Raw genomic sequence first — 57671 nt, 5'->3', positions numbered from 1 at the left:
CCGCCGGGCTCCCGCGGACACCCGGATGCGGAGGGAGACCCCGACGGCAAACCCGTACAACCCGAATAGTTCTCGAAACAGACACAACCTCGGCAGGAGCGGTCGTCAGGTCGACCGTGTCGTACGTCGACGATCAGAAAACGTCGATAGTCGCTGACTTCTGTTCAGTCATCGGGTCCGGACCAGCGCGTTCCCACACTCGACGTGTGGTGACAATCGAGCGCAAGGGTGGCGACCGGACGATGGAGAACCACGGGCGGGGGTTCGACTCCCGTCCCGAAGGGGGCGGGGACGTGGCTCCCGATCGGAGACCGCCGGGTCCGCTGCCGTACGAGGGGGTGTGGCGGTTCACCGCTCCCGCCGTCGACGCCTCGGTGCCGCAGGCCCGGCACGCCGTCCGTGACCTGCTCTCCCGGCAACGGGTGCCCGCCTCGGACGACTTGGTCCAGGGGCTCCTGCTGATCGTCTCCGAACTGGTCACGAACGCCGTCCGACACGCGGCACTGCTGTCCCCGACGCTCGCCGTCGAGGTGGCCGTCGGTGCCGAGTGGGTGCGCGTCTCCGTGGAGGACAACCATCCCTACCGCCCGACGGCCCTGGAGGCGGACCACGGCCAGACCGGCGGGCGCGGACTGCTGCTGGTGCGTGAGGTCACCAGGGAGTCGGGCGGGGTGTGCGACGTCGAGCACACGGCGAGCGGCGGCAAGGTGATCTGGGCCGCCCTGCCGCTCACGCCGAGCGTCGTCTAGATCCTGCCGGGAAGCGGCCCAGCGGGTCCGTCACCAGCCGGCGGACGGGCCCGTCAGCTCCCTGACCGCCGGACGGGCCGCGTCCAGCACGGTCATGAACCACGACGAGAAGGGGTCCTTCTCGTGCCGCTCGGAGAGTTCGGCGGCGGTCACGAAGGCCGTGTCGCCGACCTCCTCCGCGTCGGGCCGCAGCGACGCCTGGACCATCCCGACGAAGAGGTGGTTGTACTCCTGCTCCACCAGGCCCGACTCCGGGTCCGGGTGGTTGTAGCGGACCGTGCCCGCCTCCGCGAGCAGCGAGGGGGAGACCCCGAGCTCCTCGTACGTCCGGCGGGCGGCGGCCGCGAAGGGGGCCTCACCGGGGTAGGGGTGGCCGCAGCAGGTGTTGGACCACACCCCGGGGGAGTGGTACTTGCCCAGGGCGCGCTGCTGGAGCAGCAGCCGTCCGCGCTCGTCGAAGAGGAAGACGGAGAAGGCCCGGTGCAGCTGCCCGGGCGGCTGATGGGCGGCGAGCTTCTCCGCCGTGCCGATGGTGTTGCCGTCCTCGTCGACCAGTTCGAGCAAGATCGCTTCAACGGTGCCGTTCGACGAACTGTGCGTCGCGGTGGCAGGTGTGATCGGCATACCCATCCTTCGCATCGGTCTTCGAGCCCCAAGTCTGCCGTACGAAACCGGCACTCCCGGCACTTCGCGGCTCCCCGCATGTCCCGCTCCGGACTCCCGGGGCGGGACACGCGGCCGGTCGGCGTCAGGCGCCGGACGTGGCCGGACACCTGATCGTGCCCGGTGCCGCCGACGAGGAATCGTCCAGGACGGGGGCCGACAGATGTTCGGCCTCACACCCCCGCCCGGTTCCCGTCGAGCACAGCCTCCAGGTGGGCCCGGATGCGATGCCGCTGGAGCCGCTCCGGTCAGGTGCCGTCGGCCACCGGGCGCAGCACATGGCCGACGTAGCCGTACTCCGCCCCGTGCGCGCGGCGCAGGGCGATCTCCGCCCGGGTGTCCGCGACGGCCCCGGCCATACCGGGCCGGGTGAGGTCGGCAGCCTCCGCGTGGGCGCCGAGCGGCTCGTAGTACTCGTCCCAGTCGGAGTCCGGCAGGAGCACTGTGCCGAGCACCTCGTACCCCGCGTCGCGTGCGGCGCGGGTGTCCTCCGCGGTCGTGCGCAGCAGTTCCCGCCAGAAGGCGCGGGCCGGGCCGGACGGCATCCCGACCGTCCACGAGCAGTGCGTGAGCACCAGCGTGCCGCCGGGGGCGAGCAGCCGCCGCCAGTCGCGCAGGGCGGTGTCGAATCCGATCAGATAGGCCGAGCCCTCGGCCCAGACGAGATCGAACGAACCGTCCGCACAGGGGAGTCGCCCCATGTCCGCGCGCACGGCGTGGACGGACGCGGAGAGGGAGCGGGCCGCGGCGGCCTTCCGCAGTTCGTCGAGGAACGGTTCGTGCAGGTCGACGGCCGTCACCCGCGCCCCGGCCTCCGCCGCGAGCAGCAGTGCGGACCGGCCGGGCCCGCAGCCCAGGTCGAGCACGCGCGGGCGGTCCGGCAGCGGACCGGCTAGCGAGAGCAGGTGCCGGGTGGTGGCGTCGGAGCCGGGGGCCTGCCGCGGCAGGCCGTGATGCAGGGCGAAGAAGGCCTCGTGGGAGGCGTCGTGGTCGGACAGCATGAGCAGCCTTCGGATGCGGGGCCCGGGCCGCCGCGCACGCCGTACGGCGTGGGTCAGCCGTGGACCCGGAGGACGGGGACACACCTGTCGCCGCGCACGGCGGCGTCGCACGTGACAGTCATCGACCCATCTCCTCCCAGGACGGCCGCCACGCTAGCACCGGGCGGCACGGCCCCGCACGCCTGTTTTCCCGGCCCGGCCCGGTCCAGCCTGGCCCGGTCCAGCCCGGCCCGGCCCGGCCGGACTGCCGTCCCGCTCCCGGCTCTCCCGTCCCGCCCCCGGGTCTCGCGCCGCGTCCCCCCGAGGTCTCCCGCCCCGCGCGCCCGTTCAGTGGCAGAGCCTCGCCTCGTGCCGTGCGTGACCGCTCGGCTCCAGCTGGAAGGTGCAGTGCTCCAGGTCGAAGTGGTGGCCGAGACAGCCCCGGAGGTCGAGGAGCACCTTCTCGTGCCGCCCGGCGTCCAGCACGTCCGTGGCGACGACCACATGGGCGGAGAGGACCGGCAGGCCGGACGTGATGGTCCAGGCGTGCAGGTCGTGGACGTCCTCGACGCCGGGCAGCGCCACGATGTGGGCGCGCACCTCCGCCATGTCGACATGCCGGGGCGCCGCCTCCAGGAGCACGTTCAGCGTCTCCCGCAGCAGCCCGCAGGTGCGCGGCACGATCATGAGGCCGATGAGGATCGAGGCGATCGGGTCCGCGGCCTGCCGGCCGGTGACCATGATCACCGCGGCGGAGACGACGACGGCCACCGAACCCAGCGCGTCCGCCGTCACCTCCAGGAAGGCGCCGCGCACGTTCAGGCTGTCCCGGCGGCCGCGCATCAGCAGCGCGAGCGAGACCGTGTTCGCGGCCAGGCCGACCAGACCGACGACGACGGTGGGGCCGCCCGCGGTCCCGGCGGGCGTCACCAGGCGCTGGACCGCCTCGTACAGGACGTAGCCCCCGACGCCGAGCAGCAGCAGACAGTTGGCGAGCGCGGCGAGGATCTCGGCCCGCGCGTAGCCGAAGGTGCGGTTCCCGCCGGCCGGGCGGTTGGCGAAGTGGATCGCGAGCAGGGCCATGCCGAGGCCCAGCGCGTCCGTCGCCATGTGCGCCGCGTCCGCGACGAGCGCGAGCGAGTCGGCCAGGACGCCGCCGGTGATCTCGAACGCCGTCACGGCCAGCGTGATCGACAGCGCCACCCGCAGTCTCCCGCGGTACGCGGCCGCCGCCGTGCCGGTCGGGGGTCCGCCGTGCGCGTGCCCGTGTCCGTGGTCATGCCCGGTCCCCATGGAAGCCGCCTCCCCTCCGCTGCCCGGAAGCACAGTGAACTACGGGCGGGGGTAGCGGACCAGGGCCGCATTGAACACCGTTGTCATCTGCTCTGACCTGCGCAAACCAGGCGCAGGTCAGAGCAGGCAAAGATCGTTAACCCTGTGTCGGGGGGTGATGAAGTCGCCATCCCTCCCACGCCGACGCGACCATCTCGCGCACCCCGCGCCGCGCGCCCCAGTCCAGCTCCCGGGCGGCCAGCCCTGCCGAGGCGACCGCGCGCGGGGCGTCACCGGGACGGCGCGGCTCGACGACCGGCTCCCGGGTGTCACCGCTGACCTCGGCGATGAGCGTGAGCAGTTCACGTACCGAGACGCCCTCGCCCCGGCCGATGTTCACGGTCAGGTCGCCCGTCGCGTCACCCGCCAGCCGGCGTGCCGCCGCCAGGTGCGCCTCGGCGAGGTCGGCGACATGGATGTAGTCCCGGACGCAGGTGCCGTCCGGCGTCGGATAGTCGCCACCGAAGATCCGCGGGGCCTCGCCACGGGTGAGACGGTCGAAGACCATCGGGATCACGTTGAACACCCCGGTGTCGGCGAGCTCCGGGCCGGCCGCGCCCGCCACGTTGAAGTAGCGCAGACACACCGTCGCGATTCCGTGCGCCCGGCCCGCCGCCCGCACCAGCCACTCCCCGGCGAGCTTCGTCTCGCCGTACGGGCTCATCGGCGCGCACGGGGTGTCCTCCGTGATGAGGTCCACGTCCGGATTGCCGTAGACGGCCGCGGACGAGGAGAAGAGGAACCGCCGCACGCCCGCCCCGGCCACCGCCTCCAGAAGCGTCGCGAGACCGCCCACGTTCTCCTGGTAGTAGCGGGTGGGCTGCTCCACGGACTCACCGACCTGCTTGCGCGCCGCGAGATGCACCACACCCGTCACCGCGTGCTCCGCGAGAACCCGCTTGAGCAGGTCTCCGTCCAGGGACGAACCCTGTACCAGCGGGATGCTCTCCGGGAGGCGCCGCGCCACCCCGGCGGAGAGGTCGTCCAGGGCGACGACGCGCTCACCGGCCTCCGTCATCGCCCGCGCCACGTGTGCCCCGATGTATCCGGCCCCGCCTGTGATCAGCCATGTCATGGACGACCACCCTATGCCGGGCCCGGTCCCGCGCCCGTCCTGCCGTGTTCCGGACCGGTGCGCCGTTTCTCGTACGTTATGCCGCCGATGGTCCGGTCTGGGGCCGCGGTTTGTCGCGCGGACCCCGGATCACCGATGATGATCGCGGCCGGGGGGTCGCGCAGACCAGGTTGATCGGACCGTGAACGGGTGGTGAACACCCGCTTCCCATCATCCGATAGCCTCTGCCGACATGCCGCCCAGCGGCCGCAGGCGCAGTCCGCGCCCTCACCGCCCGCCCTCGGGGCGGACGGACGGGAGGGCGAGGAAAGGGCCCGGCCGGGCCGTCCCACCACGCACATGCCGGCGCGAGGCCGCCCGGCACTCAGGGAGTGAGTTCGCTGTCGACCGCCATCCTCACCGGCCAGCCGGTCCCCGGATCGTCGCTCGAGGGCGATCTGCGGTCGCTCGGGTTCGACGTACGGTCCGCCGCCGAAGCCGGTGACGCCGAGACCCTGCTGGCCGCCGTACCGGCGGGTGAGCGGGTCGCCGTCGTCGACGCCCGCTTCGTCGGCCACCCGCACGCCCTGCGCCTCGGCCTCACGGACCCCCGGTTCCCGGCCTCCGCGGTGCCCGGCGCCGTGTCGGTGCAGCCCGAGGCCCGCCGGGCGCTGACCCGCGCGATGGCCCGCGAGAGCTCCGAGTCCGGCGGCCTGGCCGTCGCGACCGACAATCTCGCGGGGCGTCTCACCGCGGCCCTCGACGCGGACGGCGTCGCCGTGTACCGCCCGGAACTGGGCTCTCTGGTGGCCGCCGTCCCCACCGACCCGCAGGAGCGCAACGAGCGCCGGCAGGCCGTCTCCGCCGTGGACGACGAGGCCGTCCGGCTGCGCGGCGCCGTGAAGGCACGCGACGGCTTCTTCACCACGTACTGCATCAGCCCGTACTCCCGCTACATCGCCCGCTGGTGCGCCCGTCGCGGCCTGACCCCGAACCAGGTCACCACCGCCTCACTGCTGACCGCGCTGATCGCCGCGGGCTGCGCCGCCACCGGCACCCGCGCCGGGTTCGTCGCCGCCGGCCTGCTGCTCCTGTTCTCCTTCGTCCTGGACTGCACCGACGGGCAGCTGGCCCGCTACTCCCTGCAGTACTCGACACTCGGCGCCTGGCTGGACGCGACCTTCGACCGTGCCAAGGAGTACGCCTACTACGCGGGCCTCGCGCTCGGCGCCGCCCGCGGCGGCGACGACGTGTGGGCGCTCGCCCTGGGCGCGATGATCCTCCAGACCTGCCGGCACGTCGTCGACTTCTCCTTCAACGAGGCGAACCACGACGCCACCGCCAACACCAGCCCCACCGCGGCCCTCTCCGGCAAGCTCGACAGCGTCGGCTGGACGGTCTGGGTGCGCCGGATGATAGTCCTGCCCATCGGCGAACGATGGGCGATGATCGCCGTTCTCACGGCGCTGACCACACCCCGGATCACCTTCTACGCGCTCCTCGTCGGCTGCGCCTTCGCCGCGACGTACACCACGGCGGGCCGGGTGCTGCGCTCGCTGACCCGCAAGGCCCGGCGCACGGACCGGGCGGCGCAGGCGCTGGCCGACCTCACCGACAGCGGACCGCTCGCCGGACTGCTGGTCCGCCTCGCGCGTGGCACCGCCCGGCACACGGCGCCCGTCAGCGCGCTCGTCGGCGGCTTCCTCGTGGTCGCCTCGGCCGTGCTGTGGGGCTCCGGCTGGCAGACCGTCCTGTTCGCCGTCGTCTACACGCTCATGTCCGCCATAGCCGTCGTCAGCCCGCTCAAGGGCGCCCTCGACTGGCTGGTCCCCCCGGTCTTCCGCGCCGCCGAGTACCTCACCGTTCTGGTACTGGCAGCCAAAGCCGACGTGAACGGAGCACTTCCCGCGGCTTTCGGCCTGGTGGCCGCGGTCGCCTACCATCACTACGACACGGTGTACCGCATCCGCGGCAACGCGGGCGCGCCGCCGCGGTGGCTGGTGCGGGCGACCGGCGGCCACGAGGGCAGGACGCTGCTGGTCACCGTCCTGGCCGCGGTGCTCACCGCCGCACAGTTCGAGGTCGCGCTCACGGTGCTCGCCGTGGCCGTGGCCGTGCTGGTGCTCTTCGAGAGCATCCACTTCTGGGTGACCGCTCATTTGGGCGGTGCGCCCGCCGTACACGATGAAGGAGAACCCGCATGATCGGCCTCGTGCTGGCGGCCGGCGCCGGACGGCGTCTGCGCCCCTACACCGACAGCCTCCCCAAGGCTCTCGTGCCGGTTGGTCCCGCGGGCATAGAGGACAGCATCACGGTCCTGGACCTGACCCTCGGCAACTTCGCCGAGATCGGCCTGACCGAGGTCGGCATCATCGTCGGCTACCGCAAGGAAGCCGTCTACGACCGCAAGGCGGCCCTGGAGGAGAAGTACGGCCTCAGGATCACGCTCATCGACAACGACAAGGCCGAGGAGTGGAACAACGCCTACTCCCTGTGGTGCGGCCGTGACGCTCTCACGGACGGTGTGATCCTCGCCAACGGCGACACCGTGCACCCGGTCTCCGTCGAGAGGACGCTGCTCGCCGCCCGTGGCGAGGGCAAGCGGATCATCCTCGCCCTCGACACGGTCAAGAAGCTCGCCGACGAGGAGATGAAGGTCGTCGTGGACCCCGACAAGGGGGTCCGGAAGATCACCAAGCTCATGGATCCCTCGGAGGCCACCGGCGAGTACATCGGCGTCACCCTCATCGAGGGCGAGGCCGCGGCCGACCTGGCCGACGCCCTGAAGACGGTGTGGGAGACGGACCCGCAGCAGTTCTACGAGCACGGCTACCAGGAGCTCGTGAACCGCGGCTTCCGGATCGACGTGGCACCGATCGGCGACATCAAGTGGGTCGAGATCGACAACCACGACGACCTCGCCAAGGGACGTGAGATCGCGTGCCAGTACTGACGAGGCTCATCCCCTCGCCGGTCGTCGTCGACATCCGTCGAGGTGCCCTGGACGACCTGGCGAGCGTGCTCTCCGACGAGCGGATCTCCCACTCGGGCAAGCTCGCCGTCGCCGTCAGCAACGGCTCCGGCGCGCGGCTGCGCGAGCGGCTCGCCCCCGCGCTGCCCGGCGCCACCTGGTACGAGGTCGGCGGCGGCACCCTCGACGACGCGGTCCGGCTGGCCGGCGACATAAGGGCAGGGCACTACGACGCGGTCGTGGGCCTGGGCGGCGGCAAGATCATCGACTGCGCGAAGTTCGCCGCGGCGCGGGTCGGGCTGTCGCTGGTCGCCGTCCCGACGAACCTCGCGCACGACGGCCTGTGCTCCCCGGTCGCGACGCTCGACAACGACGCAGGCCGCGGCTCCTACGGCGTGCCGAACCCGATCGCCGTGGTCATCGACCTCGACGTGATCCACGAGGCCCCCGTGCGCTTCGTCCGGGCCGGCATCGGTGACGCCGTGTCCAACATCTCCGCGATCGCGGACTGGGAGCTGGCCAACCGCGTCAACGGCGAGAAGATCGACGGCCTGGCCGCCGCGATGGCACGGCAGGCCGGCGAGGCCGTGCTGCGCCACCCCGGCGGCATCGGGGACACCGGCTTCCTCCAGGTGCTCGCCGAGGCGCTGGTCCTCAGCGGTATCGCCATGTCGGTCTCGGGCGACTCACGGCCCTCGTCGGGCGCCTGCCACGAGATCAACCACGCCTTCGACCTGCTCTTCCCCAAGCGCGCCGCGAGCCACGGCGAGCAGTGCGGACTGGGGGCGGCCTTCGCGATGTACCTGCGGGGGGCGCACGAGGAGTCGGTGCACATGGCCGAGGTGCTGCACCGCCACGGGCTGCCGGTGCTGCCCGAGGAGATCGGCTTCACGGTGGACGAGTTCGTCCAGGTCGTGGAGTTCGCCCCGCAGACCCGGCCAGGCCGCTACACGATCCTCGAACACCTCGACCTGAAAACCCACCAGATCAAGGACATCTACTCCGACTATGCCAAGGCCATCAGTAGCTGAACTCCGCCCCGTCGTTCATCCCGCAGGGGTGAAGGACCGGCGCAGCGGTGAGCACTGGGCGGGACGCCTGTACATGCGAGAGATCTCGCTGCGCTGCGACCGCTACCTGGTGAACACCAGGATCACGCCCAACCAGCTCACGTACCTGATGACCGTCTGCGGTGTGCTCGCGGCCCCGGCCCTGCTGGTGCCGGGGATCGCGGGCGCCGTGCTCGGCGTGGTCGCGGTCCAGCTGTACCTGCTGCTGGACTGCGTCGACGGCGAGATCGCGCGGTGGAAGAAGCAGTACTCGCTCGGCGGGGTCTACCTGGACCGCGTCGGCGCCTATCTGACCGACGCGGCCGTCCTCGTCGGCCTCGGGCTGCGCGCCGCCGACCTGTGGGGCGCCGGGCGCGTCGACTGGCTGTGGGCCTTCCTCGGCACCCTGGCCGCCCTCGGCGCGATCCTGGTCAAGGCCGAGACCGACCTCGTCGGTGTGGCCCGCCACCAGGGCGGACTGCCGCCGGTCAAGGAGGCGGCGTCCGAGCCCCGCTCCTCCGGCATGGCCCTCGCGCGCCGGGCCGCGGGCGCGCTCAAGTTCCACCGGCTGATCCTCGGCATCGAGGCGTCGCTGCTGATCCTGGTCCTCGCGATCGCCGACCAGGCCAGGGGCGACCTGTTCTTCACCCGGCTCGGCACCGCCGTGCTCGCGGGCATCGCGCTCGTGCAGACCCTGCTGCACCTCGTGTCCATCCTCGCCTCCAGCAGGCTGAAGTGAGCGCGGCGATGAAGGTCGGCGCGGTGATCATCACCATGGGCAACCGCCCCGACGAGCTCCGGGCCCTGCTGGACTCCGTGGCCAAGCAGGACGGTGACCGGGTCGAGGTGGTCGTGGTCGGCAACGGCTCGCCCGTCCCGGACGTCCCGGAGGGCGTACGCACCGTCGAGCTGCCCGAGAACCTCGGCATACCCGGCGGCCGCAACGTCGGCATCGAGGCCTTCGGACCCGGCGGCGCCGACGTCGACATCCTGCTCTTCCTCGACGACGACGGGCTCCTCGCCACCCACGACACCGCCGAGCTGTGCCGCCGCGCCTTCACCGCCGACCCGGCGCTCGGCATCGTCAGCTTCCGTATCGCCGACCCGGAGACCGGCGAGACCCAGCGCCGTCACGTGCCGCGGCTGCGGGCCTCCGACCCGATGCGTTCCTCCCGCGTCACCACCTTCCTCGGCGGCGCCAACGCCGTCCGTACGAAGGTCTTCGGTCAGGTCGGCGGGCTCCCGGACGAGTTCTTCTACGCCCATGAGGAAACCGACCTGGCCTGGCGGGCGCTCGACGCGGGCTGGATGATCGACTACCGGTCCGACATGGTGCTGAACCACCCGACGACAGCGCCTTCGCGGCACGCGGTCTACCACCGCATGGTGGCCCGCAACCGCGTCTGGCTCGCCCGCCGAAACCTTCCCGCGCCGCTCGTCCCCGTCTATCTGGGCGTGTGGATGCTCCTGACGCTGGCCCGCCGCCCCTCCGGACCGGCGCTGAAGGCCTGGTTCGGCGGTTTCAAGGAGGGCTGGACCAGCTCGTGCGGCCGGAGGCGTCCCATGAAGTGGCGTACGGTGTGGCGGCTGACCAGACTGGGCCGTCCTCCCGTCATCTGACAAGCTCGTTCCTGTGAGCGTGTGGTCCCGACCCCGGTTCCGTGCCCACTGCCCCGCCCGACCCGGCCGTGCGCATCCGAAGACGAAAGTTTCCCCTTGTGAGTGACACAACGCAGGACGGCGCGGTCGCGGTGAGCGACCGCCCGTCGCCCGATGACGGGCTCTCCGCCGCCGAGCTGGCCGGAAAGTACGGGCTCGCGGTCAGCGGCGCCCGGCCCGGCCTCGTCGAGTACGTGCGTCAGCTGTGGGGGCGGCGCCACTTCATCCTCGCGTTCTCGCAGGCCAAGCTCACCGCCCAGTACAGCCAGGCCAAGCTCGGCCAGCTGTGGCAGGTGGCGACGCCGCTGCTGAACGCGGCCGTGTACTACTTCATCTTCGGCCTGATCCTGAAGGCCAGCCGGGGCATGTCGCACGACACGTACATCCCCTTCCTGGTGACCGGCGTCTTCGTCTTCACCTTCACCCAGAGTTCGATAATGGCCGGCGTCCGGGCGATCTCGGGCAACCTCGGGCTGGTACGCGCGCTGCACTTCCCGCGCGCCTCACTGCCCATCTCCTTCGCGCTCCAGCAGCTCCAGCAGCTGCTGTTCTCGATGCTCGTGCTGTTCGTCGTGGCGATCGCCTTCGGCAGCTACCCGGGTCTGTCCTGGCTGCTGATCGTGCCCGTGCTGGTGCTGCAGTTCCTGTTCAACACCGGCCTCGCGCTCATCGTGGCCAGGCTGGGCGCGAAGACCCCCGACCTCGCCCAGCTGATGCCGTTCATCCTGCGCACCTGGATGTACACCTCGGGCGTCATGTTCTCCATCAGCAACATGCTCGTGGGCCGCCCCGAGTGGGTCATCCGCGTGCTCCAGGTGAACCCGGCCGCGGTCTACATGGACCTGATGCGCTACGCGCTCATCGACGGCTACGGAGCCTCCCACCTGCCGCCGCACGTGTGGGCGATCGCCACCTTCTGGGCCGTGCTCGTCGCCGTCGGCGGTTTCGTGTACTTCTGGAAGGCGGAAGAGAGGTACGGCCGTGGCTGACCAGGTGTCCCACATCCCCACCGTCATCGCGGACGAGCTCCACATCGTCTACCGCGTGAACGGCGCCAAGACCGGCAAGGGCAGCGCCACCGCCGCGCTCAGCCGCATCATCAAGCGCGGCGAGGAACGGGGCGTGCGCAAGGTGCACGCCGTCAAGGGCGTCACCTTCACCGCCTACCGCGGTGAGGCGATCGGCCTGATCGGCTCCAACGGCTCCGGCAAGTCCACGCTTCTGCGGGCCATCGCCGGACTGCTGCCCGCCGAGAGGGGCAAGGTCTACACCGACGGCCAGCCCTCGCTGCTCGGCGTGAACGCCGCCCTGATGAACGACCTGACGGGCGAGCGGAACGTCATCCTGGGCGGCCTCGCGATGGGCATGTCCCGTGAGCAGATCAAGGAGCGCTACCAGGAGATCGTCGACTTCTCGGGCATCAACGAGAAGGGCGACTTCATCACGCTGCCGATGCGGACGTACTCCTCCGGCATGGCGGCGCGGCTGCGGTTCTCGATCGCGGCGGCCAAGGACCACGACGTGCTGATGATCGACGAGGCGCTGGCCACCGGCGACCGCTCCTTCCAGAAGCGCTCCGAGCAGCGGATCCGCGAGCTGCGCAAGAGCGCGGGCAGCGTCTTCCTGGTCAGCCACAACAACAAGTCGATCCGCGACACCTGCGACCGTGTGCTGTGGCTGGAGCGCGGCGAGCTGCGCATGGACGGGCCGACCGAAGAGGTCCTCAAGGAGTACGAGAAGTTCACGGGCAAATGACCCCACGCGCCCAGGGCCCCGCCGGAACGGTTCGGCGGGGCCCTGCGTCTGCGAAGGAAAAGCCAACTCCTGCTGTCCTTAGGAATCTTGACGCCAATCGGTGTGTTGTTGTGATGTGCAGGACACCCCGACGGACCGTGCAGCGTTGTACAACGTAAGCTGTACCGGTGCTGAATCGCGGCAAGTGGGGCGATATTGCGCGACGCCCGGTACCCGCGCGCTGCGCGGACCTCCGGGCGGCGTGTCCGAAATGGGCAGTATTGGGTCGGCAGTGTAGAACGGGAGATGTGACGGCAATGGCTACGGAAACTCTCCAGCTCCGCGATGCGTGTGCCGTCCCCGCGCCGGGCGGCGAGCGGTGACCGAAGCCCGTACGGCCCACACCGGAGATCCGGAGCGCGGCACCCTCGACAAGGCCGCGGACGAGAACTTCCCCGTCGCGCCCTTCTTCCTGCCCAGGGCCTGGCGCGACGACCTGATGGCGGTCTACGGTTTCGCGCGCCTCGTGGACGACATCGGGGACGGGGATCTGGCCCCCGGCGGCACGGACGCCCGGCTGCTCGGCGTGTCGCCCGAGGAGGCCGAGGACCGTCTCGTCCTCCTTGACGCCCTCGAGGCGGACCTCCACCGGGTGTTCGACGCGACCCCGCTCCACCCGCTGCTGCGCCGCCTCCAGCCCACGGTCCGCCGCGCCGGCCTCACCCACGAGCCCTTCCTGGGCCTGATCGGGGCCAACCGTCAGGACCAGCTCGTCACCCGGTACGAGACGTGGGACGACCTGCTGGCCTACTGCGAGCTGTCCGCCAACCCGGTGGGCCGCCTGGTCCTCTCGGTCACCGGCACCTCGACGCCCGAGCGGATCCGCCGCTCGGACGCGGTGTGCACGGCGCTGCAGATCGTCGAGCACCTCCAGGACGTGGCCGAGGACCTGGGCCGCGACCGTGTCTACCTGCCCGCCGAGGACATGAAGCGCTTCCATGTCCAGGAGGCGGACCTCGCCACGGCCACAGCAGGCGCATCGGCGCGCGCGCTGGTTGCATACGAAGCAGAACGCGCGCTCCACCTCCTGAATGAAGGCACCCCCCTCGTGGGTAGCGTCCACGGCAGGCTGAAGCTGCTGCTCGCGGGGTTCGTTGCGGGGGGAAGGGCGGCGATCCGTGCGATCGCCGCCGCTGAATACGACGTACTTCCCGGCCCGCCCAAGCCCGGCAAGCTCCAGTTGCTGCGCGAGGTGGGAGTGACTCTGCGAGGAAAGGGGTGATCCGGACCGTGGAGTCGGAACAACACGTGTCCGCACCGGTACTCGCCGCTTACAGCTACTGCGAGGCAGTGACCGGTCAGCAGGCGCGTAACTTCGCGTACGGCATCCGACTTCTCCCGACGCCCAAGCGTCGTGCGATGTCGGCGCTCTACGCGTTCTCACGGCGTGTCGACGACATCGGCGACGGCACGCTGGCACCGGATGTGAAGGCGGCCCGTCTCCAGGACACCAGGGCGCTGCTCACCCGGGTCCGCGAGGGCCGGGTCGACGAGGACGACACCGACCCGGTCGCGGTCGCCCTCAGTCACACCGCGGCGTACTTCCCGGTGCCGCTCGGCGGCCTCGACGAGCTCATCGACGGCGTCCTGATGGACGTGCGCGGTGAGACGTACGAGACCTGGGACGACCTGAAGGTGTACTGCCGGTGTGTGGCCGGGGCGATCGGGCGGCTGTCGCTCGGCGTGTTCGGTACGGAACCGGGGGCGCGCGGCGCCGAACGCGCGCCGGAGTATGCCGACACGCTCGGGCTCGCGCTCCAGCTCACCAACATCCTGCGCGACGTGCGTGAGGACGCGGGCGACGGGCGCACCTATCTGCCGGCCGACGACCTCGCGAAGTTCGGCTGCTCGGCCGGGTTCGACGGGCCGACGCCGCCGGAGGGCTCCGACTTCGCGGGCCTGGTGCACTTCGAGGTGAGACGGGCCCGCACCCTCTTCGCCGAGGGCTACCGGCTGCTGCCCATGCTGGACCGGCGCAGCGGCGCCTGTGTCGCCGCCATGGCCGGCATCTACCGGCGGCTGCTCGACCGCATCGAGCGGGAGCCGGAGGCCGTGCTGCGCGGCCGCGTCTCGCTGCCGGGCCGGGAGAAGGCGTACGTCGCCGTGCGCGGTCTGTCCGGCCTGGACGCGCGGCACGTGTCCCGCCGCACCGTCAGGAGGCGCACCTGATGGACAATCCGGTCCAAGGTGATTCCATCGGAGGAAAGCGGCACGCAACCCTCCGGTGGTCCCCGGCGTCCCTGACTGCGACGGCCGGTCGTACACCGTTCGAGCACCGCGGCGGGCCGAGGGGGGAGAGCGCACGATGAGCGAGGCCACGCAGCCGGGGGAGCCGGGCGCGGACGGTCGGGCCGGCTCGGACCGCCCCGGGACGCCCGCCACCACGGCCGGCCCCGGGACATCCGCCGTCGTGGTCGGCGGCGGGCTCGCCGGGATCACGGCCGCGCTCGCGCTCGCCGACGCCGGGGTGCGTGTGACGCTGCTCGAAGGCAGGCCGCGACTGGGCGGGCTGGCCTTCTCCTTCCAGCGTGGCGAACTCACCGTGGACAACGGCCAGCACGTGTATCTGCGCTGCTGCACCGCCTACCGGTGGTTCCTCGACCGTGTCGGCGGGACCTCGCTCGCGCCGGTGCAGGATCGTCTCGACGTGCCCGTTCTCGACGCGGAGGGTCCCGAGGGGAGACGGCTCGGCAGAATCGGCCGCACCGCGCTGCCGGTGCCGCTGCATCTCGCGCGCAGCCTCGCGACCTATCAGCATCTGTCGCTCACCGAGCGCGCCAAGGTCGGCCGTGCCGCTCTGGCGCTCAAGGCGCTCGACCTCGACGATCCGGCGCTCGACGACCAGAACTTCGGCAGCTGGCTCGCCGAACACGGTCAGTCGGAGCGTGCCGTCGAGGCACTGTGGGACCTGGTGGGGGTCGCCACCCTCAACGCGGTGGCCGGCGACTCGTCGCTCGGGCTCGCCGCGATGGTGTTCAAGACGGGTCTGCTGTCCGACCCGGGCGCGGCCGACATCGGCTGGGCGCGCGTCCCGCTGGGCGAACTGCACGACACACTCGCCCGCAAGGCGCTCGACTCCGCGGGCGTCCGTACCGAGGTCCGTACACGAGTCACCTCCATCTCCCACGACGAGAACGGGCGTTGGAGCGTTCAGGTTCCCGGCGAGACACTCGACGCGGACACCGTCGTGCTCGCCGTACCCCAGCGCGAGGCGCACGATCTGCTGCCGGCGGGCGCGCTGGACGCCCCGGAGCGGCTCCTGGAGATCGGCACCGCGCCGATCCTCAACGTCCACGTGGTCTACGACCGCAAGGTGCTCACCCGCCCGTTCTTCGCGGCGCTCGGCTCCCCGGTGCAGTGGGTCTTCGACCGCACCGAGGCCTCCGGACTGCGGGAGGGGCAGTACCTGGCCCTGTCCCAGTCGGTCGCGCAGCACGAGATCGACGAGCCCGTCGCCGTCCTGCGAGAGCGCTATCTGCCGGAGCTGGAGCGGCTGCTGCCCGCTGCCCGAGAGGCCGCGGTGAAGGACTTCTTCGTGACCCGGGAGCGCCACGCGACGTTCGCCCCCGCCCCTGGCGTCGGACGGCTGCGGCCCGGTGCCCGCACCAAGGCTCCCGGCCTGTATCTGGCCGGTGCGTGGACCGCCACCGGGTGGCCCGCGACCATGGAGAGCGCGGTCCGTAGCGGTGTCGGCGCGGCGGGAGCCGCACTGGGCGCCCTGGGCCGGCCCCGCGATCACCTCCTCGCGTTCGAGGAGACGGCCCGCACGCTCCCGGGGGACACCCTCCGGACGTCCGGCCGGACACCGGCGGGAACCGGCGCTTCACGGCGAGGTGGACCCAGGTGAGGGTCGAGCAGCGCGCGGTGGACCCCCGCACCCCCGGTACCGCAACAAGAGGAGAGACTGTGCCCACTGTGCCCCCGGCCGAATCGGCTGCCGACGCGGTGGACGTGACCGCGCTCCTGGAGCGCGGCCGGACCCTGGCCACACCGGTGCTGAAGGCGGCCGTAGACCGCCTGGCGTCGCCCATGGACACCGTCGCGGCCTACCACTTCGGCTGGATCGACGCCGCGGGCAACCCCGCGGACGGTGACGGTGGCAAGGCCGTGCGCCCCGCGTTGGCCGTCCTGTCCGCGCAGGCCGCCGGCGCCGCCCCGGAGGTCGGAGTGCCCGGCGCGGTCGCGGTGGAGCTGGTGCACAACTTCTCGCTGCTGCACGACGACCTGATGGACGGCGACGAACAGCGCCGCCACCGCGACACCGTCTGGAAGGTGCACGGCCCCGCCCAGGCGATCCTGGTCGGCGACGCCCTGTTCGCGCTGGCCAACGAGATCCTCCTGGAACTCGGCACCGCCGAGGCCGGCCGCGCCACCCGCCGCCTCACCACCGCCACCCGTGCCCTCATCGACGGCCAGGCGCAGGACATCTCCTACGAACACCGCGACCGGGTCAGCGTCGAGGAGTGCCTGGAGATGGAGGGCAACAAGACGGGCGCCCTGCTCGCCTGCGCGTGCTCGATCGGCGCGGTCCTCGGCGGCGCGGACGACCGCACCGCCGACACGCTGGAGAGGTACGGCTACCACCTCGGCCTTGCCTTCCAGGCCGTCGACGACCTCCTCGGCATCTGGGGCGACCCGGAGGCCACCGGCAAGCAGACCTGGAGCGATCTGCGCCAGCGCAAGAAGTCCCTGCCGGTCGTGGCGGCGCTCGCCGCGGGCGGCCCCGCCTCGGAACGGCTCGGCCGGCTGCTCGCCGAGGACGCCAAGGCCAGCGACTTCGAGAACTTCTCCGAGCAGGAGTTCGCGGCCCGCGCCGCGCTCATCGAGGAGGCGGGCGGCCGGGAGTGGACCGCCCAGGAGGCACGCCGTCAGCACGCCGTCGCCATCGAGGCCCTGAACGCCGTCGAGATGTCCGACCAGGTACGGGCCCAGCTCGTGGCGCTCGCCGACTTCGTCGTCGTACGAAAGAGATGATCACTATCGGTCGAATAAACCTCGCGTAGTCGCCGGCCGGTGTCTCCCCGGGTTCCCCGTCTCGTACGGGAACAGGGGACCCCATGGGAGCGACGCACCGGCCGACGGCGGACCCACAGCAGAGACGTACCACTGCACGAAGGGGAAGCCATGACAGCGACGACCGACGGAAGTACCGGGGCACTGCCGCCCCGCGCTGCCGCGGCCAGCGAAATCCCGACAGAGACGACTCCCGTGGCGGCCGGGACAGTCGAGACCCGAGACGTCGCCAAGTACGCCATACAGCGTGCCACCGACCACCTGCTCTCGCGGCAGGACGCCGAAGGCTGGTGGAAGGGCGACCTCGACACGAACGTCACGATGGACGCCGAGGATCTGCTCCTGCGTCAGTTCCTGGGAATCCTCGACGAGACGACCGCCCGCGCCGCCGGTCTGTTCATCCGCGGCGAGCAGCGCGAGGACGGCGCCTGGGCCACCTTCTACGACGGTCCGGGCGACCTCTCCGCCACCGTCGAGGCGTACGTCGCCCTGCGGCTGGCCGGGGACGCCCCCGACGCGCCGCACATGACGAAGGCCGCCGCCTGGGTGCGTGAGCGGGGCGGCATCGCCTCGGCCCGCGTCTTCACCCGGATCTGGCTCGCCCTGTTCGGCTGGTGGAAGTGGGACGACCTCCCCGAACTCCCGCCGGAACTCATCTACTTCCCGAAGTGGATGCCGCTCAACATCTACGACTTCGGATGCTGGGCGCGGCAGACGATCGTGCCGCTCACCATCGTCTCGGCGAAGCGGCCGGTGCGGCCCGCGCCGTTCCCGCTGGACGAGCTGCACACCGACCCGGACAATCCCAGCCCGGTCAGACCCACGGCTCCCGTGGCGAGTTGGAGCGGCGTCTTCCAGCGGCTGGACAAGGCGCTGCACCAGTACCGCCGGGTCGCACCGCAGCCGCTGCGCCGGGCCGCCATGAACGCGGCGGCGCGCTGGATCATCGAACGGCAGGAGAACGACGGCTGCTGGGGCGGCATCCAGCCGCCCGCGGTGTACTCCGTCATCGCGCTCCACCTGCTCGGCTACGACCTCGACCACCCGGTGATGCGTGCCGGACTGGAGTCACTGAACCGCTTCACGGTCTGGCGCGAGGACGGGGCCCGGATGATCGAGGCCTGCCAGTCGCCCGTCTGGGACACCTGCCTGGCGGCCATCGCGCTCGCCGACGCGGGCCTGCCCGCCGACCATCCGCAACTGGTCAAGGCCGCGGACTGGATGCTCGGCGAGGAGATCGTCAGACCCGGCGACTGGGCGGTGAAACGGCCTCATCTCCCGCCGGGCGGCTGGGCGTTCGAGTTCCACAACGACAACTATCCCGACATCGACGACACCGCCGAGGTGGTCCTCGCGCTGCGCCGAGTGCGCCATCCCGACCCGGAACGCGTCGAGAAGGCGATCGGGCGCGGGGTGCGCTGGAACCTCGGCATGCAGTCGAAGGACGGCGGCTGGGGCGCGTTCGACGTCGACAACACCAGTCCCTTCCCCAACCGGCTGCCGTTCTGCGACTTCGGGGAGGTGATCGACCCCCCGTCCGCGGACGTCACCGCGCACGTGGTGGAGATGCTCGCGGTGGAGGGCCTCGCGCACGACCCCCGTACCCGCCGGGGCATCGCGTGGCTGCTCGCCGAACAGGAGCCGAACGGCTCGTGGTTCGGGCGCTGGGGCGTCAACTACATCTACGGCACGGGATCGGTGGTGCCCGCGCTGACGGCCGCCGGCCTGCCCGGCTCGCACCCGGCGATCCGCCGGGCGGTCGGCTGGCTGGAGACCGTCCAGAACGAGGACGGCGGCTGGGGCGAGGACCTGCGCTCCTACGACGACGCAGCCGAGTGGAGCGGCCGGGGCGCCTCGACCGCCTCACAGACCGGGTGGGCGCTGCTCGCGCTGCTCGCGGCCGGGGAGCGCGAGTCCAAGGCCGTGGAGCGTGGTGTCGCCTGGCTCGCGGAGACCCAGCTGCCCGACGGCTCCTGGGACGAGCCGTACTTCACGGGTACCGGGTTCCCGTGGGACTTCTCGATCAACTACCACCTCTACCGCCAGGTCTTCCCGCTCACCGCGCTCGGCCGCTATGTCAACGGCGAGCCGTTCGCCGAGGTGGAGGGGGGTTGATGAGCACGAAGCCCGAACCGGCACCGCTGCTGATCGCCTGCGCGCTCGGCATCGAGCACCTCGCCCTGCGCAGCGGCGACCGGAGCGGTTTCGACGGGCCCCTCACCGTCCTGCGCACCGGCATGGGCCCCAGGGCCGCGGAGCTCTCGCTCGACCGGGCCCTCGCCGGCCCGGCGCTGCGCGAGGCGGCCGTCCTGGCCACGGGCTTCTGCGCGGGGCTCGCCCCGGGTATGCACCCCGGCGACCTGGTGGTCGCCGAGGAGACCCGGGACACGCGCGGCAGCACTCCGTGCGTGGGCACCGAGCTGCTCGTCAAGGAACTGGTGCGCGCCGTGCCCGGGCGCACCGTCCATACGGGGCCGCTCACCGGCTCCGATCACGTCGTCCGCGGTCACGAACGGTCGGACCTGTTCGCGACCGGCGCCATCGCGGTCGACATGGAGTCCGCGGCCACGCTGCACAGCGCCGTCCGTGCCGGTCCCCGTCCGGTTGCGGCCGTCCGGGTGGTCGTGGACGCTCCAGAACATGAACTCGTCCGTATCGGCACGGTGCGCGGTGGAATATCAGCTTTCCGTGTTCTTCGTGCCATCCTTCCCGCTTTTTTTGAATGGCACCGTTCTTTGCTGCTCCCTCGGAGGTGAGCCAGATGGCCATGCCGCTTCGGCAGTCCATGAAGGTCGCTGCGTACCTGTTTGAACAGAAGCTCAGGAAGCGGGACAAGTTCGCGCTGATCGTCGAGTTGGAACCGCTCTTCGCGTGCAACCTCAAATGCGAGGGCTGCGGCAAGATCCAGCACCCGGCAGGGGTGCTCAAGCAGCGTATGCCGGTGGCCCAGGCCGTGGGCGCCGTGCTGGAGTCCGGTGCGCCGATGGTGTCCATCGCGGGCGGCGAGCCGCTGATGCACCCGCAGATCGACGAGATCGTGCGGCAGTTGGTGGCCAAGAAGAAGTTCGTCTTCCTGTGCACCAACGCGTTGTTGCTGCGCAAGAAGATGGACAAGTTCAAGCCCTCGCCGTACTTCGCGTGGGCCGTGCACATCGACGGACTGCGCGAGCGTCATGACGAGTCGGTGGCCAAGGAAGGCGTCTTCGACGAGGCGGTCGAGGCCATCAAGGAGGCCAAGCGGCGCGGCTTCCGCGTCACCACCAACTCGACCTTCTTCAACACCGACACCCCGCAGACCATCATCGAGGTGCTCAACTTCCTCAATGACGACCTGAAGGTGGACGAGATGATGCTCTCGCCCGCCTACGCCTACGAGAAGGCTCCCGACCAGGAGCACTTCCTCGGTGTGCAGCAGACCCGGGAGCTGTTCAAGAAGGCCTTCGCGGGCGGCAACCGGCGCCGCTGGCGCCTCAACCAGAGCCCGCTCTTCCTGGACTTCCTGGAGGGCAAGGTCGACTTCCCGTGCACCGCGTGGGCGATCCCCAGCTACTCGCTCTTCGGCTGGCAGAAGCCCTGCTACCTGATGAGCGACGGGTACGTCCAGACGTACCGGCAGCTCCTGGAGGACACCGACTGGGACTCCTACGGCCGGGGCAAGGACGACCGGTGCGCGAACTGCATGGCGCACTGCGGCTACGAGCCGACGGCCGTCCTCGCCACCATGGGCTCCCTCAAGGAGTCCCTGCGCGCCGCCCGCGAGACGTTCACGGAAAGCCGCGGGTGACGTCATGACCGCCGTTTCCCTGGGCCTTCCCGAGGTGCCGGTCCGACCGATCGCGGAGCGCCGGGTGTCACGGCGGATCCAGGTCGGACCGGTGGCGGTCGGGGGAGGAGCACCCGTCTCGGTGCAGTCGATGACGACGACGCGTACGTCGGACGTCGGCGCCACCCTGCAGCAGATCGCGGAACTCACCGCGTCCGGCTGCCAGATCGTCCGGGTCGCCTGTCCCACACAGGACGACGCGGACGCCCTCGCCACGATCGCCCGCAAGTCGCAGATCCCGGTGATCGCCGACATCCACTTCCAGCCGAAGTACGTCTTCGCCGCCATCGACGCGGGCTGCGCGGCGGTGCGGGTCAACCCGGGCAACATCAAGCAGTTCGACGACAAGGTGAAGGAGATCGCGCGCGCCGCCTCCCAGGCGGGCACTCCCATCCGGATCGGCGTCAACGCGGGCTCGCTCGACCGGCGCCTGCTCCAGAAGTACGGCAGGGCGACGCCGGAGGCGCTCGTCGAGTCGGCGCTGTGGGAGGCGTCCCTCTTCGAGGAGCACGGGTTCCGGGACATCAAGATCTCGGTCAAGCACAACGACCCGGTCGTCATGGTCAACGCCTACCGGCAGCTGGCGGCGGCCTGCGACTACCCGCTGCATCTGGGCGTCACGGAGGCCGGGCCGGCGTTCCAGGGGACCATCAAGTCGGCGGTCGCCTTCGGGGCGTTGCTCTCCGAGGGCATCGGGGACACCATCCGGGTCTCCCTGAGCGCGCCGCCCGCCGAGGAGTGCAAGGTCGGTATCCAGATCCTGGAGTCCCTGGGCCTGCGGCAGCGGCGCCTGGAGATCGTCTCGTGCCCGTCCTGCGGGCGCGCCCAGGTGGACGTCTACAAGCTGGCCGACGAGGTCACGGCCGGTCTGGAGGGGATGGAGGTCCCGTTGCGCGTCGCGGTCATGGGCTGCGTCGTCAACGGCCCCGGAGAGGCGCGGGAGGCTGACCTGGGGGTCGCCTCCGGCAACGGCAAGGGGCAGATCTTCGTCAAGGGCGAGGTCGTCAAGACCGTGCCCGAGTCGAAGATCGTCGAGACCCTCATCGAGGAGGCGATGAAGATCGCCGAGCAGATGGAGAACGACGGCGTCGGGTCCGGGGAACCGGCCGTCACCGTGAGTTGATCACCACGGATCGAGAGGGGGCCCGAGCGTGACGATTCTGGAGAAGATCCGGGGACCACGCGACCTGAAGGCGCTGTCCGAGGCGGAGGTCGGTGAACTGGCCGATGAGATCCGGGAGTTCCTGGTGCACGCGGTCGCCAGGACCGGTGGACATCTCGGGCCCAATCTGGGGGTGGTGGAACTCTCCATCGCCCTCCACAGGGTCTTCGAGTCACCCGTCGACCGCATCCTGTGGGACACCGGTCACCAGAGCTATGTGCACAAGCTGCTGACGGGACGTCAGGACTTCTCCAAGCTGCGCGGCAAGGGCGGCCTGTCCGGCTACCCCTCGCGCGAGGAGTCCGAGCACGACATCATCGAGAACAGCCACGCCTCGACGGCGCTCGGCTGGGCGGACGGCCTCGCCAAGGCCCGCCAGGTGCAGGGCGAGAAGGGCCATGTCGTCGCGGTCATCGGCGACGGCGCGCTGACGGGCGGAATGGCGTGGGAGGCGCTGAACAACATCGCCGCCGCGAAGGACCGACCGCTGATCATCGTCGTCAACGACAACGAACGCTCGTACGCGCCGACCATCGGCGGCCTCGCCAACCACCTCGCGACCCTGCGGACGACCGACAGCTACGAGAGGGTGCTGGCCTGGGGCAAGGACGTACTGCTGCGCACCCCCGTCGTCGGGCCCACCCTCTACGAGTCCCTGCACGGCGCCAAGAAGGGCTTCAAGGACGCCTTCGCACCGCAGGGCATGTTCGAGGACCTCGGCCTCAAGTACGTCGGGCCGATCGACGGGCACGACACGGGAGCCGTGGAGTCGGCGCTGCGGCGCGCGAAGCGTTTCCACGGGCCTGTGCTGGTCCACTGTCTGACGGAGAAGGGCCGCGGTTACGAACCGGCGCTCGCCCACGACGAGGACCGTTTCCACACGGTGGGCGTGATGGACCCCCTCACCTGCGAGCCGCTCGCGCCCTCCAACGGGCCCTCCTGGACCTCTGTGTTCGGCGACGAGATCGTCCGGATCGGGGAGGAACGCGAGGACGTCGTGGCGATAACGGCGGCCATGCTGCACCCGGTGGGACTCGGTGGGTTCGCCGAGCGGTTCCCCGACCGCGTGTGGGACGTCGGGATCGCCGAGCAGCACGCCACGGTCTCCGCGGCCGGACTCGCCACGGGCGGCCTGCACCCGGTCGTCGCCGTCTACGCCACCTTCCTCAACCGGGCCTTCGACCAGCTCCTGATGGACGTCGCGCTGCACCGCTGCGGCGTCACCTTCGTACTGGACCGGGCCGGTGTCACCGGCGTCGACGGCGCCTCGCACAACGGCATGTGGGACCTGTCCGTCCTCCAGGTCGTGCCGGGCCTCAGGATCGCGGCGCCGCGTGACGCCGACCAGCTCCGCGCCCAGCTGCGGGAGGCGGTCGCCGTCGACGACGCGCCGACGCTCATCCGGTTCCCGAAGGAGTCGGTGGGCCCGGCGATCCCGGCGACCGACCGGGTCGGCGGCCTCGACGTCCTGCACCGGTCGGCGGCGACCCCGCGGGTCCTCCTGGTGGCCGTCGGCGTCATGGCGCCGGTCTGCCTCCAGGCCGCCGAACTGCTGGCGGCCCGGGGGATCGGCTGCACCGTCGTCGACCCGCGCTGGGTCAAACCCGTCGACCCGGCGCTGCCGGGCCTCGCGGCCGAGCACCGGCTCGTGGCGGTCGTCGAGGACAACAGCCGGGCGGGCGGCGTCGGCGCGGCCGTCGCACTGGCCCTCGGGGACGCGGAAGTGGACGTACCCGTAAGGAGGTTCGGGATTCCGGAGCAGTTCCTCGCGCACGCCAAGCGCGCGGAGGTGCTGGCCGACATCGGGCTCACGCCCGTCGAGATCGCCGGGCGGATCGGGGCCGCCCTGGCAGTCAAGGACGAGTTGTCCAAGGAGAAACAGGAATGACCACCCCTTCCGGGAAACGGGAGTTCGACCTCGGCGCGCTGCTGGCCGAGCGCGGGGCCGAGCGCTACGAGCTGCACACCAAGTACCTGAACCACCAGCTCCCGCGCATGCTGCACACCATCGGCTTCGACAAGGTGTACGAGCGGGCCGAGGGCGCGCACTTCTGGGACGCGGACGGCAACGACTACCTGGACATGCTCGCCGGGTTCGGGGTGATGGGCCTGGGCCGCCATCACCCCGTCGTCCGCCAGGCGCTGCACGACGTCCTGGACGCCTCGCTCGCCGACCTCACCCGCTTCGACTGCCAGCCGCTGCCGGGACTGCTGGCGGAGAAGCTGCTCACCCACAGCCCGCACCTGGACCGGGTGTTCTTCGCCAACAGCGGTACGGAGGCCGTCGAGACCGCCCTGAAGTTCGCCCGGTACGTCACCGGCAGACCCAGGATCCTCTACTGCTCCCACGCCTTCCACGGGCTGACCACCGGGTCGCTGTCCGTGAACGGCGAGGACGGGTTCCGGGACGGGTTCGCCCCGCTGCTGCCCGACACGGCCGTCGAGCTCGGCGACCTCGACGCGCTGGACCGCGAGCTGAAGCGGGGCGACGTCGCCGGACTCATCGTCGAGCCCATCCAGGGCAAGGGCGTGCACGAGGCCCCGCCCGGCTATCTGCGCGCCGCCCAGGAGTTGCTGCACCGGCACAAGGCGCTGCTCATCGCGGACGAGGTGCAGACGGGTCTGGGGCGGACCGGTGACTTCTACGCGTACCAGCACGAGGACGGCGTGGAACCCGACCTGGTGTGCGTGGCCAAGGCGCTGTCCGGCGGCTATGTGCCGGTCGGCGCCACCCTCGGCAAGGACTGGATCTTCAAGAAGGTCTACTCGTCGATGGACCGGGTCCTCGTCCACTCGGCGAGCTTCGGGGCGAACGCGCAGGCCATGGCGGCCGGGCTCGCCGTGCTCTCGGTGATGGAGAACGAGCAGATCGTGGCGAACGCGCGGGCCACGGGGGAGCAGCTGAAGAGCCGGCTCGCGGCGCTCGTCGACACGTACGAGCTGCTCAGTGACGTCCGCGGCCGGGGGCTGATGATCGGCATCGAGTTCGGGCGGCCCAGGTCGCTCAAGCTGCGCAGCCGCTGGACCATGCTGCAGGCCGCGCGCAAGGGGCTCTTCGCGCAGATGGTCGTCGTCCCGCTGCTGCAGCGGCACCGCATCCTCACCCAGGTCTCCGGGGACCACCTGGAGGTGATCAAACTGATCCCGCCGCTGATCGTGGGTGAGCGGGACGTGGACCGGTTCATGGAGGCCTTCGTCGCCGTGATGGACGACGCGCACAGCGGCGGCGGCCTGATGTGGGACTTCGGGAAGACGCTGGTCAAACAGGCGGTCGCCAACCGCTAGACCAGGTCCGTCCCCGTCCTGTCGGGCACCGCCCGCCCGACAGGACGGGGACGGACGCGCCCGGACCGCGTGCCGCGACGGGGCAGGGCGAGGATGCGTGGGGCGGTCGGCCGCCCCATCGGGTGCCGCCATCGCCCTTTTGCCTGTGAGGCAATAAATTTGCCCGAGAGGCAAAGATACGGCTCAATGGAGTGCATGAGCCCCATCGAGCCGGAGGCGGCGGACACGCCGCCCGAGCCCGGGACAGCCGACCTGCTGCCCGTCGTCGCGCCGCAACTGCGTGAACTGCGCCGGAGCGCCTCACTGACCCTGGAGGCCGCGGCCCGTGCCGCCGGACTCTCGGCCGCCCACCTGTCCCGGCTGGAGACGGGACAGCGCCAGCCCTCGCTCCCGATGCTGCTCGCCCTGGCCCGCATCTACGGTACGACGGTCTCGGAGCTGCTGGGCGAGAGGGTCGCCGAACGTGACGCGATCGTCCGGGCCGCGGACATGGAGCCGACCGCGGCGGGCGGCTGGACCTACTGGCAGGCCGGCTCCCCGGGCCGCGGGATGCAGGCACTGCGGGTGCACGTCCCGTACGGCTCCCAGGGCGACATCGTGCGCGTCCATCCCGGCGAGGAGTGGCTGCACGTCCTCCAGGGGCGGCTGCGGCTGCGGCTCGGGGACACCACGCAGATCCTCGCGCCCGGGGACAGCGCGCACTTCGACTCGCTGACCCCGCACCGCATAGCCGCCGCCGATCAGGCGGGGGCCGATCTCCTCTTCGTACACACCCTGCTGCAGAGCCCCGCCGCCGCGCTGTGCCTCGGCCCGGCGACGGCGCACCCGACCCTGGGAGAGATGTCATGACGGAGCCCACCGAGCCCACGGAGTCCGGCCCCCGGCGGTCCATGGAGGACAAGTTCCCCCGTGCGCTGTGGGTGCGGCTGATCATCTACGTCGCTGTCGGCCACCTCTTCGCGGCCTTCATCTACCTGCTGTTCACGCTGGGGGCGCAGAACCAGTAGAACCAGTAGAACCGGGGGTCTGGGACCGTACGTACAGCCGTACAGCCGTACAGCCGTACAGCCGTACAGCCGCGCGGTGCGTGGACGTCAGTCGAGGAGCCTGTCGCGCAGCCGGTCCCGCAGCTCGGGGGTGAGGCGCAGGGCCTGCTCCAGGTAGCTGTCGACACCGCCCCAGGTCTCCTCGATCGTCTCGAAGGCCGCCGTCAGATATTCGGCCCGCGCGTCGAACAACGGGCTGAGCAGCTCCATGACCTCGGGGGAGCGGGCCGCGTCGGAGGTGCCGTTGCGCTGCACCTTGTAGCGGCGGTGCCGTGCGTTCGACTCCAGGTAGTCGGTGACGATGGCGTCGCGCTCGACGCCCACGGCGAGCAGCGTCACGGCTATGGACAGGCCCGCGCGGTCCTTGCCCGCGGCGCAGTGCATCAGCGCGGGCACGCTGTCCTCGGCCAGGGCGTGCAGCACCTGGGAGTGCTCGGCCGTCCGCTCGGTGATGATCGAGCGGTACGAACCGATCATCCGGTCCGCCGCCCGGCCGCCGCCGAGGTGGGCACGGAGCTGGTCGAGCTCGCCGTCGCGGACCATCTTCCAGAACTCGCTGCCGTCGGCCGGGTCGGTGAGCGGAAGGTTCACGTTCCGTACACCGGGCAGCTCGACGTCAGGGCCCTCCAGTTTCTGGTCCGAGGCGTTGCGGAAGTCGAAGATGGTGTGCAGGCCGAGGGAGGAGAGGAACGCGGCGTCCTCCGCCGTCGCGTGCGCGAGGTGACCGCTTCGGAACAGCCGTCCGGACCGCACCCGCCGGCCGTCCACGGTGGGCAGGCCGCCCACGTCTCGGAAGTTGCGCACTCCGGCCAGCTCGGGCTCGGTCGACGGGACCTGCTGCGTCACGGGGGCTCCTCCCATAGGGCCGTCGGCACCGCTCGTCGTCGCTCGCCGACGGGAATCGCCTCTCGACGATACGACATCGGTTCCGGGGGCCATGAGTTGTCCACAGGCGCCGCCGCACCTGCCGGGACGCGGTCGACGGAGCGGCGGGACGCAGAGGGCGCACGCGCGCCCGGCGGCCCGTGGCACCGCTCTGGGATCCAGACCGGTCGATCGCCCTGTTTTGACACAGATGACTGTTATGTGCGATTTAGTGCATTTGGTAGAACTAGCTCCGGAATATGGCCTCATGGGATGACGTGCGTGAGCAGCGTCATACACGTGACGATGTGTTGCGACGCTCCTTCCCCGGCGTGCCCGTGCGGCCGCGTGGATCGCCGGGCCGGCGGCGCCTCCGCGCACGGAGGGTGACGGGCAATCAGGACATCGATCAAGAAAGAGGCACGTAGGGGGGTCGCGCACAGTTGTCGGCACGCTCGTCCCTCGCCTACGTTCGCCCTCAATCCGGACGGACGCCCAATCCTGCCGCCGCCCGGAATCCGCACTCACCCGTACACGGCAGGAGCGGGGGACCCACAGGTATCGCGCCTGTTCCGGTCTCCGGAACGGCTAGGGGTACAGCCGCGCCGCCGCGCGGCCGGACATCTCCAGTCCGCACCCGACAGCTCACCTCGCAGGCGCCGGAGAGGAAATGAGCCATGCCCGCGAAGGGTAAACACCGTCGCCCCAAGTTCCTGCGTCTGCCCCGTTCGATCGCCGTGGCCGGCACCGGTGGTGCCGCGCTCGCCCTGCCGTTGATGGGGGCCGTCTGCGCCCACGCCGCGGCCCCGGCGGCCGCGGTCCCGGCCGTCGTGCAGAAGGTCACCACGGTTTCCGTGTCCGCGGGAGGCGCCGCGGAGAAGGCCGCGCCGAAGACCTACGTCGTGAAGGCCGGTGACACGCTCGCGAAGATCGCCGACCGGCAGCACGTCAGCGGCGGCTGGAAGAAGCTCTACGCCGACAACCGCGCGGTCGTCGGCGCCGATCCGACGGTGATCCGTCCCGGTCTGAAGCTGACGATCGGGGGACAGGGCGCCACGCCGTCGTCGGCGTCCGCCGCCACCCCGACCTCCGTGCGGCCCGCCGTCGCGGCGGCCTCCGCGACCAGGACCGCCGCGGCGACCGCGGCCAAGGCCGCCGACGCGGGGTACACCCTGCCGGTCGAGGGGGCCACCATCGGCACCGGCTACAAGGTGCCCGGCAGCATGTGGTCCAGCGGCTACCACACCGGTGTGGACTTCGTGGTCCCGACCGGCACCACGGTCAGGTCCGTCGCCGCGGGCACCGTCGTCTCGGCCGGCTGGGGCGGCGCGTACGGCAACCAGGTCGTCGTCCAGCACGCCGACGGCCGGTACTCGCAGTACGCCCACATGTCCGCGCTCACCGTCTCCGCGGGGCAGGCCGTGACCGAGGGGCAGCAGGTCGGTCTCTCCGGCGCGACCGGCAACGTCACCGGTCCGCACCTGCACTTCGAGATCCGCACGACGCCTGACTACGGCTCGGACCTGGACCCGGTCGCGTACCTGCGCGCGCACGGTGTCGTCGTCGCCTGACACACCCCCATGCGTCCGACGGGCCGGACCCCTTGAGGCAAGGGGTCCGGCCCGCGGCGTGTCGGCTGTTCAACCACGCCTGGGGAAGCCCTATTCCGGATTTCGGCCATTCTTTATGAGTGGCTTATATCACCACCCGTCAACCCATTCCTACGGTCGCGTAGCTCACATCCCAAGGTGAATCATGGCTCGACGTGGCAGACGATTCGAAGAGTGACAACAGAGCGGTGATCGGGTCGTACGTGGCGGTGGGGGACAGCTTCACCGAAGGCGTCGGCGACCCCGGCCCCGAAGGAGCCCTCGTCGGTTGGGCGGACCGTTTCGCGGTACTGCTCGCGGACCGGCAGCCGGAGGGCGACTTCACCTACACCAACCTCGCCGTGCGCGGGAAGCTGCTCGACCAGGTCGTCGACGACCAGCTCCGGCGGGCCAAGGAACTCGCCCCGGACCTGGTCTCCTTCTGTGCGGGCGGCAACGACATCATCCGTCCCGGCACCGACCCCGACGAGGTCGCGGAGCGTTTCGAGCGCGCGGTCGCCGACCTCACCTCCGCCGTGGGCACCGTCATGGTGACGACCGGCTTCGACACCCGTGGCGTCCCGGTGCTGAAGCACCTGCGCGGCAAGATCGCCACGTACAACGGGCACGTGCGGGCCATCGCGGACCGGTACGGCTGTCCGGTCCTCGACCTGTGGTCCCTGAAGACGGTCCAGGACCGGCGCGCGTGGGACGGCGACCGGCTGCACCTGTCGCCGGAGGGTCACACCCGGGTCGCGCTGCGGGCCGGCCAGGTCCTCGGCCTCGACGTACCGGCGGACCCGGACCAGCCGTGGCCGCCCCTGCCGCCCCGGGGCACGTTCGAGGTGCGCCGGGACGACATCCACTGGGCGCGCGAGTATCTCGTGCCGTGGATCGGACGGCGGCTGCGCGGGGAGTCCTCGGGCGACCACGTGGCGGCCAAGGGCAGCCTGTCGCCGGACGACATCAAGATGCGGATCGGGACCGTCGCCTGAGCCGCGGGACATCGGTGGGCGGCCGCCGGGCGGGACCGCGGGGCGCACGCGGGCCCTGACGGCGGCGGTGCGCCGGGGCACGCGCCTCAGCGCACCGCCGCGGTCAGGGCCGCCCGCTCGAGTCCCAACTCGCGCGCGAGCGCGTCGTCCACCCACTCCTGGGCCCGCGCGCGCGACACCGCGGCCGCGTAGGCGGTCATCTGCACCGCCAGCCCGTCGAGCAGCGCCGTCAGCCGCAGCGCGGCTCCCGCGGGATCCGGGCACCGGAACTCGCCGCCGGCCACTCCCTCGGCGATCACCTCGGTGATCGCGGCCTTCCACTGGCTGTCGAGATCGCGGGTGACCTCCCGCAGCGCGGGCTCGCGCAGGGCCGCGCCCCAGCCCTCGATCCACAGCCGCCAGCCCTTGGCCTGGCCGGTCGGCGCGTACCAGCGGACGGCCGAGCGCAGCCGTCGCAGCGCGGACGTACGGCGGCCGAGCAGCTTGCGCAGATGGGCGAGGTCGTCCTCGGCGGCATGGGTGAACGCGGCCGCGACCAGCTTCTCCTTGCTGGAGAAGTGGTACAGCACCAACGCGTTGCTCACCCCGAGCGACGAGGCGACGTCGGCGATCCGTACCGCCGCCACACCCCGTGCCTCGATCTGCCCGATGGCAGCCCGCAGCAATTCCTGACGCCGCTCCGCCACGCTCAACCGCACCCTCGCCACGCGGCAACCCTAGTGCCTCGCCCGGGTCGGGCGACGGACCGACGGGCGATCCGGACACGGCAAGTCCTCCTCGCCCGCCGCGAACTCCCGCGTCACGTACGTGACTTGGGCGACGGGGGTGGGAGCGTGAGGGGTGGGTGGTGGCCCGGCGTGGATGCCCGGCGCGGGAGTGCGGGTCCGATGTCCGGCGCGGCGGCCCGGTTCCGGGTCAGCGGTACCACCCGAACCGTTCCGCGATCACCGGCAGCCGGTCGGCGACGATGGCGTGCGCGGCGGCCCGCGGTGTCGTCCCGTCGGCCTCCGCGCGGGCCAGCATCCGGTCGATGAGACCGCGCATGGAGCGCCGGGTGTGGGCGAACGCCTCATCGGCGTCCGCGCCGATGTCGCCGAAGAGCGTCCACCACCACCAGGCGTTCGTACCGGAGTTGACGACGACGTCCGGCAGTACCAGGACACCGCGCGCGGCGAGCAGGTCCTCCGCCTCGGCCAGGACGGGCATGTTGGCCGCCTCCACGATCCAACGGGCCGTGATCCGCGCCTGGTTCGTGGTGTCGATCGCGTACGAGACCGCGGCCGGCACCAGGACGTCCGCGTCGGCCGACAGCCAGGCGTCGGCCGGGAGTTCGCGGTCCGCCGGGCGCAGCGCCGCGCGGTCCACCGTCCCGTAGGCGTCCCTCGCCGCGAGCAGCGCGTCGACGTCGAGTCCGTCCCGGTTCTCGATCGTGCCCTTGATGTCGGCGACGGCCACGACGGTGAGACCGGCGCGCGCCAGGAACCGCGCCGTGGCTCCGCCCATGGTGCCCAGGCCCTGTACGGCGACGCGCGTGCCCGGGTGGGAGACGCCGGCGCGGTCCAGGGCCGCGAGCACCGACTCGGCGACACCGCAGCCGCCGACCAGTTCGTCGAGCCCGATCCCGTCCACCTCGACCGCGAAGGCGTCCGCGAGACGGCTCCGCGCGCTCTTCTCGTCGTCGAGCAGCGGGTACACGGCCTGGATGGAGGAGACGAGCCCCGCCTCGGTGGCGGCCCGGTCGACCAGGTCCTGGCTGAGCCCGAGATCCTCGCCCGTGGTCCAGAAGTTCTCGATGTACGGGCGCATGGCCCGGAGATAGCGCACCAGGAGGCCGTACGCCGCGGGGTCCTGCGGATCGCAGTCGATACCGCCCTTCGCGCCGCCCAGCGGGATGTAGCGGCCCTCGGGGTTGTAGTGCAGGGCTTCCTTCATCGTCATGCCCCGGGCCAGCCCGGCGACCTCGTCCAGGGTGCAGCCCTCACGCATCCGCAGTCCGCCGCTGGAGACACCCCGGACCAGACGGTCGACCACGAGGAAGCCCGGGCGGCCGGTGACGTGATCGGTCCAGGTGAGTGTGATCAGGGGCGCGGTCGAAGGCGCGGTCATGGGTTCTCCTCGGGGACGGCGATCGGGGTGGGGCCGGAGGCACGCGGTACCCCGGCGGGAGCGCGGGCCGGTTCGTCGACGAGCGCGCCGTCCGCGGGGGTCCGGAGGCCGCCCGGCCCGGGTAGGGACGCCCGGCCCGAGTAGGGACGGTCGGTTCGGTTCGGGACGGTCGGCCCGAGTAGGGACGGTCGGTTCGGTTCGGTTCGGTCGGTTCGGGACGGTCGGGACCGGCCCGGACCGAGCGGAACGACGAGGGCGGTCGGCGGCGACCGGAGATCGCTCCCGGCCGGCTCGGCGCCCACGGTGACGATCACCTCGCGACCCGCCAGCCACTTCTGCACCGACTCAGTGTGCGGCCAGACCCGGGGCGGGCGGGGTGCCGCTCGGGAACGGCCCCCTTCGGCGAGTACGTCCGCGTCGACCGTTCCTCCCGGCGCGGACGGATCGGCGCGCACGCCTCCACCGGACCCTTTACTGAATAGTGAGTCAGTACCGGAAGGTCGCTCGGGCCGTGTCCATTCACTGGACGGAGCAGCGGCGGGCGGCGGGCGGCGGGGAGCGGGTGCGGTGGTGAGGGGGGCGGGTGCAGTGGTGAGGGGGGCGGGCGGGCGCGGGCGGGGCCGCGGTGATGGCGCGGATGTTCGCGCGGCCGGCCTGAGCGTCGCCGACCGGTTCGTCACGGCGTGGGGCCGTTCGTCCCCGGTGCCGGGCCGGGTGTGTCCGCGTACCCGGGAATTCCGCTCCCCGCCGCGGAAGAAGAGAGGGCCCCGCGGGGTTGCGAGATACGGGCCGTGGGCCCCTTTGGCGCGTTCGCCCGACAGTGCGCTCGGCGGGCGTCCGTGCTCGCGGTGTGCGTACCGGGGACACCGCGCCGTGACACCGCCGACCCGGCGCTGTCAGAGGGGCCGACCATAATGGGAGGCCTGACCGACTCCATTGGAGGTACCGTGACCGGTTTCCGTACGTTGAGCTCCGGGCTCCGCGCGCTGCAGCCCGCCGCCTTCGGCGCGGAGCCGGGCGGTGAGCGCATGGAGCGCATCCGCAGATCGCCGAACTTCGCGGACGGGGTCTTCCAGAACCCGGTCAGCGCCCGGACCCGCCCCGACGGCTCCATGATCGAGTTCGCGAAGGTCTTCTTCCGCAAGGAGGAGCGCGTCCGCCGCGCCCCCGCGGGCACGGTGCCGGTGCACCCCACGACGCTCGCCGACCTCGCCCGGCCCGCGGCGAGCGGGCTGCGGCTCACCTGGATGGGACACTCCAGCGTGCTGGCGGAGATCGACGGGCACCGGGTGCTGTTCGACCCGGTCTGGGGCGAGCGCTGTTCTCCCTTCAACTTCGCCGGCCCCAAGCGGCTGCACCCGGTGCCCCTGCCGCTGGCCGCGCTGGGCCCGGTCGACGTCGTCGTGATCTCGCACGACCACTACGACCACCTGGACCTGCCCACCATCAAGGCCCTCGCCGACACGGACACGGTGTTCGCGGTGCCGCTCGGTGTCGGCGCCCACCTGGAGCACTGGGGCGTCTCCCCGGACCGCCTGCGCGAGCTGGACTGGAACGAGTCCACCAAGGTCGGCGGCATCTCCCTCACCGCCACGCCCGCCCGGCACTTCTGCGGGCGGGGTCTGCGCAACACCCAGCACACGCTGTGGGCCTCCTGGGCGGTGGCGGGCGACGAGCACCGGATCTACCACAGCGGTGACACCGGCTATTTCGAGGGTTTCAAGGACATCGGCGCCGAGCACGGCCCGTTCGACGCCACGATGATCCAGATCGGCGCGTACAGCGAGTTCTGGCCCGAGATCCACATGACGCCCGAGGAGGGCATGCGCGCCCACCTGGACCTCCAGGGCGGCCGGCCCGCCGGTGTGATGATGCCGATCCACTGGGCCACGTTCAACCTGGCGACGCACCCGTGGGTGGAGCCCGGCGAGGGGACCATAGCGGCCGCGCACACGGTCGGCGCGCGCATCGCGCTGCCGCACCCGGGCGAGCCCTTCGAGCCCACCTCCGAGGCCGTCCCGTCCGCGCCCTGGTGGCGCGGTGTGGCCGTGCCGCCCGAGGGTGGCTGGCCCGCGGTCGGGAGGACCGCCGCCGCCCCGGCTCCCGGTACGACGGCCTCCGGTGGCGCGGCTTCCGGTGGCGCGGGCTCCGACACGCCGGGTGACGCCGGGGGCGGAGCCGCGGAGGGCACCGGAGAGCCGGAGACGGTGCCGGCGGGCTGAATCTCCTGAAAGCACCACCTGCGGCGAGGGCCGGGGAGCGCGAAGCTCCCCGGCCCTCGCCGTCTTTTCGTGACCACTTCTGACCAGCCCTGATCGGAACGGGGTCGGCAGGGAACACGTGTCCGACGCCGATATCGGTCTGCCGTGCGAGACCTCATACCAGAGCGGGACGCTGCCCGGGGGACTTTGTCAACTGCCCACCGCACCTGTCGCGTTGCCGACTACTGTCAGTTGCCGTCGGGCGACGCAGGGCCGTTTTTTCGGCACTCTCGACCGGCACCGCGATGGCGCACGCCCGAGTCGCGCAGACCCGCGGGAGCCCGAGTGCCCCCGACGCCCAGTACGAGGACGCAGATGTCTCACCTTCGCGCACCGGCCGCCCGCGCAGACCGCCGTGAGGGCGGGCGGCACGGACGGCCGGTCGCCCGCGCCGCCCCCACGCAGCCCGAGACCCACCTCCGGCCCCAGCTGCTGCGGATGGCGGTCCTGCCGCCCACCGCGGTGGCCCTCAGCGCGTGCGCGGCCGTCCTTTTCACCGTGCGCTCCACCGGCGCCCGCCCGGGCGCGGTTCTCTGGGCGGTCCTCGCCGGCGCCTTCGGGGTGGCCCTCGCGGGCATCCTGATCGCCGCCGTGGCCGCCGACCGGGCCGCCCGGTCCGTCAGCGACCGCCTCGGGGCGATACGCCGTACCAGCGCCCGTACGGAGGCGGACCTGCGCGCCGTCGTCGAGGGCCTGCGCCGCGGTGAGACGCCGTCCCCGCGCGCGCCGAGCCGTCGGCCCGTCCCGGACGCCGACGACTTCGAGCTGCTCGCCGCCGACCTCTCCCGGGCGCACGACGGCGCGGTCACCGCCGTCGTACAGGCCGCGCAGCTCTCCAGCCGGGCCGGCAGCGAGCAGAAGGTCGAGGTCTTCGTCAATCTGGCACGACGGCTTCAGTCCCTCGTGCACCGCGAGATCTCGATCCTCGACGAGCTGGAGAACGAGATCGAGGACCCCGACCTGCTCAAGGGGCTCTTCCACGTCGACCACCTCGCCACCCGCATCCGACGGCACGCGGAGAACCTCGCCGTCCTCGGCGGCGCCGTCTCCCGCCGCCAGTGGAGCAACCCCGTCTCCATGACCGAGGTGCTGCGGTCGGCGATCGCCGAGGTCGAACAGTACTCGCGGGTCAAACTGGTGCCTCCGATCGACGGCACCCTGCGCGGGCACGCCGTCGCCGACGTCATCCACCTGCTGGCCGAACTGGTCGAGAACGCGACGGTGTTCTCCGCCCCGCACACCCAGGTGCTGCTGCGCGTCAACCTGGTCACCTCCGGGCTCGCGGTCGAGGTCGAGGACCGGGGCCTGGGCATGCCGCCGGGCGAGCAGGACAAGATGAACGCGCTGCTCACCGACCCCGATCAGGTGAACGTCGCGAGCCTTCTCCAGGACGGCCGGATCGGCCTCTTCGTGGTGTCGCAGCTCGCTCGGCGACACGGCATCCACGTCCGGCTCCAGGGCAACATCTACGGCGGTGTCCAGGCCGTACTCGTGGTGCCGCAGGAGCTGCTGGGCACCGGGCCGGGCGCCCCGGGGCTCCTCGCGCAGGGGCAGCACGGGGAGACGGCGGGCGGCGCTCTGCCTCCCACGGGACCACCGGCCGGAGGAGCCCTCCCGCTGCCGCCCGGGGGCGCGACGGCGGCCCCCGTGCCGCGCCAGTCACGCCGGGACCGGGCGGAGCCCGCCGCGCCGCGACGTGACGGCGCGGGCGGCGGCGGGCCGGCGCCGCTCCCGGTGCGCGGTGCCCGCGCCGAACGGCCCAATCCGGCGGAGGCCGTGCCCGGCATCCGCCCCGACGACCGGCACATCGTGGCGGAGAACGCGGAGAGGCCACCCACCCCGCGCAACGGCGTGGTCCGGGGCACCATGGCGAGGCCCCAACTGCCGCGCCGGCGCGCTCAGGAGCACATCGCGCCCCAGCTGCGCGACGGGCCCCTGCCCCGCCAGGACTCGGAGCACGTCGCCGGTCACGACCCCGGTCTGATGGCGGCGTTCCAGCGCGGGATCGGACTGGCGGAGTCCCAGCGGACCGAGGTCCCCGCCGACCGGCCGCACCCGGACCCCGGAGACCTGGACGCGCTGCCACCCCTGCGGGTGATCCGCGTCGACCAGCCGTCCCCGCGCTCGCCCCATCTGCAAGGCCACCTGGACGTACCGCCTCTCGGCGCCGTCCGAACGGCCGGCGACTCCCCGGGCACGACGCGCGCAGCCGACCCCCACACCGCGCACGCGTCCGACCCGCACGCGCCCGCCCCGCCCGACGCGCAGGGGACGCGTGACACCGCCCCCCCGCCCGGACACGACCTCACGGCCCGGCACGACGGGAGCGCACCGGCCGGATGACCAGCCTCCTGAGCACGCCCACCCCCACCTGCGCTCCCGCAGACCTTCGTACCCCAAGGAGTCGATCCACCATGGCGAGCGACGTGCCGACCGGCCATGCATCCGATCTCGACTGGCTGATGAGCGGCCTCGTGCAGCGCGTGCCGCACACCACCAGCGCGGTACTCCTCTCCTGCGACGGGCTCGTCAAGTCCGTCCACGGCCTCGACCCGGACAGCGCCGACCACATGGCGGCCCTGGCCTCCGGCCTGTACTCACTCGGCCGCAGCGCGGGCATCCGCTTCGGCGACGGCGGCGACGTGCGACAGGTCGTCGTCGAACTCGACTCGACCCTGCTGTTCGTCTCCACCGCGGGCTCCGGTACCTGTCTCGCGGTGCTCGCCGGACGCGAGGCCGACGCGGCGGTGCTCGGCTACGAGATGGCCATGCTCGTCAAGAGCGTCCGCCCGTATCTGATGACCGCGCCCAGGCAGGCCGCCGTCGGCCCCACGGCGATGAGGCCTTGAGGGTGGCCGCGGCCGGCGACGGGCCCTGGCTCGACGACGCGGCCGGGCGGCTGGTGCGTCCCTACACGGTCAGCAACGGCCGGACCCGTCCGACCACCGCGCTCGACCTGTTGTCGCAGGTCATGGTCACGGGGGCCACCCCCCTCGGCTACCTCGGCCCCGAGCACACCCAGGCTCTCGAACTGTGCCGCGCGCCCGTCTCGGTCGCGGAGATCGCCGCCCAGCTCAAGCTGCCGGCGGCGGTCACCAAGGTGCTGCTGTCCGACCTCGTCGACTGCGGGGCGCTGACCACGAAACCCCCCGAGTTCCACCACAACCCCACTGACCGGTCTCTTCTGGAGGCAGTGCTCGATGGACTACGACGACAGCTCTGACCCCTTCCCCACCGCGCTGAAGATCCTGGTGGCGGGAGGATTCGGGGTCGGCAAGACGACCTTCGTCGGCGCGGTGAGCGAGATCGCGCCGCTCAGCACGGAGGAGCTGCTCACCACGGTCAGCGCCGCGACCGACAATCTCGACGGCGTCGAGAACAAGGTCGAGACCACGGTGGCGATGGACTTCGGCCGCATCACCCTCGACCCGGAACACGTGCTGTACCTCTTCGGCACACCCGGGCAGGAGCGGTTCTGGTTCATGTGGGACGAGCTGTCCGAGGGCGCGCTCGGCGCCGTGATCCTCGCCGACACCCGCCGGCTGGAGGACTGTTTCGCGGCCGTCGACTTCTTCGAGCAGCGCGGTCTCGGTTTCATCGTCGCCGTCAACGAGTTCGACGGTGCCTTCCGCTACGACCCCGCCGAGGTGCGGGCGGCCATCGATCTCGACCCCGGGATCCCCATCGTGCGCTGCGACGCCCGGATCTCCAGTTCGGGCGTGCAGACCCTGCTCACCCTGGTGCGCCATCTCCTCGCCCACGCACCGGCGCACGCCCCCACTCATGGAGCCCACAGGTGACGTACTGACGTACGAGCAAGCCCTCGGCGGAGGAGCCCGCACATGCCCCATGTCCCCGACCACGGAGCCCGCACATGACACCCGGCCCCCACCACGGAGTCCGTCCATGAGCTACGACCCACCGCGCCCGGCCGGCCGGCTGCTGCTGACCCCGGAGGACAAGGACGCCCCCGCCCGGGTCCGGCGACTGCGCCGGCTCGGCCTGGGGGAGCACACGGAGCCCGCCTTCGACGCCTTCGCGGACCGGCTCGCCGACGTCGCCGCGGTGCCGTACTCGATGGTCAACTTCATCGACGAGAACCGGCAGTTCTTCGCGGGCCTGCACACCCCGGACGGGAACGTCTCCGCCACCCGGCCGGTCCCGGCCTCCGCGGACGGCACCCACCACGGTGTCAGCCGCTACATGACCCGCGACTACGGGTTCTGCCCCCATGTCGTGGTCCGCCGCAGGGCGCTGGTGCTGGAGGACGTCTGCGACTACCCGCGCTTCGCGGGCAACCCGGTCGTCGACGAGATCGGGGTCCGGTCCTACCTCGGCGCCCCGCTCATCGACCGCACGGGCATCGCCCTCGGCACCGTCTGCGTCGTCGACCTCGAACCGCGCCCGTGGGGCAGAGCGGGCCTGGAGACCATCAAGACGATGGCGGCGGAACTGGTCGAGCAGCTCGGACAGCGGGAGGGCGGCGCCGGGTTCTGAGGCCATCCGGCGCCGGCGGCTCCCGCGCGGCCTTGCGCACCTGGTGGGAGCGGCGGGGCCTGGTCGCGGTGGTGGGGTCAGTTGGGCGGGTGGATGAGTGCGCCGGAGTCGACGTCGTCGACGTATCGGGCCGCGAGGTCGGCGTAGTACGCGTCGGACGGGTTGCCTTCCGAGAGGTCGGCGGCCTTGACGGTCGAGGATGTGGCGGTGCCGTCGGTGGAGACCGCTGCGGCGAAGTCGATGAGCTGCCCGGGGCAATTGTCGAGCAGGTGGGCGTTGACCTGCTCGCGGGCGGGCTCGTGGGCCGCGGTGCCGGGGTGTGCGGCGGTGAACGGCGCGACGGTGGCGAGACAGACGGTGATGTCGGAGTTCTGGGTGATCGGCTGCTGGTCGACGTAGATCTGGCTGTCGTCGGTGGAGTACGAGCTCAACTGGCTGTCGAGGGAGGCCAGTCCGCTCTCCACGTCGGTGACGCAGGTGTCGGCGCTGCTGGTGCAGTTCAACAGGTCGGCGGCGCCGGCGGAGACCAGGACGGTGCGCACGTTGCCTTGAGCCAGCACGCTGCGGTCCTGGACGTGTGGATCCTTCCCCGGGCACGGGCGGTCCCCCGGTGGGTCCGCGCCGCTGTGCATTCTGGAGTTCGGTATGTGCGTGGTCCATCGCCAATGGATCGTCAGGCTCCGAGCCGTAGCCCGTTTTTGGCTCATGTGGCTGGAGATGCGCCCCGTGGTGAGTGATTCCTTTGTTCTCCTCAGGAAGACTCTTTACGCTCCATTTCTGCTTCGGGGCCGGATCCACGCGCGGCCAGGTTGCGGGCCGCGCACGGCTCCGGAGGCCGCGTACAGGACTTTTTCTCAGAGACGCATGTCCGAGCTGTCCGCCGGGAGGGGTTGACCCCGCCCCCGCGGAGGAACGCTGTGCCCGAGCCACCCGACACGGCCCGGAAGGCACCCCATGACCGATCTGCGTCTCGGCGTTCTCGGCTTCGGCCTGCGCGGGCCCCTCGCGCTCACCGCTCACCGCCCCGGCCGGGGCTCGCGCGTGACCGTCCTCGCCGAACACGACCCGCTGCTGCGGGAGGCCGCCGCCGCCCGTATCCCCGGCGTCCGGACCGTCGACGACCACCGCGAGGTCGTCCACGACCCCGATGTCGACGCGGTGCTCGTCCTCACCCCGGACCACACCCACGCCGACCTGGCATGCGAGGCACTGCGCGCCGGAAAGCCCGTCTTCGTCGAGAAGCCCCTGGACATCACCATCGAGCGCTGCGACGCCGTGCTGCGCACCGCGTTCGAGACGGGCACCCGCCTCTACGTCGGCCACAACATGCGCCACATGCCGGTGATCCGTCTGATGCGCGACCTCGTCCGGGGCGGCGCCGTCGGGACCGTCAAGACCGTGTGGGTCCGGCACTTCGTCGGCTTCGGCGGCGACTGGTACTTCAAGGACTGGCACGCCGAACGCCGCTTCACCACCGGCCTGTTGCTCCAGAAGGGCGCCCACGACATCGACGTACTGCACTGGTTGGCCGGCGGCTGCACACGGCAGGTGCAGGCGCTCGGAGACCTGATGGTGTACGGGGACAACCCGCATCGGCGGGCGCCGGGCGAGCCCAGGACGGACGACTGGTACACCGAGAACGGCCACTGGCCCCCGCACACCCAGCGGGCACTCAACCCGGTCATCGACGTCGAGGACGTCTCGCTGGTCAACCTGCGCCTGGACAACGGCGTACTGGCGGCCTACCAGCAGTGCCACTTCACCCCCGACTACTGGCGCAACTACACGGCGATCGGCGACGCGGGCCGGCTGGAGAACTTCGGGGACGGGCCCGGCGCCGTGGTGAAGGTCTGGAACGGCCACCGCTCGGGCTACCGGGCCCGGCCCGACGCCGAGTATCCGGTGCCGGAGACCGGCGAGGACGCCGGACACGGTGGCGCCGACCCGCTGCTGATCGACGAGTTCCTCCGGTTCGTGCGCGAAGGAGGACGGACCGACACCTCCCCGGTCGCCGCGCGCATGGCGGTGGCCGCCGGATTCCGGGCCACGGAGTCACTGCGGGACGGGGGCACCGCGCGCGAGGTGCCCGCCGCCGACCCCGAACTGCTCGCCTACTTCGAACGGGGGCAGACACCGGGGAAGGCGTAGGGGCCAGGGAATCCGCTGTGTGAAGGAAAGCTGCGGCCGCGTTTAAGAAAACCTCGATGGACCGGGACTACGGTCGTACGGCAGATTCCTCAGGGAATACACCCCTCTCCCCGGTACGGGCCTCTTCGGCGTGCCCTGCCCCGGGGCCTCACCCACAGGAGCCGTTGCGTGAAGGCGCTGGTCAAGGAGAAGGCGGAGCCCGGGCTCTGGCTCGTGGACGTACCGGAGCCGGAGATCGGCCACGGCGACGTACTGATCAAGGTCCTCAGGACCGGGATCTGCGGCACCGACCTGCACATCCGCAACTGGGACGGCTGGGCGCAGCAGGCCATCAGCACGCCGCTCGTGCTCGGCCACGAGTTCGTCGGCGAGGTCGTCGCGACCGGCCGGGACGTCGTCGACATCAACGCCGGCGACCGCGTCAGCGGCGAAGGCCACCTGGTGTGCGGCAAGTGCCGCAACTGCCTGGCCGGACGCCGCCACCTCTGCCGTGCCACGGTCGGTCTCGGCGTCGGCCGCGACGGCGCGTTCGCCGAGTACGTCGCCCTGCCCGCCACCAACGTGTGGGTGCACCGGGTCCCCGTCGACCTCGACGTCGCCGCGATCTTCGACCCGTTCGGCAACGCCGTGCACACGGCGCTCTCCTTCCCGCTGGTCGGCGAGGACGTACTGATCACCGGCGCCGGACCGATCGGCCTGATGGCCGCCGCGGTGGCCCGGCACGCGGGCGCGCGCAACGTCGTCGTCACCGACGTCAGCGAGGAGCGTCTCGAACTCGCGCGCAAGATAGGGGCGAGTCTCGCCCTGAACGTGTCGACCGCGACGATCGCCGACGGCCAGCGCGAGCTGGGGCTGCGGGAGGGCTTCGACATCGGCCTGGAGATGTCCGGCCGCCCCGAGGCGATGCGCGACATGATCGCCAACATGACACACGGCGGCCGGATCGCCATGCTCGGCCTGCCCGCGCAGGAGTTCCCGGTCGACTGGTCCCGGATCGTCACCTCCATGATCACGATCAAGGGCATCTACGGCCGGGAGATGTTCGAGACCTGGTACGCGATGTCGGTGCTCCTCGAAGGCGGCCTCGACCTCGCTCCAGTGATCACCGGCCGCTACGGCTTCCGCGACCACGAGGCCGCGTTCGCCGACGCGGCCGCCGGCCGCGGCGGCAAGGTCATTCTGGACTGGACCCTCTAAGGAACTGATGATGTTCGATTCCGTACGCGACGATCTGCGCACCACCCTCGACGAGATCCGCGCCGCCGGGCTGCACAAGCCCGAGCGCGTCATCGGCACCCCGCAGTCCGCGACCGTGAGCGTCACCTCCGGCGGCCGTCCCGGCGAGGTCCTCAACTTCTGCGCGAACAACTACCTCGGCCTCGCCGACCACCCCGAGGTCGTCGCCGCCGCCCACGAGGCCCTCGACCGCTGGGGCTACGGCATGGCGTCCGTACGCTTCATCTGCGGCACCCAGGAGGTGCACAAGGAGCTGGAGGCGCGGTTGTCCGCGTTCCTCGGCCAGGAGGACACGATCCTCTACTCCTCCTGCTTCGACGCCAACGGAGGCGTCTTCGAGACCCTGCTCGGCGCCGAGGACGCGGTGATCTCCGACGCCCTCAACCACGCCTCGATCATCGACGGCATCCGCCTGTCCAAGGCGCGCCGCTTCCGGTACGCCAACCGTGACATGGCCGACCTGGAGGCGCAGCTCAAGGAGGCGTCGGACGCCCGGCGCCGGCTGATCGTCACGGACGGCGTCTTCTCGATGGACGGCTATGTCGCTCCCCTGAAGGAGATCTGCGACCTCGCCGACCGCTACGACGCGATGGTCATGGTCGACGACTCGCACGCCGTCGGCTTCGTCGGCCCCGGCGGCCGGGGCACCCCCGAGCTGCACGGCGTCATGGACCGTGTCGACATCATCACCGGCACCCTCGGCAAGGCACTCGGCGGCGCGTCCGGCGGCTACGTCGCCGCCCGCGCCGAGATCGTCGCCCTGCTGCGCCAGCGCTCGCGCCCCTACCTCTTCTCCAACACACTCGCCCCCGTGATCGCTGCGGCCTCCCTGAAGGTCCTCGACCTCCTGGAGTCGGCGGGCGACCTGCGCGAGAGGCTCGCCGAGAACACCGCGCTGTTCCGCTCCCGGATGACGGCCGAGGGCTTCGACATCCTCCCTGGCGACCACGCGATCGCCCCGGTCATGATCGGTGACGCCTCCGTCGCCGGGCGCATGGCGGAACTGCTCCTGGAGCGTGGCGTGTACGTGATCGGCTTCTCGTACCCGGTCGTTCCGCAGGGCAAGGCCCGTATCCGTGTACAGCTGTCCGCCGCGCACTCGACGGACGACGTGAACCGCGCGGTGGACGCGTTCGTGGCGGCGCGGGCGGAGCTCGACGGCTGAAAGTCGCGTGTGACCTGAGAGAATCGGTCGCATGATCGAAGCGCGGCGGCTCCACATCCTCCGTGCGGTGGCCGACCACCGCACGGTGACGGCGGCGGCCGCCGCGCTCTATCTCACGCCCTCGGCGGTCTCCCAGCAGCTGACCGCCCTGGAGCAGGAGACCGGGCACCGGCTCGTCGAGCGGGGCGCGAAGGGCGTACGGCTGACTCCCGCCGGTGAGATCCTGCTCGGCCACACCCACGCGGTGCTGGCCCAGCTGGAACGGGCGGAGGCCGAGCTGGCGGCCTACAGCTCGGGTTCCGCGGGCACGGTCACCGTCGCCGCCTTCGCGACCGGCATCGGCCTCGTGGTGGCACCCGCCCTCGTCCGCCTCGCCGTCACCGCGCCCGGTATCCACGTCCGGGTGCAGGACGCCGAGGGCGACGCCAGCCTGCCGATGGTGCTCGACCGGCAGGTCGACATCGCGGTCGCCGTCGAGTACCGGGGCGCCCCGGCCGCGGACGACCCGCGGCTGACCCACGTGCCCCTGTACGCCGAGCCGTTCGACGCGGTGGTCCCGGTCACCCACCGCCTGTCCGACGCCGAGGAGGTGCCGCTCGCCGAGCTGGCCAAGGACCCCTGGATCGGCCAGTACCCCGGCAATCCCTGCCATGACGTGGTGGTCCTGGCCTGCGAGAACGCGGGATTCGAGCCGCGCCTCGAACACTCCTCGGACGACTTCCGCGCCGTCGTCGCCCTCGCCTCCGCCGACGCGGGCGTCGCGCTGGTGCCCCGCTCGGCCCTGATCGGCATGGATCTCACGGGCGTGGTCGTACGCCCCGTCGACGGAGTCGCGCCCACCCGCCGGGTCTTCGCCGCCGTACGGCGTGGCGCCGAGGGGCATCCGCTGATCCGCCCGGTGCTGGACGCGCTGGCGCGGGCCGCGACCGTGGAGTGACGTTCCCTGAGGTCACTGGTTCCCGGCGTCCTTTGACGTCCTTTGACGTTCCCTGACGTTCCCTGACGTTCCCGGCGTCCCCTGACGCCCCTTGTCCCCAGGGCTACCGCTACGGCTACCGCTCCTGGTCCCGCTGTCGGTCCGGCGTTCTTCCTGTTTCGTATCTGGGATAACATCCCGAATATGGGAATCGAGGTGCGGGACGCCGTCGACGTACGCCTGGGGGTCCGGCTCGGCGAGCTGCGGGCCGAAAGGGGGTGGTCGCTGGCGGAACTCGCGGAACACAGCGGGGTCAGCCGGTCCACCCTGTCCCGGGCCGAGCGCGCCGAGATCAGCCCCACGGCCTCGCTCCTGAACCGCCTGTGCGCCGTGTACGGGCGGACCATGTCGCAGCTGCTCAGTGAGGTCGAGACGGAACCCGCCGGGCTGGTGCGGGCGGCCGACCAGTCGGTCTGGAGGGACGACGCCTCCGGCTTCGTACGGCGGTCGGTGTCCCCGCCGCACACCGGGCTGCGCGGCGAACTCGTCGAGGGACGGCTCGCGGCCGGTGCCGACATCGCCTACGACCGGCCTCCCGTGCCCGGACTGGAGCAGCACATCTGGGTGCTCGACGGGGCGCTGGAGGTGACGGCGCGGGACGTCGGGCACCACCTCGGCGCCGGTGACTGTCTCCGGCTGCGGGTGTGGGGCCCGACCCGCTTCCGCTGCCCGGGCCCGCAGGACGTGCGGTACGCGCTGGTGGTGGTGGGCCCGTGACCGCGGTCTCCCGACTGAGCGCGGCCGAAGTCCTCGCCCACGCTGAGGAGTTGGCCGGCCTTCTGGCCGACACCGTGGACGGCGGGGCCTCGGTCGGCTTCCTCGCGCCGCTCGACCGCGCGTCGGCCGCGGCCTGGTGGGAGGGGCGTGCGGCCGGGGTGTCGGCCGGCCACCTCGCGGTGTGGGTGGCTCGCGGCGCGGACCGCGTGCTCGGCACGATCGGCCTGGCCTTTGCGGACAAACCCAACAGCCGCCACCGTGCCGAGCTGGTGAAACTGATGGTGCACCCGGACGGAAGGGGGAGAGGAGTCGGCCGCGCACTGCTGACCACCGCCGAGCGCGCGGCAGCCGAGGCCGGGGTCACCCTCCTGCACCTGGACACGGAGACGGGCAGCCCCGCCGAGACCCTGTACCTGTCCGCGGGCTGGACCCCTCTCGGGGCGATACCCGACTACGCGACGACTCCCACGGGAGTGCTGCGCCCGACGACGATCTTCTACAAGCGGGTGGGAGCCGCCGCCGCGGCTCCGTGAGATACCGCGCCGGCCCCTCCCGGACCAGGGCGGGCCGACCCTCGCCGGCCGTCCCTCCGATCGCGCAGGTCCGCGTCAGTCGGTTCAGGTCCGCGTGAGCCGGGAGAGGTCGGCCCAGGTCAGCGCCGGTGTGTCGGTGCCATTGGCTACCGTGCCTCCCATGTCGCCGAACGCCGAAGACGTACGCCGGATCGCCCTGTCCCTGCCGGACACCACGGAGAAGACCGCGTGGAGCATGCCCACCTTCCGGGTCGCGGGGAAGATGTTCGCCACCCTGCCCGAGGAGGAGACCTCCATCGCCGTGCGCTGCCCCAAGGAGGAGCGCGACGAACTCGCCCTGGCCGAGCCCCGGAAGTTCTGGATCGCCGACCACGAGGCGGGCTTCGCCTGGGTCCGGGTCCGGCTCGCGGCCCTGGAGGACGACGCCGAACTCCGTGACATCCTCGCCGACTCCTGGCGGCAGGCCGCTCCGCCCCGACTGCTCGACTCCCACCCGGCGTTGGGGCTCCCCGCGGACCAGTGAAAATCCCTCGGTCGCGAAGTGCGCCCGCGTGACATGATCCGGGTGCCGGAGCGGCGGCAGGGACGCCCGGTTCGCGGGGGGAGCCGCGGGGCGACGGCAGGCGAGGGGCACGGGCGGGATGCAGGGGACGTCACCAAGCGGTGAGCCGTCGCGGTCCGGATCGCCGGCCGGCGAGAACGCGGACAACGGGGACAACGGGGACAACGGGGAGAACGCGGAGAACGCGAAGGATCCGGTGCGGGGCGACAGCCGGGGGACGCGCCGGAGACCCGCCGGCGAAGGTCCCCGACCCGGGCCGACCGGCCACGAGGAACCGACGGGCCACGGCATGGCGACGGCCGCCGGGACACCGATGAGCGACGGCGCACCGATGGGCCACGGGATGCCCGATGCCCACGGCACACGGATGGGCCACGAGATGCCGCCGGGCCGCGAGATACCCATGAACCACGAGATACCCATGAACCACGAGATGTCCATGGGCCACGAGATGCCGCTGGGCCATGGGATACCCATGGAGCACGAGGCTCCGAACCGCGGGGACCTCACCATCGGGGGGTCGATGACGCGGGACCGGGCGGCGGGGAGTCCCGCGGCCGAGGCGTGTGCCGGGGTGGTGTGCGCGGACGGTGCGGTGCCATCGGACGGACGCGCGTCGGCCCCCGCGACCGGCTCGCTGGGCCTGGGACCCACCGGGGATTTGGGCGCCGACGACTTCCCGGGCGCGCAGGACCGGGACGTCGACCCGCTCGTGCCTCCGGGTTCGCCCCCGGCGAAGATCCCCGGTGGCAACCGTCCCGCCGCCGCGGCCGGCCTCGCGCCGGTCTGGTCCCGGGACTTCGCGCTGTTCTTCGTCGCGCGCGCCCTCGCCCGGCTCGGCGACACGATGCTCCCGGTGGCACTCGCCGCCGGACTGCTCCAGCACGGTTACGGGGCGGGAGCCATCGGCCTCGCGATGGCCGCGTCCGCCGCCCCGTTCGCCGGGCTGGTGATCTTCGGCGGCGTCATCGCCGACCGGTTCAGCACGCGCAAGCTGATGATCGGGGCCGACCTCGTACGCCTGGTCACCCAGGCCCTCGCCGCGGGGCTCTTCTTCACCGGCCATGTGCTCCTCTGGCAGATCTGCGCGATCGGCGCGGTCAACGGCGCGGCCGGAGCCGTCTTCCAGCCGGGCGTCGCCAGCACGGTGCCGCGCCTGGCGGCCGACGTGCAGGGGGCGAACGGTGCGATCCGGATCGCGGAGTCCTCCGCGCAGCTCGCGGGCCCCGCCCTCGCCGGACTGCTGGTCGCGTTCTCCTCGGCCGGCGGGGTCTTCGCGGCGCACGCGGCGACGTACGCGCTGAGCGCCCTGTGCCTGCTCCTGCTCCGCCTCCCCCCGGCCGCGCCCGGGAGCCGTCCGCACGGTGGCAGCTTCCGAGCCGATCTCGTCGTGGGCTGGCGGGAGTTCAGGGCGAGGACCTGGCTGTGGGCGGTCATCGTCATCTGGTGCGTGTACATGCTCTTCATCTCGGGTCCCACCGTCCCGCTGGTGGCCACGGAGGTGGTCCAGCGGTACGGCGCGGGGGCCTACGGTCTGGTCAACTCGGCGCTCGGCGCCGGAACCGTCATCGGCGGCCTGCTGGCCCTGCGGCTGCGCCCCCGCCGCATGCTGCGGGCCGGCTCGATCGCCCTGTTCGCCTTCGCGTGCTTCCCCGCGTCCGTCGGCGCGCGCCTCGGAGTCCCGGCCATGTCGGCCGGAGCGGTCATCGCGGGTGCGGGCATGTCGTTCTGGGGCGTGATGTGGGCGACCAGCGTGCAGACCCAGGTCGCCCCCGACGTCCTCAACCGCATCCACGCCTACGACGTCGCGGGGTCCCTGGCGATGATGCCCTTCGGTCAGGCGCTGGCGGGGCCCGCCGCGTCGGTCCTCGGCGCCGACAACGTCCTCCTCGTGGCCGGAGTGATGACCCTGTTCGTCTGCACGTCCCTGCTCCTGGTGCCCGCCGTCCGCGACCTGCCGCGCGTCGACCGGGCGGTACCGCCGACGCGTACGGCCCCGGCAGCACGCCGCCCGGCGCGACCCGGCCCCCCTGACCCCTGACCACTGACAAAGCCTCACCGGCCACGTGCCCCCGGGAGTGCCCGTGACCCCGGGTCGCTCTCGTCCCGGACCGGAACGGACCGGAACGGACCGGAACGGGCCGGACCGGATCAGCCCGGGACGCCGGGAAAGCGTGGCCCAGGTCGCCGACGCCGCGGTCAGGCGTCCCCCGGAGCCCGCAGGAAACCGCCGATCCGCTCCCGCAGGGACCCCGCGTCGAGGCCGTGCGCGGTCAGGTGCTCGTCGGTGGTTCCGTACTTGCGCAGCTCGCGGCGGCCGACGCCGAGGCCGAGCACGCGGTGGGGTACGTCGGCGAGCGCGTCGCCCGCGGCGGCCGTGGACGTGCCCGCCAGGCAGGGCTCGACGAGGACGACGCCGGTGCCCGCGGCCTCCGTGGCGCGGCGCAGCGCCGCCGCGTCGAACGGCCGGACGGTGGTGGCGTACAGCACGGTGACATCGAGCGTCTCCGTCGCGTCGAGCACCGCGTCGAGCATCGGCCCGACGGCGACGACCACGCCGCCGCGCCCCTCGCGGACCGTGTGCGTCCGTACCCCGTCGACCGCGCGGCCCCGCGCGTTGGACTGCGTCGACAGCCGCACGTACACCTTGTCGTCGCCGGCGGCGACCGCGTGCCGCAGCAGGGTCTCGGCCTCGTCGGGGTGCCCCGGGACGTGTACGGTCCAGCCGTCCAGGGTGTCGAGCAGTGCCACGTCGCCGGGTGCCATGTGGGTGAAGCCCCCGGCGGGCCAGTCGAAGGACGCGGCGGCGCTGACCAGTACCGCACCCACGTCCTGATGACCGAGGTCGAGCTTCACCTGTTCGAAGGGACGCTCGACGAGGAAACTGGCGAAGGTGTGCAGGACGGGCCGCAGTCCGGTGAGCGCCAGGCCCGCGCCCGCTCCGACGAGGAGCTGTTCACGGATGCCGACGTTGATCACCCGCTCCGGATGCCTGGCCATGGCCTCCGCGAAGCCGTCCTTGCCGATCTCGGCCAGTACGACCGCGACCCGCGGGTCCTCGTCGAGGAGCCGGGAGACGACGGGGGCGAAACGGTCACGCATGGTGTCCATGGGGGTGGTCCTTTCGACGGCGTGCGGGATGAACCAACGACGACGGTCCCCGTGGCGACGGGCGGGTGGCGAGGGGACCGGCGGGTGGCGGGACGGGTGGTGACGGCTCCGGTGCGCGCGGGACGGCGGCTCAGGCGGCCTTCGGCTCGACCCGGGCGACGACGACGTGCGGCCGCCCCGGATGAGGCGCGGTGAAGGCGGCGTACAGCGCCTCGTGGTCGCGGCCGTCGACGGACAGGGCGGACCATCCCGCTGCCTCGAACCGGGCGGCGATACCACCGGGCCTGCCGTGACTGGCCGAGGAGTTGTCGATCACGACGGTGTGCAGCCGGTCGAGCCCGGCGGGCCCGGCGTACGCGATCGCCTCGTGATTGCTGCCCTCGTCCAGCTCCGCGTCGCCGGTCAGCACCCAGACACGCGGCTCGTCGAGCCCCCGCGCGCGCAGACCCAGTGCGGTGCCGACGGCGATCGGCAGTCCGTGTCCGAGCGATCCGCTGCCGATCTCGGCGCCCGGGACCAGCACCCGGTCGGGGTGGTGCCCGAGAGGCGAGTCGTAGGAGCCGAAACCCGGCAGCCACTCGACGGGCAGGAAGCCCTTGGCCGCGAGCACCGCGTAGTACGCCATCGGCCCGTGTCCCTTGGAGAGCAGGAACCGGTCCCGCCCCGGATCGTCCAGCCGCCCGGGAGTGACCCGCAGCACCCGGTCGTAGAGCACCCACAGCGCGTCCAGCGTGGAGGTCGCCGCCGGTCCGTGCTTCTCGTCGCCGGTCATCAGCCCCATCAGGCGGGGCAGATCCCGGTGGCCCCGATGGCGTTCCGTCGTGATCGTCATGGTGACGATCGTGCAACCTCGACCAAGGTTCAGGTCAAGCGCGGGCCGGAGGTTCCGCCGGCCCCGAGGAAAGGGGTGCGCGACCATGGGTGTGAGTGCGGTATTGTTTCGGTGCGCGTTCGGCCACGGGGAAACCCCAGGTCAGACGGGCAACGGGACGTGGCGCAGCTTGGTAGCGCACTTGACTGGGGGTCAAGGGGTCGCAGGTTCAAATCCTGTCGTCCCGACTTTTGAAGTCGTAGCTCGGAGGCCGCCTTCTCAGCGATGAGAAGGCGGCCTCCGAGCTTTTTGGCGTCCACTCCGGGCACCGGTTGACGAAAGCGACAGAGGTTCCTTTCCGGATATCACCCCTTGATACGGGACAGGGGGCTGATTGCGGAAGGAATCCTGTCCGGCCGGAGGGTGGATGAGGTAACTGACCGGCCGTCAATGTTCGCAAGTGCTCCCCATATTGACGGTCCGTCATGACTTGGGGCGATGATACGATCGCCGCACTTGCCGAGCGGGCTACGGGCACAAAACGACTTTTCCGGCCAGCAGTGCGGCCCGGGCGGTAATCCCTGCGCAGCGGGCTCCGGGCCCGCCGTGCTGACGGGAATTCAGTAGCTGGCTGTCAGTCGCTTGAAGAGAGTCTTATGACGCAATACATACAGGACCCGGCTCTCTGGGCTCTTATCGCTGGGACTCCGCTTGCAGCTGCCGCCATTATTCGTGGACAGCGGGCGGCGCGTAGTTTAAAGCAGGAGAATCAAGGACTCAGAGATCACTACGCTGAGCTCGAGAATCAGTATTCCGCCTCGGTGAAGAAGGCCCAGGAGCAAGCCGAGGAAGCAACACGAACGGCGCTCAAGTCGGCGATGCGCACTCTTCAGGGTCTCGCCGCCGAACAGCAGCTCGCCATTTCGAAACTGCAGACGAAGTACGGCGAGTCGCTCATTCTCCAGGATCTCCTGGAAATCGACCACATGAACTCGCAGTTCGGCCGGCGTGCTCAGTCCATCGCCGTTCTCTGTGAAGGCTGGTTGGGACGGCAGCGCGATATCGCCTCCGTCTACGACGTGGTCCGCAGCGCGCAGGGAAGGATCCGTCACTTCCAGCGGGTCGAGATTCTCTCGCAAGTCGATTTCGCGGTCACCAGCCGGGCCGTCGAACCGGTGGCACTGGCGCTCGCCGAACTACTCGACAACGCCACCAGTTATTCCGCGCCGGAATCCACGGTCGAGATCAATGTCCGCGCCGTGCCCAAGGGTATCTGCATCGTCGTCGACGACGCCGGCGTCGGCATGAACGAGGAGGAGAAGACCAGGGCGGCGAAACTCCTGTCGAGTGAGCGGGCCTCGGGTGTCTCCGGACTCGGCAATCCTCCGCAGTTCGGTTTCGCGGTGATCGGTGTGCTCTGCGAGCGCTACGGCTTCACGGTCTCCGTCGACTCCACCTCGCCCTACGGGGGCGTGCGGGCCGTCGTGCTGCTGCCGGACGAGCTGCTCACCAGCATGCCGGAACCAAAGGAGCGGGCGCAGACCGTGAGCACTGTTCCCTCACTGAACCCGAGCGGTCCCGACCCCGTCGCGGCCGCGTCCACGACCGCCGACGGACTGCCCAAACGCCGCCGCAGGCGGGCGATGGCCATCGTGCCGCAGAGTTCCGACACCGCGAGCGCGCCGGTCCGCTCCGAGGAGGAGACCGCCTCGATCATGGGCGCCTTCCAGCGCGGCACCCAGACCGGCCGAGCCGCGCCCCCGGACCCCGCGAGCCGGACGAGCAACGCACATGAGGCAAGCAGCGAAGGGCATGAGGTTTCGTGAACAACGATCTGTCATGGATGCTTGACGGCGTCCTGGAGATTCCCGGCGCTCTGCACGCGGTCCTGGTCTCCGCCGACGGGCTCCTGATGGCCTCCTCCAAGGGGGTCGGCAGGGACCACGCGGACACCGTCGCCGCGGCGATGAGCGGTGTGCAGTCGTTGAGCCGCTCGATCGGGTTCTTCTGCGACGGGACCGACCTGAAGTGGCGCCAGACGCTGGTCGAGTTCGACGGCGGCTGGGTCTTCCTGATCTCCGCCGGTGAGGGCGCCTACCTCGCGGTCTCGGCCTCCACCGACATCGACATGGCGGACATCACCTTCCGTATGCAGCAGTTGGTCGGACAGCTGGGCAAGGCGCTGACGACCCCGCCGCGCGAGAACATCGGCGCACGCCCGTGACCGACTCCGACAGGCAGGAGCCCGAGGCCGCGGAGTTAGTGCGGCCGTACGTCATCACCAACGGCCGGGATCTCCCCGAGGGCGACCAGTTCTCGCTGATCACCCTGGTCACGGCCGCCGCCGACCACCCCCAGCGGCGGACCCGGCTCTCTCCCGAGGAACAGAGCCTGCTGGAGATGTGCTCCGGCGGATACCTCTCGGTCGCCGAGATCGCCGGACACATGCACCTGCCCATGGGCGTGGTGAAGATCCTTCTCAACGCCCTTGCCGAGGGCGGTTACCTCATCACCCGTGCGCCGGTGGCGCGCGCCCGCCTGGTCGACGAGCAGATACTTCAGGAGGTGCTGGATGGTCTCCGGGCCCGTTTTGGATGAGAACGCGTACGTCCGCGGCGGAGCGGCACAGACCGCCGTGAAGATCCTGATCGTCGGGCACTTCGCGGTCGGCAAGACCACCTTCGTCGGGACGATGTCCGAGATTCCTCCGCTGTCCACGGAGGAGACGATGACGCAGGCCGCCGAGGAGATCGACGACCTCAAGGGCGTCCGCGGCAAGACCACCACCACGGTCGCCATGGACTTCGGGCGCCTGACCATCAGCGATCACGTCGTGCTGTACCTGTTCGGTACCCCGGGACAGCAGCGGTTCGTGCAGATGTGGGAGGACATGGCGCGCGGCGCGCTCGGCGCGCTGGTGCTCGTCGACCCCGAGCGGCTGGCGGACTCCTTCGCCGTCATCGACCTGATCGAGCAGTACGGACTGGCCTACGCCATCGCCGTGAACCGCTTCGACGGTACGCCGATGCGTGAGGAGCACGCCCTGCGTGAGGCGCTGGATCTGCTGCCCGACACTCCCGTCGTCACCTGCGACGCGCGTGACGAGAATTCATCAGCCAGCGCTCTGATCACACTCGTTCACTATTTGCAGGACCGTGCCCGCTAGGAGCAACAATGAACACTGATTCCACCGTTCCCGTGCCGCCACCCGGGTGCCCGGCGCACGCCACGGGTGAGCCGGTGCCGCTGCACGGGCCGGAATTCGCGGCCGATCCGCAGGCTTATTACGAGTACATGCGTCACTACGGGCCGACCGCACCGGTCGAACTCGCCCCGGGGGTCGAGGCGACCCTGGTCACGGATTACTCGGCGGCCCTCCAACTGCTCCAGAACGCGGGCTCCTTCCGGAAGGACTCGCGCCGCTGGCGGGACTTCAACGACGGCGTGATCAGTCCGGACAGCCCGGTCCTTCCGCTTCTCGTGTACCGGCCCAACTGCATGTTCAGTGACGGCGCCGAACACATGCGGCTGCGGCAGGCCGTCACGGACAGCTTCGCGCGCGTCGATTCGCACTGGCTGAGCCAGAGCGCCGAGCGGGTCTCGAACTACCTCATCGCACAGTTCAGTGCGCGCGGTTCGGCCGATCTCCTCAACGACTACGCCAAGCTGTTGCCGCTCTTCGTGTTCAACGAACTCTTCGGCTGCCCCGCCGAGATCGGTGACCGCGTTCTCTTCGGCATATCCGGAATCTTCGACGGTGTGAACGCCGAGAAGGCCAACGAGGTGCTGTCCCAGGCGGTGGGCGAACTGGTGGCCCTCAAGCGGTCGCGCCCCGGCGACGACGTCACCTCGTGGCTGATGGAGCATCAGGCCAACCTGACCAACGAGGAGATGGCGCACCAGCTCGTCCTCCTCCTGGGCGCGGGCGCCGAACCGCTGCGCAACCTCATCTCGAACACCCTGCACCTGCTGCTCACCGAGGACCGTTACGCGGCGGGCGGGTTGATCGAGGAGGCGATCGACACCACGCTGTGGAAGAACCCGCCCATGGCCAACTACGCCCCGCACTACCCGGCGGCCGACATGGAGTTCGCCGGACAGAAGCTGGCGGCCGGTGATCTGGTCCTGGTCAGCTTCGCGGCGGCCAACACCGACCCGGCGCTCGCGGCGTCCCGCCACGCCTCCAGCAACCGGTCCCACCTCGCGTGGAGCGCCGGACCGCACGCCTGCCCGGCGAAGGACCCCGCCCGGCTCATCACCGTGGCGGCCATCGAGAACCTCTTCAACCGGCTGCCCGATGTCGAACTGGCGGTCCCCGAGGACAGTTTGACCTGGCGCCCCGGCCCCTTCAACCGGGCCCTTGCCGCGCTGCCGGCCCGTTTCCACCCGGTACGGACGGTGCGTCAGCCGGACGCGCAGCAGCAGCCGCCGCAGGCCGCGGCGCGCGGTGAGCAGGGTGGCGCGCCGGGCCGGCAGGACCGCGGCGGACTGTGGAGTTCGTTCCTTTCCTGGTGGAAGGTGTGAGCGACTCCTGATCGAGGGCGTGAGCTACGCAACATCCGGCAACATCCAGGCACAGCATGAACTTTCAACCGTGGGGGTAGGGAAGAGCGCGGCATCCGTGTTGTACACAAGTTAAAGGAGGTGTCGTGGAGCCCTCGTCCACCGACGCCACTTCAGCTCAGCACCCCGCAGCAGCCCACCGCCCCCGACCGGCCCCGCGGAGCAGTTCCCACCCCCGCCGGGCCATACGCATCACACCGCACAGGCCGGAAGGCGAGATACCCGCCCGCACAGGCGGGTATCTTTTTGCCCTCTCCCCGGAGCCCCGCCACCGCCGGGCTCCCGTCCCGCCCCACCCGTGGCGCGCGAACTCCGCGACGCTCCGGGAGGGTTGCCGGTGATCTCCTCCCGTCTCAACGGTGAAAAGATCGTGGCGGCCCAGCCCCTGGGCACCTTGGTGTCCGACCAGTTACTCCGGCTGTGCCGAGCCGTGGGGCTGCGCCGGTCCGACTCCGAGGTCTACGCGCGTGTCCTGACGGACTGTCTGGGAAGCGGAGCGGAACGGTCGTTGGACCAGCCGCCGCCCCACCCGAGCTTCCTGTCCGACGACCACACGCCGGTCGAGTACTCCCTCGCCCTGGTCCCCGACGCACCCCCGACGCTGCGGGTGCTGCTGGAACCGGGGTACGCGGCCGGGACGCTGGCACAACAGGGCCGTACCGGACTGCGTGTGGTCCGTGCCATGGCGGAGCGATGGGGCTTCTCCACCGGCCGGCTCGACGGACTGGAGGACCTGTTCTTCCCTCCGGACCCCCAGGGCCCACTGGCACTGTGGATCGCTCTGGAACTGCTTCCCGGCGGAGTGCCCAAGGTCAAGATCTATCTCAACCCCGCGGCGTCCGGGGCGGAGCGGGCCGCCGAGACCGTGCGCGAAGCCCTGGACAGACTCGGCCACCGCCAGGCGTTCGACGCACTGCCCCCGGCCGACGGCTATCCCTTCCTCGCCCTCGACCTCGGTGACTGGGAGACACCCCGGGTGAAGGTCTACGTCACCCATCGCGACGCGTCGGCCGCCGACGTCGGCTCGCTGCCCCGCACCGAGCCCGGCCCCGGTCGGGAGACCGTCGAGGAGTTCTTCCGGGTCGCGGCGGGCCTGGAGGGAGCGGACCCGCACTCCGGCACGGGGCGGTCCGTCCGGCTGGCGGGACGGCCCGTGCTCTCCTGCCACTCCTTCACGGATACGGCGAGCGGTCTGCCGAGCGGCTTCACCCTCCACGTACCCGTCCGGGACTACGTCCGGCACGACGGGGAGGCGCTCGCCCGTGCCACGGCCGTGCTGCGCCGCCACGGCATGGACCCGGCCGCACTCGACCGGTCGCTGGCAACCGTCAGCTCGCGACCCCTGCACGACGGCGTCGGCCTCATCGCGTACCTGGCGCTGGTCCACGAGCGGAACCGGCCGCCACGCGTCACCGCGTACATCTCCGCGGAGGCGTACGCGGTGCGTCCGCCGCTGCCCGCCCGGCCGCGTCACCAGCCGTTCTCCTCCCCCCGCGCGGCGCGTACCGAGCCGCGCGAAACCCTCCACTCAGTAGGACACGGAAAGGCAGGAGCAGAAATCAGGATGGAGCCGTACCGGATCAAAGTCGTCGAACCCATTCCGCTCACTACGCCTCAGCAGCGCAAGGCGGCCGTGGAGCGGGTGCACTACAACCTCTTCGACCTGCGCGCCGACGAGGTGACCATCGACCTGCTGAGCGACTCGGGCACGGGCGCCCTGTCCTCGGCGCAGCTCGCCGTGGGCATGGCCGGTGACGAGTCCTACGCGGGCTCGCGTTCCTTCTACCGCTTCCGGGAAACGGTGTCGGAACTGACCGGCTACACCCACATATTGCCGGCCCACCAGGGGCGTGCCGCGGAACGCATCCTCTTCTCCAACCTGCTCGAACCCGGCGACACCGTCCTGTCCAACACACACTTCGACACCACCCGCGCCAACGTGGAGCTGAACGGCTGCGTGGCCCGCGACCTGCCGTGCCCCGAGGCCCGGAACCTGGACAGCCGGGAGCCGTTCAAGGGGAACATCGATCTGCGGGCCCTGGAACAGGCGCTGGGCGAATCGACGGACTCGCGGGTCGCCGCGGTGGTCATGACGATCACCAACAACGGCGGTGGCGGTCAGCCCGTCTCCATGGAGAACCTGCGGAAGGCGTCCGAGCTGTGCCGCCGGCACTCCGTCCCGCTGATCCTGGACGCGGCCCGGTTCGCCGAGAACGCCTGGCTCGTCACCCGGCACGAGGAGGCCTACCGCAACCACACCCCCCGGCAGGTCGCGGAGGAAGCGTTTCGCCTGGCCGACGGCTGTGTGATGAGCGCCAAGAAGGACGGCATCGTCCACATCGGTGGCTTCATCGGGCTGAACGACCCGGAGCTCGCCCAGAAGTGCGAACTCCTCCTGATCGCCACCGAGGGGTTCCCCACCTACGGCGGCCTCGCCGGCCGTGACCTCGACATGATGGCCCAGGGTCTGCAGGAGGTGACCGAACCCGCCTATCTCGCCGAGCGGGCGGAGAGCGCCGACCATCTCGCCCAACGCGTCCGCGCCGCCGGCGTCGACATCCTGGAACCGCCCGGTCTGCACGCGCTGTACCTCAACGCGGGGCGGCTGCTGCCCCACATACCGCCCCACCAGTACCCCGGACACGCCCTGGCCTGCCGGCTCTATCTGGAGGGCGGCATCCGCTCGGCCGAACTCGGCTCGCTCTACCTCGGAGAGGAGGACGAGGACGGGAACCCGGTCAAGAGCCCGCCGTACGAGCTGGTCAGGCTGGCGCTGCCGCGTCGCGTGTACACCCGCAGCCACTACGACCACGTCGGCAGGACCCTGGAACGGATCGCCAAGACCGCGGAGTCCGTGCGCGGTTACCGCATCGTGGAGCAGTCCCCGATCCTGCGGCACTTCCGCGCCAAGCTCCAGCCGGTGACCGGCTAGCACCGCGGCGGGGCGGCGTCCGACG

Annotated in this window: 52 protein-coding genes, 1 tRNA gene, 1 pseudogene and 1 riboswitch; of the genes and pseudogenes, 44 read left to right on the top strand and 10 right to left on the bottom strand. The window is 71.3% G+C overall.

Features of this window, described 5'->3' with window-relative positions:
- Positions 1 to 242: 242 nt before the first annotated feature.
- Positions 243 to 749, top strand: coding sequence for an ATP-binding protein (locus tag GFH48_RS08065; RefSeq protein WP_153292783.1), 507 nt, complete (start codon positions 243 to 245; stop codon positions 747 to 749).
- A gap of 30 nt (positions 750 to 779) precedes the next feature.
- Here GFH48_RS08065 and idi read toward each other — a convergent pair whose 3' ends face one another.
- From idi to galE, 4 genes and pseudogenes are all read right to left on the bottom strand, one after another.
- Positions 780 to 1373, bottom strand: coding sequence for an isopentenyl-diphosphate Delta-isomerase (idi, locus tag GFH48_RS08060; protein WP_153287605.1), 594 nt, complete (start codon positions 1371 to 1373; stop codon positions 780 to 782).
- A 305-nt stretch (positions 1374 to 1678) separates the two neighbouring features.
- A pseudogene (locus GFH48_RS08055) lies at positions 1679 to 2413 on the bottom strand (class I SAM-dependent methyltransferase); the annotation flags it as partial.
- Positions 2414 to 2740: 327 nt separating this feature from the next.
- Complete coding sequence (locus GFH48_RS08050; protein WP_153287603.1) at positions 2741 to 3685, bottom strand: cation diffusion facilitator family transporter; 945 nt, start codon at positions 3683 to 3685, stop codon at positions 2741 to 2743.
- A 136-nt stretch (positions 3686 to 3821) separates the two neighbouring features.
- Positions 3822 to 4799 (bottom strand): UDP-glucose 4-epimerase GalE, encoded by a 978-nt coding sequence (gene galE / locus GFH48_RS08045; protein WP_153287602.1) that lies wholly within the window; start codon positions 4797 to 4799, stop codon positions 3822 to 3824.
- A gap of 380 nt (positions 4800 to 5179) precedes the next feature.
- Between galE and GFH48_RS08040 the strand changes: the two genes are divergently transcribed.
- The 20 genes from GFH48_RS08040 to GFH48_RS07950 all read left to right on the top strand — a co-directional run bounded on the left by GFH48_RS08040 (position 5180) and on the right by GFH48_RS07950 (position 26541).
- On the top strand, positions 5180 to 6982 hold the full coding sequence (locus GFH48_RS08040; protein WP_153292782.1) for a DUF5941 domain-containing protein: 1803 nt from the start codon (positions 5180 to 5182) through the stop codon (positions 6980 to 6982).
- Entirely contained in the window at positions 6979 to 7731 is a 753-nt protein-coding gene (locus GFH48_RS08035) for a phosphocholine cytidylyltransferase family protein (protein WP_153287601.1), read from the top strand. The genes GFH48_RS08040 and GFH48_RS08035 overlap by 4 nt, the downstream gene beginning before the upstream one ends.
- Positions 7719 to 8780, top strand: coding sequence for an iron-containing alcohol dehydrogenase family protein (locus GFH48_RS08030; protein WP_153287600.1), 1062 nt, complete (start codon positions 7719 to 7721; stop codon positions 8778 to 8780). Before GFH48_RS08035 ends, GFH48_RS08030 begins: the two co-directional genes overlap by 13 nt.
- Positions 8758 to 9537, top strand: coding sequence for a CDP-alcohol phosphatidyltransferase family protein (locus tag GFH48_RS08025; protein ID WP_153287599.1), 780 nt, complete (start codon positions 8758 to 8760; stop codon positions 9535 to 9537). The genes GFH48_RS08030 and GFH48_RS08025 overlap by 23 nt, the downstream gene beginning before the upstream one ends.
- Positions 9534 to 10418, top strand: coding sequence for a glycosyltransferase family 2 protein (locus GFH48_RS08020; protein WP_153287598.1), 885 nt, complete (start codon positions 9534 to 9536; stop codon positions 10416 to 10418). The genes GFH48_RS08025 and GFH48_RS08020 overlap by 4 nt, the downstream gene beginning before the upstream one ends.
- Before the next feature lie 98 nt (positions 10419 to 10516).
- Entirely contained in the window at positions 10517 to 11446 is a 930-nt protein-coding gene (locus tag GFH48_RS08015; protein ID WP_153287597.1) for an ABC transporter permease, read from the top strand.
- A complete protein-coding gene (locus tag GFH48_RS08010) occupies positions 11439 to 12212 on the top strand; it encodes an ABC transporter ATP-binding protein (RefSeq protein ID WP_153287596.1) in 774 nt (257 codons plus the stop codon). Before GFH48_RS08015 ends, GFH48_RS08010 begins: the two co-directional genes overlap by 8 nt.
- A gap of 358 nt (positions 12213 to 12570) precedes the next feature.
- Positions 12571 to 13473 carry a squalene synthase HpnC gene (gene hpnC, locus GFH48_RS08005; protein ID WP_153287595.1) on the top strand — a complete coding sequence of 301 codons (903 nt, stop codon included), beginning with the start codon at positions 12571 to 12573 and terminating at the stop codon, positions 13471 to 13473.
- Positions 13470 to 14420: a presqualene diphosphate synthase HpnD gene (hpnD, locus tag GFH48_RS08000; protein WP_153287594.1), complete on the top strand. Its 951-nt coding sequence runs from the start codon at positions 13470 to 13472 to the stop codon at positions 14418 to 14420. The genes hpnC and hpnD overlap by 4 nt, the downstream gene beginning before the upstream one ends.
- On the top strand, positions 14420 to 14560 hold the full coding sequence (locus GFH48_RS39035) for a DUF6380 family protein (protein ID WP_228120446.1): 141 nt from the start codon (positions 14420 to 14422) through the stop codon (positions 14558 to 14560). Before hpnD ends, GFH48_RS39035 begins: the two co-directional genes overlap by 1 nt.
- Entirely contained in the window at positions 14557 to 16098 is a 1542-nt protein-coding gene (gene hpnE, locus GFH48_RS07995; protein ID WP_153287593.1) for a hydroxysqualene dehydroxylase HpnE, read from the top strand. Before GFH48_RS39035 ends, hpnE begins: the two co-directional genes overlap by 4 nt.
- Complete coding sequence (locus GFH48_RS07990) at positions 16095 to 17225, top strand: polyprenyl synthetase family protein (RefSeq protein WP_153287592.1); 1131 nt, start codon at positions 16095 to 16097, stop codon at positions 17223 to 17225. The genes hpnE and GFH48_RS07990 overlap by 4 nt, the downstream gene beginning before the upstream one ends.
- A 150-nt stretch (positions 17226 to 17375) precedes the next feature.
- Entirely contained in the window at positions 17376 to 19379 is a 2004-nt protein-coding gene (shc, locus tag GFH48_RS07985; RefSeq protein ID WP_153287591.1) for a squalene--hopene cyclase, read from the top strand.
- Positions 19379 to 20020, top strand: coding sequence for a phosphorylase family protein (locus GFH48_RS07980; RefSeq protein WP_153287590.1), 642 nt, complete (start codon positions 19379 to 19381; stop codon positions 20018 to 20020). The genes shc and GFH48_RS07980 overlap by 1 nt, the downstream gene beginning before the upstream one ends.
- Positions 20021 to 20025: 5 nt before the next feature.
- A complete protein-coding gene (hpnH, locus tag GFH48_RS07975) occupies positions 20026 to 21048 on the top strand; it encodes an adenosyl-hopene transferase HpnH (protein ID WP_153287589.1) in 1023 nt (340 codons plus the stop codon).
- 4 nt (positions 21049 to 21052) lie between these two features.
- Positions 21053 to 22210 carry a flavodoxin-dependent (E)-4-hydroxy-3-methylbut-2-enyl-diphosphate synthase gene (ispG, locus tag GFH48_RS07970; RefSeq protein ID WP_153287588.1) on the top strand — a complete coding sequence of 386 codons (1158 nt, stop codon included), beginning with the start codon at positions 21053 to 21055 and terminating at the stop codon, positions 22208 to 22210.
- 28 nt (positions 22211 to 22238) lie between these two features.
- A complete protein-coding gene (dxs, locus tag GFH48_RS07965) occupies positions 22239 to 24137 on the top strand; it encodes a 1-deoxy-D-xylulose-5-phosphate synthase (RefSeq protein ID WP_153287587.1) in 1899 nt (632 codons plus the stop codon).
- A complete protein-coding gene (locus GFH48_RS07960; RefSeq protein ID WP_153287586.1) occupies positions 24134 to 25534 on the top strand; it encodes an aspartate aminotransferase family protein in 1401 nt (466 codons plus the stop codon). Before dxs ends, GFH48_RS07960 begins: the two co-directional genes overlap by 4 nt.
- 195 nt (positions 25535 to 25729) lie before the next feature.
- Positions 25730 to 26383: a helix-turn-helix domain-containing protein gene (locus GFH48_RS07955; RefSeq protein WP_153287585.1), complete on the top strand. Its 654-nt coding sequence runs from the start codon at positions 25730 to 25732 to the stop codon at positions 26381 to 26383.
- 41 nt (positions 26384 to 26424) lie between these two features.
- The gene (locus GFH48_RS07950; RefSeq protein ID WP_148012225.1) at positions 26425 to 26541 is read left to right on the top strand and encodes a DUF6126 family protein; all 117 of its coding nucleotides are present in this window, start codon (positions 26425 to 26427) and stop codon (positions 26539 to 26541) included.
- A gap of 87 nt (positions 26542 to 26628) precedes the next feature.
- On the opposite strand, the gene GFH48_RS07945 is transcribed toward GFH48_RS07950, so the two are convergent.
- Entirely contained in the window at positions 26629 to 27426 is a 798-nt protein-coding gene (locus GFH48_RS07945) for a tyrosine-protein phosphatase (RefSeq protein WP_153287584.1), read from the bottom strand.
- A gap of 533 nt (positions 27427 to 27959) precedes the next feature.
- A riboswitch (cyclic di-AMP (ydaO/yuaA leader) is annotated at positions 27960 to 28118 on the top strand.
- A 3-nt stretch (positions 28119 to 28121) separates the two neighbouring features.
- Between GFH48_RS07945 and GFH48_RS07940 the strand changes: the two genes are divergently transcribed.
- Positions 28122 to 29015: a M23 family metallopeptidase gene (locus GFH48_RS07940; protein WP_153287583.1), complete on the top strand. Its 894-nt coding sequence runs from the start codon at positions 28122 to 28124 to the stop codon at positions 29013 to 29015.
- Between the two features lie 227 nt (positions 29016 to 29242).
- The gene (locus tag GFH48_RS07935) at positions 29243 to 30028 is read left to right on the top strand and encodes an SGNH/GDSL hydrolase family protein (RefSeq protein ID WP_153292781.1); all 786 of its coding nucleotides are present in this window, start codon (positions 29243 to 29245) and stop codon (positions 30026 to 30028) included.
- Positions 30029 to 30114: 86 nt separating this feature from the next.
- Here GFH48_RS07935 and GFH48_RS07930 read toward each other — a convergent pair whose 3' ends face one another.
- Together GFH48_RS07930 and GFH48_RS07925 are read right to left on the bottom strand one after the other, a co-directional pair.
- Positions 30115 to 30714 (bottom strand): TetR/AcrR family transcriptional regulator, encoded by a 600-nt coding sequence (locus tag GFH48_RS07930; RefSeq protein ID WP_228120445.1) that lies wholly within the window; start codon positions 30712 to 30714, stop codon positions 30115 to 30117.
- A 229-nt stretch (positions 30715 to 30943) separates the two neighbouring features.
- Positions 30944 to 32134 carry a Glu/Leu/Phe/Val dehydrogenase dimerization domain-containing protein gene (locus GFH48_RS07925; RefSeq protein WP_153287582.1) on the bottom strand — a complete coding sequence of 397 codons (1191 nt, stop codon included), beginning with the start codon at positions 32132 to 32134 and terminating at the stop codon, positions 30944 to 30946.
- A 947-nt stretch (positions 32135 to 33081) separates the two neighbouring features.
- Between GFH48_RS07925 and GFH48_RS07920 the strand changes: the two genes are divergently transcribed.
- The 6 genes from GFH48_RS07920 (at position 33082) to GFH48_RS07895 (ending at position 38892) form a co-directional block, all read left to right on the top strand.
- Entirely contained in the window at positions 33082 to 34356 is a 1275-nt protein-coding gene (locus GFH48_RS07920) for an MBL fold metallo-hydrolase (RefSeq protein ID WP_153287581.1), read from the top strand.
- Positions 34357 to 34710: 354 nt separating this feature from the next.
- On the top strand, positions 34711 to 36738 hold the full coding sequence (locus GFH48_RS07915) for a sensor histidine kinase (RefSeq protein WP_153287580.1): 2028 nt from the start codon (positions 34711 to 34713) through the stop codon (positions 36736 to 36738).
- A 71-nt stretch (positions 36739 to 36809) separates the two neighbouring features.
- Positions 36810 to 37244 carry a roadblock/LC7 domain-containing protein gene (locus GFH48_RS07910; protein ID WP_153287579.1) on the top strand — a complete coding sequence of 145 codons (435 nt, stop codon included), beginning with the start codon at positions 36810 to 36812 and terminating at the stop codon, positions 37242 to 37244.
- A gap of 2 nt (positions 37245 to 37246) precedes the next feature.
- Positions 37247 to 37618, top strand: a complete 372-nt coding sequence (locus tag GFH48_RS07905; protein WP_153287578.1) for a DUF742 domain-containing protein — start codon at positions 37247 to 37249, stop codon at positions 37616 to 37618.
- On the top strand, positions 37596 to 38195 hold the full coding sequence (locus GFH48_RS07900; RefSeq protein ID WP_153287577.1) for a GTP-binding protein: 600 nt from the start codon (positions 37596 to 37598) through the stop codon (positions 38193 to 38195). Before GFH48_RS07905 ends, GFH48_RS07900 begins: the two co-directional genes overlap by 23 nt.
- 106 nt (positions 38196 to 38301) lie before the next feature.
- Positions 38302 to 38892 carry a GAF domain-containing protein gene (locus GFH48_RS07895; protein ID WP_153287576.1) on the top strand — a complete coding sequence of 197 codons (591 nt, stop codon included), beginning with the start codon at positions 38302 to 38304 and terminating at the stop codon, positions 38890 to 38892.
- A 77-nt stretch (positions 38893 to 38969) separates the two neighbouring features.
- Here GFH48_RS07895 and GFH48_RS07890 read toward each other — a convergent pair whose 3' ends face one another.
- Positions 38970 to 39452 carry a hypothetical protein gene (locus GFH48_RS07890; protein ID WP_153287575.1) on the bottom strand — a complete coding sequence of 161 codons (483 nt, stop codon included), beginning with the start codon at positions 39450 to 39452 and terminating at the stop codon, positions 38970 to 38972.
- 394 nt (positions 39453 to 39846) lie between these two features.
- Between GFH48_RS07890 and GFH48_RS07885 the strand changes: the two genes are divergently transcribed.
- The 8 genes from GFH48_RS07885 (at position 39847) to GFH48_RS07850 (ending at position 48270) form a co-directional block, all read left to right on the top strand.
- Positions 39847 to 41040, top strand: coding sequence for a Gfo/Idh/MocA family protein (locus GFH48_RS07885; RefSeq protein WP_153287574.1), 1194 nt, complete (start codon positions 39847 to 39849; stop codon positions 41038 to 41040).
- A gap of 168 nt (positions 41041 to 41208) precedes the next feature.
- The gene (gene tdh, locus GFH48_RS07880) at positions 41209 to 42237 is read left to right on the top strand and encodes an L-threonine 3-dehydrogenase (protein WP_153287573.1); all 1029 of its coding nucleotides are present in this window, start codon (positions 41209 to 41211) and stop codon (positions 42235 to 42237) included.
- A 10-nt stretch (positions 42238 to 42247) separates the two neighbouring features.
- Positions 42248 to 43441: a glycine C-acetyltransferase gene (locus GFH48_RS07875; RefSeq protein ID WP_153287572.1), complete on the top strand. Its 1194-nt coding sequence runs from the start codon at positions 42248 to 42250 to the stop codon at positions 43439 to 43441.
- 31 nt (positions 43442 to 43472) lie between these two features.
- Complete coding sequence (locus GFH48_RS07870) at positions 43473 to 44378, top strand: LysR family transcriptional regulator (protein WP_153287571.1); 906 nt, start codon at positions 43473 to 43475, stop codon at positions 44376 to 44378.
- A gap of 183 nt (positions 44379 to 44561) precedes the next feature.
- Positions 44562 to 45134 carry a helix-turn-helix domain-containing protein gene (locus GFH48_RS07865; RefSeq protein ID WP_153287570.1) on the top strand — a complete coding sequence of 191 codons (573 nt, stop codon included), beginning with the start codon at positions 44562 to 44564 and terminating at the stop codon, positions 45132 to 45134.
- Positions 45131 to 45667, top strand: a complete 537-nt coding sequence (locus GFH48_RS07860) for a GNAT family N-acetyltransferase (RefSeq protein WP_228120444.1) — start codon at positions 45131 to 45133, stop codon at positions 45665 to 45667. The genes GFH48_RS07865 and GFH48_RS07860 overlap by 4 nt, the downstream gene beginning before the upstream one ends.
- A gap of 160 nt (positions 45668 to 45827) precedes the next feature.
- Positions 45828 to 46190, top strand: coding sequence for an MmcQ/YjbR family DNA-binding protein (locus GFH48_RS07855; RefSeq protein WP_153287569.1), 363 nt, complete (start codon positions 45828 to 45830; stop codon positions 46188 to 46190).
- 778 nt (positions 46191 to 46968) lie between these two features.
- Entirely contained in the window at positions 46969 to 48270 is a 1302-nt protein-coding gene (locus tag GFH48_RS07850) for an MFS transporter (RefSeq protein ID WP_153292778.1), read from the top strand.
- Between the two features lie 158 nt (positions 48271 to 48428).
- Here GFH48_RS07850 and GFH48_RS07845 read toward each other — a convergent pair whose 3' ends face one another.
- Positions 48429 to 49340 carry a transketolase family protein gene (locus GFH48_RS07845; RefSeq protein WP_153287568.1) on the bottom strand — a complete coding sequence of 304 codons (912 nt, stop codon included), beginning with the start codon at positions 49338 to 49340 and terminating at the stop codon, positions 48429 to 48431.
- A gap of 130 nt (positions 49341 to 49470) precedes the next feature.
- Positions 49471 to 50172 (bottom strand): thiamine pyrophosphate-dependent enzyme, encoded by a 702-nt coding sequence (locus GFH48_RS07840; protein WP_153287567.1) that lies wholly within the window; start codon positions 50170 to 50172, stop codon positions 49471 to 49473.
- A gap of 153 nt (positions 50173 to 50325) precedes the next feature.
- On the opposite strand from GFH48_RS07840, the gene GFH48_RS07835 reads away from it, so the two are divergent.
- The 7 genes from GFH48_RS07835 to GFH48_RS07805 all read left to right on the top strand — a co-directional run bounded on the left by GFH48_RS07835 (position 50326) and on the right by GFH48_RS07805 (position 57646).
- Positions 50326 to 50399, top strand: a tRNA-Pro gene (locus tag GFH48_RS07835).
- A gap of 408 nt (positions 50400 to 50807) precedes the next feature.
- On the top strand, positions 50808 to 51977 hold the full coding sequence (locus tag GFH48_RS07830; RefSeq protein WP_153287566.1) for a sensor histidine kinase: 1170 nt from the start codon (positions 50808 to 50810) through the stop codon (positions 51975 to 51977).
- Positions 51974 to 52375, top strand: coding sequence for a roadblock/LC7 domain-containing protein (locus GFH48_RS07825; protein ID WP_153287565.1), 402 nt, complete (start codon positions 51974 to 51976; stop codon positions 52373 to 52375). Before GFH48_RS07830 ends, GFH48_RS07825 begins: the two co-directional genes overlap by 4 nt.
- A complete protein-coding gene (locus GFH48_RS07820; RefSeq protein WP_153287564.1) occupies positions 52372 to 52749 on the top strand; it encodes a DUF742 domain-containing protein in 378 nt (125 codons plus the stop codon). Before GFH48_RS07825 ends, GFH48_RS07820 begins: the two co-directional genes overlap by 4 nt.
- Positions 52724 to 53317, top strand: a complete 594-nt coding sequence (locus GFH48_RS07815; RefSeq protein WP_153287563.1) for a GTP-binding protein — start codon at positions 52724 to 52726, stop codon at positions 53315 to 53317. The genes GFH48_RS07820 and GFH48_RS07815 overlap by 26 nt, the downstream gene beginning before the upstream one ends.
- A gap of 8 nt (positions 53318 to 53325) precedes the next feature.
- Entirely contained in the window at positions 53326 to 54675 is a 1350-nt protein-coding gene (locus tag GFH48_RS07810; RefSeq protein WP_153287562.1) for a cytochrome P450, read from the top strand.
- Positions 54676 to 55051: 376 nt separating this feature from the next.
- Positions 55052 to 57646, top strand: coding sequence for a tryptophanase (locus GFH48_RS07805; protein ID WP_228120442.1), 2595 nt, complete (start codon positions 55052 to 55054; stop codon positions 57644 to 57646).
- The last annotated feature ends 25 nt before the right edge of the window (positions 57647 to 57671 follow it).

It is taken from the genome of Streptomyces fagopyri (assembly GCF_009498275.1).
Classification (GTDB): domain Bacteria; phylum Actinomycetota; class Actinomycetes; order Streptomycetales; family Streptomycetaceae; genus Streptomyces; species Streptomyces fagopyri.
This window is presented reverse-complemented; position numbering and strand designations above follow the sequence as displayed.

Coding starts and splice junctions, on each gene's coding strand:
- GFH48_RS39035 (WP_228120446.1), top strand. CDS start 14,420: ATGGACAATCCGGTCCAAGGTGATTCCATCGGAGGAAAGCGGCACGCA.
- GFH48_RS07815 (WP_153287563.1), top strand. CDS start 52,724: ATGGTCTCCGGGCCCGTTTTGGATGAGAACGCGTACGTCCGCGGCGGA.
- idi (WP_153287605.1), bottom strand. CDS start 1,373: ATGCCGATCACACCTGCCACCGCGACGCACAGTTCGTCGAACGGCACC.
- hpnH (WP_153287589.1), top strand. CDS start 20,026: ATGGCCATGCCGCTTCGGCAGTCCATGAAGGTCGCTGCGTACCTGTTT.
- GFH48_RS07810 (WP_153287562.1), top strand. CDS start 53,326: ATGAACACTGATTCCACCGTTCCCGTGCCGCCACCCGGGTGCCCGGCG.
- GFH48_RS07865 (WP_153287570.1), top strand. CDS start 44,562: ATGGGAATCGAGGTGCGGGACGCCGTCGACGTACGCCTGGGGGTCCGG.
- GFH48_RS07900 (WP_153287577.1), top strand. CDS start 37,596: ATGGACTACGACGACAGCTCTGACCCCTTCCCCACCGCGCTGAAGATC.
- GFH48_RS07960 (WP_153287586.1), top strand. CDS start 24,134: ATGACCACCCCTTCCGGGAAACGGGAGTTCGACCTCGGCGCGCTGCTG.
- GFH48_RS07910 (WP_153287579.1), top strand. CDS start 36,810: ATGGCGAGCGACGTGCCGACCGGCCATGCATCCGATCTCGACTGGCTG.
- GFH48_RS07950 (WP_148012225.1), top strand. CDS start 26,425: ATGGAGGACAAGTTCCCCCGTGCGCTGTGGGTGCGGCTGATCATCTAC.
- galE (WP_153287602.1), bottom strand. CDS start 4,799: ATGACATGGCTGATCACAGGCGGGGCCGGATACATCGGGGCACACGTG.
- GFH48_RS07875 (WP_153287572.1), top strand. CDS start 42,248: ATGTTCGATTCCGTACGCGACGATCTGCGCACCACCCTCGACGAGATC.
- GFH48_RS07885 (WP_153287574.1), top strand. CDS start 39,847: ATGACCGATCTGCGTCTCGGCGTTCTCGGCTTCGGCCTGCGCGGGCCC.
- GFH48_RS07940 (WP_153287583.1), top strand. CDS start 28,122: ATGCCCGCGAAGGGTAAACACCGTCGCCCCAAGTTCCTGCGTCTGCCC.
- GFH48_RS07840 (WP_153287567.1), bottom strand. CDS start 50,172: ATGACGATCACGACGGAACGCCATCGGGGCCACCGGGATCTGCCCCGC.
- shc (WP_153287591.1), top strand. CDS start 17,376: ATGACAGCGACGACCGACGGAAGTACCGGGGCACTGCCGCCCCGCGCT.
- GFH48_RS08025 (WP_153287599.1), top strand. CDS start 8,758: ATGCCAAGGCCATCAGTAGCTGAACTCCGCCCCGTCGTTCATCCCGCA.
- GFH48_RS07925 (WP_153287582.1), bottom strand. CDS start 32,134: ATGACCGCGCCTTCGACCGCGCCCCTGATCACACTCACCTGGACCGAT.
- GFH48_RS07830 (WP_153287566.1), top strand. CDS start 50,808: ATGACGCAATACATACAGGACCCGGCTCTCTGGGCTCTTATCGCTGGG.
- GFH48_RS08035 (WP_153287601.1), top strand. CDS start 6,979: ATGATCGGCCTCGTGCTGGCGGCCGGCGCCGGACGGCGTCTGCGCCCC.
- hpnE (WP_153287593.1), top strand. CDS start 14,557: ATGAGCGAGGCCACGCAGCCGGGGGAGCCGGGCGCGGACGGTCGGGCC.
- GFH48_RS07980 (WP_153287590.1), top strand. CDS start 19,379: ATGAGCACGAAGCCCGAACCGGCACCGCTGCTGATCGCCTGCGCGCTC.
- GFH48_RS08050 (WP_153287603.1), bottom strand. CDS start 3,685: ATGGGGACCGGGCATGACCACGGACACGGGCACGCGCACGGCGGACCC.
- GFH48_RS07870 (WP_153287571.1), top strand. CDS start 43,473: ATGATCGAAGCGCGGCGGCTCCACATCCTCCGTGCGGTGGCCGACCAC.
- GFH48_RS08065 (WP_153292783.1), top strand. CDS start 243: ATGGAGAACCACGGGCGGGGGTTCGACTCCCGTCCCGAAGGGGGCGGG.
- GFH48_RS07855 (WP_153287569.1), top strand. CDS start 45,828: ATGTCGCCGAACGCCGAAGACGTACGCCGGATCGCCCTGTCCCTGCCG.
- GFH48_RS07915 (WP_153287580.1), top strand. CDS start 34,711: ATGTCTCACCTTCGCGCACCGGCCGCCCGCGCAGACCGCCGTGAGGGC.
- GFH48_RS07895 (WP_153287576.1), top strand. CDS start 38,302: ATGAGCTACGACCCACCGCGCCCGGCCGGCCGGCTGCTGCTGACCCCG.
- ispG (WP_153287588.1), top strand. CDS start 21,053: ATGACCGCCGTTTCCCTGGGCCTTCCCGAGGTGCCGGTCCGACCGATC.
- GFH48_RS07845 (WP_153287568.1), bottom strand. CDS start 49,340: ATGGACACCATGCGTGACCGTTTCGCCCCCGTCGTCTCCCGGCTCCTC.
- GFH48_RS07955 (WP_153287585.1), top strand. CDS start 25,730: ATGAGCCCCATCGAGCCGGAGGCGGCGGACACGCCGCCCGAGCCCGGG.